The 54,048-nt window shown below is 69.8% G+C and carries 57 protein-coding genes (1 of these 57 cut by a window edge); 23 read left to right on the top strand and 34 right to left on the bottom strand.

The window, feature by feature from the left end; all coding sequences use genetic code 11:
• Positions 1-77: 77 nt before the first annotated feature.
• The 18 genes from ACTVZP_RS07885 to ACTVZP_RS07800 all read right to left on the bottom strand — a co-directional run bounded on the left by ACTVZP_RS07885 (position 78) and on the right by ACTVZP_RS07800 (position 15,820).
• Positions 78-743, bottom strand: coding sequence for a hypothetical protein (locus ACTVZP_RS07885; protein ID WP_443211597.1), 666 nt, complete (start codon positions 741-743; stop codon positions 78-80).
• Between the two features lie 6 nt (positions 744-749).
• Positions 750-1,496, bottom strand: a complete 747-nt coding sequence (locus tag ACTVZP_RS07880) for a hypothetical protein (protein WP_443211596.1) — start codon at positions 1,494-1,496, stop codon at positions 750-752.
• 89 nt (positions 1,497-1,585) lie between these two features.
• Positions 1,586-2,728: a flagellar biosynthesis protein FlhB gene (flhB, locus tag ACTVZP_RS07875; protein WP_443211595.1), complete on the bottom strand. Its 1,143-nt coding sequence runs from the start codon at positions 2,726-2,728 to the stop codon at positions 1,586-1,588.
• On the bottom strand, positions 2,715-3,515 hold the full coding sequence (gene fliR, locus ACTVZP_RS07870) for a flagellar biosynthetic protein FliR (protein ID WP_443211594.1): 801 nt from the start codon (positions 3,513-3,515) through the stop codon (positions 2,715-2,717). Before fliR ends, flhB begins: the two co-directional genes overlap by 14 nt.
• Positions 3,515-3,781: a flagellar biosynthesis protein FliQ gene (gene fliQ / locus ACTVZP_RS07865; RefSeq protein WP_011908674.1), complete on the bottom strand. Its 267-nt coding sequence runs from the start codon at positions 3,779-3,781 to the stop codon at positions 3,515-3,517. The genes fliR and fliQ overlap by 1 nt, the downstream gene beginning before the upstream one ends.
• Positions 3,781-4,500 (bottom strand): flagellar type III secretion system pore protein FliP, encoded by a 720-nt coding sequence (gene fliP, locus ACTVZP_RS07860; protein ID WP_443211927.1) that lies wholly within the window; start codon positions 4,498-4,500, stop codon positions 3,781-3,783. The genes fliQ and fliP overlap by 1 nt, the downstream gene beginning before the upstream one ends.
• Positions 4,501-4,691: 191 nt before the next feature.
• Positions 4,692-4,949 carry a flagellar assembly protein FliO gene (locus tag ACTVZP_RS07855; RefSeq protein WP_443211593.1) on the bottom strand — a complete coding sequence of 86 codons (258 nt, stop codon included), beginning with the start codon at positions 4,947-4,949 and terminating at the stop codon, positions 4,692-4,694.
• A 109-nt stretch (positions 4,950-5,058) separates the two neighbouring features.
• Positions 5,059-5,355, bottom strand: coding sequence for a flagellar motor switch protein FliN (gene fliN / locus ACTVZP_RS07850; RefSeq protein ID WP_443211592.1), 297 nt, complete (start codon positions 5,353-5,355; stop codon positions 5,059-5,061).
• A gap of 150 nt (positions 5,356-5,505) precedes the next feature.
• Positions 5,506-6,477, bottom strand: a complete 972-nt coding sequence (fliM, locus tag ACTVZP_RS07845) for a flagellar motor switch protein FliM (protein ID WP_443211591.1) — start codon at positions 6,475-6,477, stop codon at positions 5,506-5,508.
• Positions 6,478-6,480: 3 nt separating this feature from the next.
• The gene (locus tag ACTVZP_RS07840) at positions 6,481-7,059 is read right to left on the bottom strand and encodes a flagellar basal body-associated FliL family protein (protein ID WP_443211590.1); all 579 of its coding nucleotides are present in this window, start codon (positions 7,057-7,059) and stop codon (positions 6,481-6,483) included.
• Positions 7,060-7,069: 10 nt separating this feature from the next.
• Complete coding sequence (locus ACTVZP_RS07835; RefSeq protein WP_443211589.1) at positions 7,070-8,872, bottom strand: flagellar hook-length control protein FliK; 1,803 nt, start codon at positions 8,870-8,872, stop codon at positions 7,070-7,072.
• 69 nt (positions 8,873-8,941) lie between these two features.
• Positions 8,942-9,352 carry a flagellar biosynthesis protein FliJ gene (locus ACTVZP_RS07830; RefSeq protein WP_443211588.1) on the bottom strand — a complete coding sequence of 137 codons (411 nt, stop codon included), beginning with the start codon at positions 9,350-9,352 and terminating at the stop codon, positions 8,942-8,944.
• Between the two features lies 1 nt (position 9,353).
• Positions 9,354-10,682 carry a FliI/YscN family ATPase gene (locus tag ACTVZP_RS07825; protein WP_443211587.1) on the bottom strand — a complete coding sequence of 443 codons (1,329 nt, stop codon included), beginning with the start codon at positions 10,680-10,682 and terminating at the stop codon, positions 9,354-9,356.
• Positions 10,679-11,563 (bottom strand): FliH/SctL family protein, encoded by an 885-nt coding sequence (locus ACTVZP_RS07820; RefSeq protein ID WP_443211586.1) that lies wholly within the window; start codon positions 11,561-11,563, stop codon positions 10,679-10,681. Before ACTVZP_RS07820 ends, ACTVZP_RS07825 begins: the two co-directional genes overlap by 4 nt.
• A 21-nt stretch (positions 11,564-11,584) precedes the next feature.
• Positions 11,585-12,607 (bottom strand): flagellar motor switch protein FliG, encoded by a 1,023-nt coding sequence (fliG, locus tag ACTVZP_RS07815; RefSeq protein ID WP_443211585.1) that lies wholly within the window; start codon positions 12,605-12,607, stop codon positions 11,585-11,587.
• Between the two features lies 1 nt (position 12,608).
• Entirely contained in the window at positions 12,609-14,327 is a 1,719-nt protein-coding gene (gene fliF / locus ACTVZP_RS07810) for a flagellar basal-body MS-ring/collar protein FliF (protein ID WP_443211584.1), read from the bottom strand.
• A gap of 19 nt (positions 14,328-14,346) precedes the next feature.
• Entirely contained in the window at positions 14,347-14,670 is a 324-nt protein-coding gene (gene fliE / locus ACTVZP_RS07805; protein WP_443211583.1) for a flagellar hook-basal body complex protein FliE, read from the bottom strand.
• Positions 14,671-14,683: 13 nt separating this feature from the next.
• Positions 14,684-15,820 (bottom strand): sigma 54-interacting transcriptional regulator, encoded by a 1,137-nt coding sequence (locus ACTVZP_RS07800; protein WP_443211582.1) that lies wholly within the window; start codon positions 15,818-15,820, stop codon positions 14,684-14,686.
• Between the two features lie 427 nt (positions 15,821-16,247).
• Between ACTVZP_RS07800 and ACTVZP_RS07795 the strand changes: the two genes are divergently transcribed.
• The 12 genes from ACTVZP_RS07795 to ACTVZP_RS07740 all read left to right on the top strand — a co-directional run bounded on the left by ACTVZP_RS07795 (position 16,248) and on the right by ACTVZP_RS07740 (position 28,619).
• Positions 16,248-16,553, top strand: coding sequence for a hypothetical protein (locus tag ACTVZP_RS07795; RefSeq protein ID WP_443211581.1), 306 nt, complete (start codon positions 16,248-16,250; stop codon positions 16,551-16,553).
• A 168-nt stretch (positions 16,554-16,721) separates the two neighbouring features.
• A complete protein-coding gene (locus ACTVZP_RS07790) occupies positions 16,722-17,921 on the top strand; it encodes a chemotaxis protein CheA (RefSeq protein WP_443211580.1) in 1,200 nt (399 codons plus the stop codon).
• The gene (locus tag ACTVZP_RS07785; RefSeq protein ID WP_443211579.1) at positions 17,918-18,727 is read left to right on the top strand and encodes a CheR family methyltransferase; all 810 of its coding nucleotides are present in this window, start codon (positions 17,918-17,920) and stop codon (positions 18,725-18,727) included. The genes ACTVZP_RS07790 and ACTVZP_RS07785 overlap by 4 nt, the downstream gene beginning before the upstream one ends.
• A complete protein-coding gene (locus ACTVZP_RS07780) occupies positions 18,727-19,875 on the top strand; it encodes a protein-glutamate methylesterase/protein-glutamine glutaminase (protein WP_443211578.1) in 1,149 nt (382 codons plus the stop codon). Before ACTVZP_RS07785 ends, ACTVZP_RS07780 begins: the two co-directional genes overlap by 1 nt.
• Positions 19,860-20,372 (top strand): chemotaxis protein CheW, encoded by a 513-nt coding sequence (locus ACTVZP_RS07775; RefSeq protein WP_443211577.1) that lies wholly within the window; start codon positions 19,860-19,862, stop codon positions 20,370-20,372. Before ACTVZP_RS07780 ends, ACTVZP_RS07775 begins: the two co-directional genes overlap by 16 nt.
• Positions 20,373-20,375: 3 nt before the next feature.
• On the top strand, positions 20,376-21,191 hold the full coding sequence (locus ACTVZP_RS07770) for a ParA family protein (protein ID WP_443211576.1): 816 nt from the start codon (positions 20,376-20,378) through the stop codon (positions 21,189-21,191).
• Positions 21,188-23,230, top strand: a complete 2,043-nt coding sequence (locus ACTVZP_RS07765) for a methyl-accepting chemotaxis protein (protein WP_443211575.1) — start codon at positions 21,188-21,190, stop codon at positions 23,228-23,230. Before ACTVZP_RS07770 ends, ACTVZP_RS07765 begins: the two co-directional genes overlap by 4 nt.
• An 86-nt stretch (positions 23,231-23,316) precedes the next feature.
• On the top strand, positions 23,317-23,721 hold the full coding sequence (locus ACTVZP_RS07760) for a response regulator (RefSeq protein ID WP_443211574.1): 405 nt from the start codon (positions 23,317-23,319) through the stop codon (positions 23,719-23,721).
• A gap of 27 nt (positions 23,722-23,748) precedes the next feature.
• Entirely contained in the window at positions 23,749-27,018 is a 3,270-nt protein-coding gene (locus ACTVZP_RS07755; RefSeq protein WP_443211573.1) for an Hpt domain-containing protein, read from the top strand.
• Between the two features lie 136 nt (positions 27,019-27,154).
• The gene (locus tag ACTVZP_RS07750) at positions 27,155-27,757 is read left to right on the top strand and encodes a hypothetical protein (protein WP_443211572.1); all 603 of its coding nucleotides are present in this window, start codon (positions 27,155-27,157) and stop codon (positions 27,755-27,757) included.
• A 125-nt stretch (positions 27,758-27,882) separates the two neighbouring features.
• Positions 27,883-28,275, top strand: a complete 393-nt coding sequence (locus ACTVZP_RS07745) for a flagellar export chaperone FliS (protein WP_443211571.1) — start codon at positions 27,883-27,885, stop codon at positions 28,273-28,275.
• Positions 28,275-28,619: a hypothetical protein gene (locus tag ACTVZP_RS07740; RefSeq protein ID WP_443211570.1), complete on the top strand. Its 345-nt coding sequence runs from the start codon at positions 28,275-28,277 to the stop codon at positions 28,617-28,619. Before ACTVZP_RS07745 ends, ACTVZP_RS07740 begins: the two co-directional genes overlap by 1 nt.
• Positions 28,620-28,747: 128 nt before the next feature.
• Here the strand turns inward: ACTVZP_RS07740 and ACTVZP_RS07735 are convergent, their stop codons facing one another.
• Positions 28,748-28,954: a hypothetical protein gene (locus tag ACTVZP_RS07735; protein WP_443211569.1), complete on the bottom strand. Its 207-nt coding sequence runs from the start codon at positions 28,952-28,954 to the stop codon at positions 28,748-28,750.
• A 50-nt stretch (positions 28,955-29,004) separates the two neighbouring features.
• The gene (locus ACTVZP_RS07730) at positions 29,005-29,508 is read right to left on the bottom strand and encodes a hypothetical protein (RefSeq protein WP_443211567.1); all 504 of its coding nucleotides are present in this window, start codon (positions 29,506-29,508) and stop codon (positions 29,005-29,007) included.
• 183 nt (positions 29,509-29,691) lie between these two features.
• On the opposite strand from ACTVZP_RS07730, the gene ACTVZP_RS07725 reads away from it, so the two are divergent.
• Both ACTVZP_RS07725 and ACTVZP_RS07720 read left to right on the top strand, forming a co-directional pair.
• Positions 29,692-30,087: a hypothetical protein gene (locus ACTVZP_RS07725; protein WP_443211566.1), complete on the top strand. Its 396-nt coding sequence runs from the start codon at positions 29,692-29,694 to the stop codon at positions 30,085-30,087.
• Positions 30,084-30,704 (top strand): sel1 repeat family protein, encoded by a 621-nt coding sequence (locus ACTVZP_RS07720; RefSeq protein WP_443211565.1) that lies wholly within the window; start codon positions 30,084-30,086, stop codon positions 30,702-30,704. Before ACTVZP_RS07725 ends, ACTVZP_RS07720 begins: the two co-directional genes overlap by 4 nt.
• A gap of 172 nt (positions 30,705-30,876) precedes the next feature.
• On the opposite strand, the gene ACTVZP_RS07715 is transcribed toward ACTVZP_RS07720, so the two are convergent.
• Genes ACTVZP_RS07715 through flgP form a run of 5 tightly spaced genes read right to left on the bottom strand, consistent with a single transcriptional unit; the run spans position 30,877 to position 33,917 of the window.
• Positions 30,877-31,254 (bottom strand): hypothetical protein, encoded by a 378-nt coding sequence (locus tag ACTVZP_RS07715; RefSeq protein WP_443211564.1) that lies wholly within the window; start codon positions 31,252-31,254, stop codon positions 30,877-30,879.
• A gap of 28 nt (positions 31,255-31,282) precedes the next feature.
• A complete protein-coding gene (gene flgM, locus ACTVZP_RS07710; protein WP_443211563.1) occupies positions 31,283-31,582 on the bottom strand; it encodes a flagellar biosynthesis anti-sigma factor FlgM in 300 nt (99 codons plus the stop codon).
• Positions 31,583-31,618: 36 nt separating this feature from the next.
• The gene (flgA, locus tag ACTVZP_RS07705) at positions 31,619-32,305 is read right to left on the bottom strand and encodes a flagellar basal body P-ring formation chaperone FlgA (protein ID WP_443211562.1); all 687 of its coding nucleotides are present in this window, start codon (positions 32,303-32,305) and stop codon (positions 31,619-31,621) included.
• A complete protein-coding gene (locus ACTVZP_RS07700) occupies positions 32,302-33,387 on the bottom strand; it encodes a flagellar assembly protein T N-terminal domain-containing protein (protein ID WP_443211561.1) in 1,086 nt (361 codons plus the stop codon). The genes flgA and ACTVZP_RS07700 overlap by 4 nt, the downstream gene beginning before the upstream one ends.
• Positions 33,384-33,917, bottom strand: coding sequence for a flagellar assembly lipoprotein FlgP (flgP, locus tag ACTVZP_RS07695; protein WP_443211560.1), 534 nt, complete (start codon positions 33,915-33,917; stop codon positions 33,384-33,386). Before flgP ends, ACTVZP_RS07700 begins: the two co-directional genes overlap by 4 nt.
• A 469-nt stretch (positions 33,918-34,386) precedes the next feature.
• Between flgP and flhA the strand changes: the two genes are divergently transcribed.
• From flhA to ACTVZP_RS07680, 3 genes are read left to right on the top strand one after another with little or no spacing between them, the layout of a single operon-like run.
• Complete coding sequence (gene flhA / locus ACTVZP_RS07690; RefSeq protein WP_443211559.1) at positions 34,387-36,507, top strand: flagellar biosynthesis protein FlhA; 2,121 nt, start codon at positions 34,387-34,389, stop codon at positions 36,505-36,507.
• Between the two features lie 3 nt (positions 36,508-36,510).
• A complete protein-coding gene (locus tag ACTVZP_RS07685; protein ID WP_443211558.1) occupies positions 36,511-37,542 on the top strand; it encodes a hypothetical protein in 1,032 nt (343 codons plus the stop codon).
• On the top strand, positions 37,539-38,258 hold the full coding sequence (locus ACTVZP_RS07680; protein ID WP_443211557.1) for a sigma-70 family RNA polymerase sigma factor: 720 nt from the start codon (positions 37,539-37,541) through the stop codon (positions 38,256-38,258). The genes ACTVZP_RS07685 and ACTVZP_RS07680 overlap by 4 nt, the downstream gene beginning before the upstream one ends.
• Positions 38,259-38,464: 206 nt before the next feature.
• On the opposite strand, the gene ACTVZP_RS07675 is transcribed toward ACTVZP_RS07680, so the two are convergent.
• Positions 38,465-39,283, bottom strand: coding sequence for a hypothetical protein (locus ACTVZP_RS07675; RefSeq protein WP_443211556.1), 819 nt, complete (start codon positions 39,281-39,283; stop codon positions 38,465-38,467).
• A gap of 257 nt (positions 39,284-39,540) precedes the next feature.
• Here ACTVZP_RS07675 and ACTVZP_RS07670 point away from each other — a divergent pair, with 257 nt between their 5' ends.
• Together ACTVZP_RS07670 and ACTVZP_RS07665 are read left to right on the top strand one after the other, a co-directional pair.
• Entirely contained in the window at positions 39,541-39,714 is a 174-nt protein-coding gene (locus tag ACTVZP_RS07670) for a hypothetical protein (protein WP_443211555.1), read from the top strand.
• A 49-nt stretch (positions 39,715-39,763) separates the two neighbouring features.
• Positions 39,764-42,250: a sensor domain-containing protein gene (locus ACTVZP_RS07665; protein WP_443211554.1), complete on the top strand. Its 2,487-nt coding sequence runs from the start codon at positions 39,764-39,766 to the stop codon at positions 42,248-42,250.
• Positions 42,251-42,272: 22 nt separating this feature from the next.
• Here ACTVZP_RS07665 and ACTVZP_RS07660 read toward each other — a convergent pair whose 3' ends face one another.
• The 8 genes from ACTVZP_RS07660 to ehuB form a co-directional block, all read right to left on the bottom strand.
• Positions 42,273-43,772: an acetyl-CoA hydrolase/transferase family protein gene (locus ACTVZP_RS07660; RefSeq protein WP_443211553.1), complete on the bottom strand. Its 1,500-nt coding sequence runs from the start codon at positions 43,770-43,772 to the stop codon at positions 42,273-42,275.
• Positions 43,773-43,933: 161 nt separating this feature from the next.
• Positions 43,934-44,932: an SDR family oxidoreductase gene (locus tag ACTVZP_RS07655; RefSeq protein WP_443211552.1), complete on the bottom strand. Its 999-nt coding sequence runs from the start codon at positions 44,930-44,932 to the stop codon at positions 43,934-43,936.
• A gap of 54 nt (positions 44,933-44,986) precedes the next feature.
• The gene (gene doeB / locus ACTVZP_RS07650; protein ID WP_443211551.1) at positions 44,987-45,982 is read right to left on the bottom strand and encodes a N(2)-acetyl-L-2,4-diaminobutanoate deacetylase DoeB; all 996 of its coding nucleotides are present in this window, start codon (positions 45,980-45,982) and stop codon (positions 44,987-44,989) included.
• Positions 45,979-46,665: a GntR family transcriptional regulator gene (locus ACTVZP_RS07645; protein WP_443211550.1), complete on the bottom strand. Its 687-nt coding sequence runs from the start codon at positions 46,663-46,665 to the stop codon at positions 45,979-45,981. Before ACTVZP_RS07645 ends, doeB begins: the two co-directional genes overlap by 4 nt.
• Positions 46,662-47,438, bottom strand: a complete 777-nt coding sequence (gene ehuA, locus ACTVZP_RS07640) for an ectoine/hydroxyectoine ABC transporter ATP-binding protein EhuA (protein WP_443211549.1) — start codon at positions 47,436-47,438, stop codon at positions 46,662-46,664. The genes ACTVZP_RS07645 and ehuA overlap by 4 nt, the downstream gene beginning before the upstream one ends.
• Complete coding sequence (gene ehuD / locus ACTVZP_RS07635; protein ID WP_443211548.1) at positions 47,435-48,094, bottom strand: ectoine/hydroxyectoine ABC transporter permease subunit EhuD; 660 nt, start codon at positions 48,092-48,094, stop codon at positions 47,435-47,437. The genes ehuA and ehuD overlap by 4 nt, the downstream gene beginning before the upstream one ends.
• Positions 48,091-48,813, bottom strand: a complete 723-nt coding sequence (ehuC, locus tag ACTVZP_RS07630; protein WP_443211547.1) for an ectoine/hydroxyectoine ABC transporter permease subunit EhuC — start codon at positions 48,811-48,813, stop codon at positions 48,091-48,093. The genes ehuD and ehuC overlap by 4 nt, the downstream gene beginning before the upstream one ends.
• Before the next feature lie 43 nt (positions 48,814-48,856).
• A complete protein-coding gene (gene ehuB, locus ACTVZP_RS07625; RefSeq protein ID WP_443211546.1) occupies positions 48,857-49,708 on the bottom strand; it encodes an ectoine/hydroxyectoine ABC transporter substrate-binding protein EhuB in 852 nt (283 codons plus the stop codon).
• Positions 49,709-49,858: 150 nt separating this feature from the next.
• Between ehuB and eutB the strand changes: the two genes are divergently transcribed.
• From eutB to ACTVZP_RS07605, 4 genes are all read left to right on the top strand, one after another.
• Positions 49,859-50,869: a hydroxyectoine utilization dehydratase EutB gene (gene eutB, locus ACTVZP_RS07620; RefSeq protein ID WP_443211545.1), complete on the top strand. Its 1,011-nt coding sequence runs from the start codon at positions 49,859-49,861 to the stop codon at positions 50,867-50,869.
• On the top strand, positions 50,866-51,846 hold the full coding sequence (locus tag ACTVZP_RS07615; RefSeq protein WP_443211544.1) for a cyclodeaminase: 981 nt from the start codon (positions 50,866-50,868) through the stop codon (positions 51,844-51,846). The genes eutB and ACTVZP_RS07615 overlap by 4 nt, the downstream gene beginning before the upstream one ends.
• Positions 51,847-51,858: 12 nt before the next feature.
• Positions 51,859-53,040 carry a M24 family metallopeptidase gene (locus tag ACTVZP_RS07610; RefSeq protein ID WP_443211543.1) on the top strand — a complete coding sequence of 394 codons (1,182 nt, stop codon included), beginning with the start codon at positions 51,859-51,861 and terminating at the stop codon, positions 53,038-53,040.
• Between the two features lie 265 nt (positions 53,041-53,305).
• Positions 53,306-54,048, top strand: the 5' portion of a protein-coding gene (locus ACTVZP_RS07605; protein ID WP_443211542.1) for an aspartate aminotransferase family protein. 634 nt of this gene lie beyond the right edge of the window; only the first 743 of its 1,377 coding nucleotides appear in the window; it begins with the start codon at positions 53,306-53,308; the stop codon falls past the right edge of the window.

Here is a 54,048-nt window from a genome sequence, read left to right as displayed (position 1 = left end):
GCGAACGGCCGGGCAGATGCCCGGCCTTTCGCATTCAGGAACGGCTTGCAGGGTTTGTGCGGGTCGCCCTTTGAACCTCAGACAGAGACCGCCGTCATGGGCTGCTGGCGTGCGAAGAGGAAGCGGGCGCGTGGCTCGAGCGCGAGCCAGGCCGCATGGGCCTCCGCCTCGTTGCGCGCGGCGAGGACGGCCGCCGGGCGCAGCCCGCGCAGCTTCCGGTCCGCGCGGAGATAGGCGGCGCCGGCCCGGCCAACATGGATCGCGGCGAGGAGATAGACGCCGGCGGCGAGCCAGGGCTGCACCGCGAAGGCCAGGGCAAGGCCCGCGGCCAGCGCCGCGGCAAGGCCCCAGAGCCGCATCTGCAGAAGCCAGAGCGGCGTCGCGAGAAGTGCCAGCGAGGAACAGGGCAGGGGCTGCAGGTCGTAGATGCCATCCGAAGAGACCAGCACCTCCCAGTTGCGCAGGGCTTCCGGATGAAGACGCGGGCCCTCGGGCAGCGGCAGGGCGGGTGCCTGCTGCCAGCGTCCGAGCGCCGCCGTGGAGGCAAGCACCGTGATGTCCCGTTCGCCACGGCGAAACCCGAGCGCAAGCGGAGAAGAGGCCGCAAAGCGTTCCGACAGGGTCTTCGGATCGCCCGTGAAGGGCAGGCCGTTCACCCGGCAGAGCCGGTCGCCGGGCTGCAGATGGAGGGCGCTGCCAGCGGGCAGCACCGAAATGAGGTCGAGGCTTGTCGCGTCTGTCATGTCTGCTCAGGGATAGCGGATCGGATTGTCGGCGGGCCGGGCGGCGGGCTTGGCGGCCGGACGTGCGGCGGCCCGGGCGGGGCGGCTCGCAACCTTGGCCGCGGGCTTGGATTCGGGTGGCGCAGCGCGGACGGCGGACCGGTTGGCGCGGATCTCCTCCATCAGGGTGCGGATCTCGGGACTGATCCCGGCTCCACTCTCGATCGCCTTGCGAAGAGAACTGTCCACCTCGCCCAGGGCCACGATCAGCGCCTCGCGCGTGCTGGCGAGACCCTCGTCGACATGTGTCTGGATGGCGGTCGCGAATTGCGGCTCGACGGCGGCGGCCTGCTCCGAGTAGCGCGCAAGGTCGCCTTCCACGCGCTCGCCCACGGCGTCGATGGCCGTCTTCAGCGTCGCTTCCTGCGCCTCGATCTGACTTGCGAGGCCTTCGACCTTCTCGATGGCGGTTCCGAGTTCCGTCAGCCGCGTGACCATCAGTTCACCCGCCTGCGCCTGGATCTCCGAGGCTTCGCGCAGATCCGCGACCGAGCGGAAATAGACGAGACCGCCGAGCATCACCGCCAGACCCGCGCCGGTCAGCGCGCCGAGCGCCAGCGCCTGCATCCGCTTCTGTCCCAGGATCATCCGGTCCATGAAGGCGCGATGCTCGACCTGAAGCTGGTCGAGGTCCTGTGCTGCGTCGTTCGCGGCGCTGGCGGCACCCAGGGCGCGCGCGATGCCATCGCTGAGGGGATCGGTCTCTTCCGTCATCGCCTGCTCTCCGTCACTGCGAAGCTTCTGCAACTTCCGCGCCACGCGCCGCGTCCGGCGCGGCTTTTCCGGTGCGGTCCTGCGCGGCGTCACGCCGGCCGTCCGAATTCGTCGAAGGACAGGGCATCCGGGACGTCGACCTCGGGCAATTCGCCCGCCTCTCCTCGATCGAGTCGATAGACATGGGCCAGCACTGCGGCCACCGCTCCATAGAGCTGGTCCGGGATCTCCTGGCCGATGTCGCCGGTGAAATAGAGCGCGCGGGCGAGGACGGGGATGCGCAGCGTCCCGATGCCTGCCTTTCGGCCGCGCTCGATGATCTCGAGCGCCATCGGACCCTTGCCGAGGGCGACGATGGTGGGGGCCTGGCTCTCGCCCGGCACGTAGCGCAGGGCCACCGCGAAATGGGTGGGGTTGGTGACGATCGCCGTGGCCGTCGGCACGTCGGTCAGCGCCGCGCGCCGCCGCGCGCCGTTGCGCGAGGCCTCCATCTGCATCCGCCGCATCCGGCCCTTCACCTCGGGCGAGCCGTTCGACTCCTTCGACTCTTCTTTCAGCTCCTGCCGCGACATCTTCATCGAGTTGGTCAGGCTCCAGGCCTGCCAGACAAGGTCGAGCCCGCCGATGAGGGCAAGGACGATGAGCAGCGCCGAGATCAGCCGGATGAGGCCCGCCCCCATGACGGCCGCGGCCTCGCCGGGGGCCGCGGTCCACAGACGGTCGAGCGGCGAGAGCTCGTCGCGCATCACCAGCACGGCGACCCCGATCAGAAGCGAGACCTTCGCGATGGCCTTCCCGAGTTCCACCAGCGCCTTCATCGAGACCATCCGCTTCAGGCCGGCTGCGGGATTGACCCGGCTCGCCTTGAAGCCGAGCGCCTTGGTCGAGAAGTTGATGCCGCCCATCCCCGACTGCACCAGAAGCACGACCGCAAGCAGCGGCACCGACACGACGAGGCCCGCCACCAGCATCTCGCGCCAGGCCTGGCCGAGGCGCAGCATCATGGCGCGGTCGAGATCGGCCCCCTGTTCCAGCACGAGGTATCCGGACCAGCCGCGCACGAGAGCGGGCAGCATCCCCTGCAGCATCATCAGGAGCGCGAGGCCCGCTGCCAGGGTGGCGAAGACGAAGACCTCCTTCGAGGTGACGATCGAGCCGTCCTCGCGCGCCTGGTCGCGCCGCTTCTGTGTCGGCTCCTCGGTCTTTTCCTGACCGTCGTCACCCTCGGCCATCGGGGGCCTCCAGCACCGCGGCGAGGGTCGCGAGGCTTTCTTCGACGAGGGAAGAGAAGGCGCCCATCGTGCCGGGAACGGTCAGGAACAGCAGGATCAGCGTGGCCGACATGGTCACGGGAAACCCGAAGGAGAACACGTTGAGCTGTGGCGCCGAGCGGGTGATGACGCCGATCGTCACGTTGATGAGGATCAGCGCCGCCACGACCGGCATCATGATCTGGAGGCCGATGAGGAACATCTGGCCGCCCGCGCCCACGCCTGCCTCGAGGAAGCGGCCGGCTGCGAAGGGCGCACCGGGCGGAAGGCTCTCGTAACTGCGCAGCAGGATTTCCAGCGCGGCGAGGTGGCCGTCGAGCGCGAGGAAGACGGTGGTGAGCGAAAGCCCGAAGATCTGCGCCACCACCGGCGTCTGCCCGCCCGCCGAGGGATCGATCTGTGCGGCGAAGCCCAGGCCCGCCGTCGAGGCGATGCGGTCGCCCGCGATGGCGGCGGCCGAGAAGAGGATGGTGAGCACGAGCCCCGCCGAGAGGCCGATGGCAAGTTCCTGCAGCATCATCGGCAGGGCGGAGAGCGCGGCGAGTGCCTCGGGCTCGGGGAGGTCGACCCGTCCGGTAACGGCGAGGGTCAGCACCATGGTCGCCATGATCCGCACGGGCAACGAGACGAAGCGGCCTCCGAAGGCGGGGGAGGCGATCAGGAAGGCGCCGATCCGGAGCGACGCGACGAAGAAGCTCGCGAGCATGGAGAGCAGGTTCGGCAGATCGAGCGCGGGCAGGCTTTCCATCAGCGGATCGTGGCGATGGTCTCGAAGACGAAGGCGAAGTAGTCGGTCATTCGCGTGAGCATGAAGCTCGATGCGAGCGCCATGGTCAGCAGCACGATGGCGAGCTTCGGCACGAAGCTCAGCGTCGCCTCGTTGATCGAGGTGGCGGCCTGCAGGATGCCGATGACGAGACCCACCGCGAGCGCCACGCCCAGAACGGGGCCCGCCGTCAGCAGGATGTTCCAGTAGGCAATGCGCAGATGCTCGATGCTGCCGTCGAAGTCCATCACCGGCCCCCGTAGGTCGCGGCGAGCGAACCCACCGTCAGCGCCCAGCCGTCCACCAGCACGAAGAGGAGGAGCTTGAAGGGCAGCGAGACCAGCATGGGCGAAAGCATCATCATGCCGAGCGCCATCAGGATCGAGGCGATCACCATGTCGATCACGAGGAAGGGCAGGAAGAGCAGGAAGCCGATCTGGAAGGCGGTCTTGAGTTCCGAGGTCATGAAGGCCGGCAGAAGGGTCGAGAACGGCACCTCATTCGGATCGGCGTAGGGTCCGGCGCCTGCGAGGTCCGAGAACATCAGCAGGTCGTTCTGCCGCGTGTTGGCGATGAGGAACTCCTTCATCACGGCGCCGCCGGTGGCGAGGGCGGGCTCGGCCTCCATCCGCCCGTCGAGGAAGGGCGAGAGGGACTCGGTGTAGAGCGTGGTGAGCGTCGGCTGCATCACGAAGAAGGTCAGGAACAGCGCGAGGGCAATCAGCACCTGGTTCGGCGGCGTCTGCTGGGTGCCGAGTGCCTGCCGCAGGATCGACAGCACGATGATGATGCGCGTGAAGGCGGACATGCCGAGGATGAGCGAGGGCAGGACCGTCAGAGCCGTCATCAGCGCGAGGATCTGCAGCGAGAGCGAATAGCTGGTGCCGCCGGTTCCCTCGGTGATGGTGACCGCAGGGAAGCCCTGCGCCGCGGCCGGCCCCGCGAGGAGGGCGGTGGCCAGGAGCATGGCCGGAACGACCAGGAGCCGGGCCGCGGCAGGCCGGGTCGCGCCTGCGTCCCTCGCGGAAGCCGGGGCGCGATGGCGATCTCCCGTTCCCCGCGCCCATGGAAGGCTGCGCGCCGGACGGACATCTCCGTCGGCCGGGTTGCGCAGGGGGCTCAGGGCGGGACTGCCCGAACGGATCGGACTGCGGGCGTTCATGGCCGGACCTCCAGCGGCAGGATGACGGGGGACGCGCCGCGGCTGGTCAGCACGAGGAACTCGCGCCCGTCCACCACGAGGATCGCGGCGCGCTCCTGCGACCCGAGCGCGGCGGCTTCGGTCACGCGCAGGCGGCTGCCATTCGCGAAGCGTGAAATGCCGGGGGCCTTCAGCTTGACGACGAGCCACAGCAGGCCGAGGAGGCCGAGAAAAAGGCCGAGGGTCAGGATCTGGTCGGGGCGAAGGATGTCCAAGCGGGCTCTCCGGGAAGGCGGTTGCTCCCGGTAGTGCAACATCCGTGCCGCATCGCCCGTGCCGATGCGCTCGCAGGAGCGCATCCGGGTTGGCGATGGTCGCGGGCGGTCAGAGGCTCTCGGCGCGCTTCTCGGGCTCGATGATCTGGCCGAAGCGGATGCCGAAGCGCTCGCCCACCATGACGACCTCGCCCTTGGCGATGGGCGTGCCGTTCACCAGCACGTCGAGCGGATCGCCGGCGAGCCGGTCGAGCTCGACCACCGAGCCTTCCGAGAGGCGCAGGAGGTCGCGGATCGTCATTTCGGTTCGGCCGACCTCGACGGTCAGGCGGACACCGATGTTCTCCAGAAGGCGCAGGTTCTCGGCGCCGAGGCGCTCGGAGAGGGGGCGGGTCGCGTCGGTCATGCGGGCTCCGGTCGGAAGAGGCGGCTGTGCCTCGGGTTGGTGTTCAGGGCGTGCACCGGCATCCGTGGCGCCGCTGCGGCAGAGGGCGCGCTGACCGGGCCTTCGCGGCCGGTCAGTTCGCAGGAAAGGCCCGTGAGGCCCGCGCCTGGATCAGGTGCGGGCACGGCGGCGCGTCAGGTTGAGCGCGGACTGGCCGCCGCGCTCGCCGGGCACCGCCTCGAAGATCGGCTGGCCCTCGACGAGAAGCGAGACGGCCTCGGTCAGCTGCACGGGCAGCACGTCGCCCGACTGGATCTGCATGAGCTGCCGGAGCGGCACCTCCGGCTCGCAGAGCCGTGCCGAAAGGGTGAGCGGGATCGAGAGGATCGCCCGCTCGAGCTTCTCGCGCCAGGTCCGGTCGTCGTCGACGAAATCCGACTGCATCCGCGAGCGGAGCTGCGACGAGATCGGCTTCAGCGTCTGGAGCGGGTAGAGGATGTCGAAGCTCGCAGGCTCGGTATTGGGCAGCTGCACCATGAAGGAGCAGTTCACCACCATGTCCTCGCCGTCCACGAAAGAGGCGAACTGCATCGACTCCTCGCGGCTGACCACCGAGAAGCTGAGCGCCATCAGGTCGCGCCACGCGACCTGCAGCGCGATGTTCAGCCGGTCGGTCACGAGTTCGATCACCCGTTGCTCGGTCGCGGTGAACTCGCTGCGCGTCGTGGGCAGGTGCCGGATCTGGCCGCCGTAGTAGCTGTCGGTCAGCAGCGAGATGAAAGGCGGCGGGATCACGATCATCTGGTTGCCGCGCAATTCCTCGATCCGGCTTGCCGTGATCGAGACGAAGTTGTCCTGGCTCGAGCGGTAGTCGTCGAAGCTGCGCACCTCGGGCGGGAACGAGGAGATCCTCGGCTGCAGGCGGAGCATCGGCAGGAAGACGTCGCGCGCCGTGCGGCAGAAGCGTTCGTTGATGATGCGCAGCGCGTGGTAGTCGCCGAGCAGGTTGAGGTCGTTCTCGCCGAAGGCAAAGGGACGGACTTCCTGTCCGTTCTCCATGCTCAGGCTTTCGCTCGCCTCCATGAGGTTGCCGACGAGGGCGGCGACCTCCTTGGACGAGAGTTTGCGCGGAGTGGCGGCCATGGTCTACTGCAGGATGAAGGAGGGGAAGAAGACGGCTTCGATGCCCCCGAAGCCCTCGAGTTGCTGGAGCCGCGCGTTGACGGCCCCGCGCAGCGCCTCGGCCAGCCGGTCGCGGCCCGCCTTGTCCTGCAGCTCCTCCTCCGAGAAGGTGCCGATGATGGCCAGCATGTCGGACCGCAGCGCGACCTCGTTGCGGGCCACGTTGTCCATGACCTTTTGGTCGTATTGCGTGGACAGGCCGATCCCCACCTGCAGGAAGCGGCGCGAGGCGCGCAGGTTCGTCGTCAGCGGCTCCTTGAACTGATAGTAGCTCGTGACGAAGGCTTCCTGCTCGGGGGTGGGGCGCGGCACCTTCTGGGGCGCGTCCGGATCCGGCTCGGCGGCGGCCTCGGCCGCGGCGGGCTCGCGCTCGATCAGGCGCATCACGTCCTTCGTGGGTGAGAGCGGATTGGCGAAATAGAAGAAGCCCGCGCCGAAGCCGAGGGCCAGCAGCACGGCCGACAGGACGAGAAGGCCCAGGGCGCGCAGGAGGCCGCGTCCGCGGCGGGGCTTGGTCTCTAGGGTTGCGGTGGCGTCGGTCACGGTGGGGTCCTCAGGCGATCAGGTTGACGAGCCCCGCCGCGCGGGCGGCCGGCTCGGAGGGCTCGGGCACGGGGCGGAACGCCCTGTGCCGGGGGCTGTTGTCGGGGATCTCCTGCCGCGCGCCGGTGTCGCCCTGTCCGGCCTCGTGCCGGGCAAGCGAAAGGCCCTGCCGTTCCAGCAGGTCGGCGAGGCGACCCTCCTGACCCGACAGGAGACGCGCGGCGTCCGCCGTTTCGGTCACGAAACTCACCTGCGCCGCACCGTCGCGCATCTCGACGCGGATGCGCAGGCGGCCGAGGGTCTCGGGCGTGAGCACGATCTCGATATCCGAGGCACCGGTTTCGGCGGCTTCGACCAGCAGGTCCTGCACCTCGATCGGCCAGTCGGGATCGAGAAGGGAGAGCGTCTCGCCGGGCAGCGGATCTGCCGCCTGAACCTCGGTCCCCTCGGGCCGCAGGTCTGCCACGCGCGCGGCGACATCGGCTGCGGGGGCAAGGCCCTCCGGCTCGGCGCGGTGTGGCGCGGCAGGGGCTTCGACCTGTTCCAGCGCCGCCTCGAAGGAGATCGTTGCGCTGGTCGGTGTCGCTTCGCCGGGCTGGGCCGGCCTGCTGCCGGGCACGTTCTCGACATCCGGCGCAGTGGCGGGCCGGCGGGATACGCTGGTGGTCGCGGGCTCCACCTGCTTGGGCTGGGCAGCCGGGAGGCTGTCGGTGTGGATCGGCGGAGCCGCATTCGAGGGAACTGCCGGTGCCGCCACCACCTCGGGTGCCCGCACCGGGCCGGCGGATCGCCGGGATGGCTCCGTCGCCACGCGCGGACCCATGGCATGAGCGGCCGGAGGTGCAGCCTCCTGCACCTGCACGACGCTTTCGGCGGCAGGGTCCTGAACGATCGCCGCGGCAGGCTCGGGCAGCGGCGCCCGGCCGACCGAGGATCCGGCGGAGGCGACAACGGGACGAGCATCGGGACGACCATCGACCGGACGGCCTTGCCTGCCTGAAGTCTGCGCCACAACCGCCCCATCGGCAGCATGGGCCGCGGCTCGAAGTTCCGGACCGCCGGGCCGTGCAGATCCGGCTCCATCGGCAGCATGGGCCGCGGTCCGGAGTTCCGCGCCGCCGGGCCGTGCAGATCCGGCCCCATCGACAGCCATGCCGTCCGCCGCCTGCCTGACCTCGGCCGCGACCCCCTGCGGGGGCGCGGCCGTCGCGGCGGCCGCGGGTATCGGCGCTTGCGGCGCCGGGGTGACCTGCACCTCGCGGGGCGCGACCGTCGCAAGGTCCGTGGGATCCGCTGCCTCAGGGAGGGGATCCGCCTCATCGGCCGGAGTGCCGTCTTCCCCCTCGACGGTGGTCCGGGGAAGTGCGGGCGCGAGGGTGGCCTGCGGCAATGCCACCGGGGGGAGGACCTGCACCGCGGCGCGGTCAAGGCTCGCTGCTGCATCCGGTGCGACAGGAGGCGCCGCGTCGGTGCGCGTGAGGGAGATCTCCTCGCTCGGCCCGCCAATGGGAGCGACGACCGTTTTCTCTGCCGGAAGGACGGCACGCGGGAGCGAGGGCAGCAAGATGCCGGAAGGGCCTGTGGCCGGCGTGTCAGCGCCGGTCGGTCGGATCGCCGCATCCGGGAGCGGCGGAAGGTCGAAGGAGAAGCCGTCCGCGTCACCCGGGAGGGGCGGGAGGCTCTTGCCGCCCTCGACCGGCGGCGCGCTGTTCTCGGCGAGCAGCGCCGCGAAGAGCCCCGATGCGCCGGTGGCGGCAGCAGCCGGCCCGGCGGGGGCGCGCCATTCCTGTGCTTGTACCTCGGCGACCTTCATCCCTGCCTCCTGATCCACGGCTCCGATTGCAAGTTCGGTGCCAGACCTGCCCTCGGGCGAATGCCGTTCCTATCCCCGGCGCAGCGCGGGGCGGGCGGCCTCGGCGCGGGCCAGCCGCTCCTCGGCCTCCGCGGCGCGGGCGGTTGCCGCCGTCTCCTGCATCAGCCGCGTCCGGTGGTCCTGCCGGGCCATTTCGGCCTGGGCGGCAATGAGGGCCGACGACAGTTCGGCTGTCCTCGCCGCGCTGCGCTCGGCTTGCTCGGCCACCTGCAGCGTCAGGCGGTGGGCGCGAAAGAGATCCGCCGCGGCGAGTGGACCGGGCGCCGCATCCCGGCGGCTCTCCAGCATCTGCGCCAGCCGCTCCGAGATCTGTTCGGCTTCGGCATGGCGGTCCCGCGCCTCGCGCAGGGCGCCCTGCGCCTTCATCAGCCGCACCGTCTCGCGGCGCGACATCAGGGAGAGAAGGTGGCTCTTGGTCATGCTACAGTCCCGTCAGGGCCAGCAACGCGGCGCGGCTGGCGTCGAAGTCAGAGGGTTCGTGCGGAGCCTGGCCGATCAGGTCTCGGATCTTCGGCCACAGCTGCACCGCCTGGTCCAGATCCGCGTCCTGCCCGGGGGCATAGCCGCCCATCAGCATCAGGTCGCGGTTGTCGGTGTAGAGCGAGATCAGCTGCCGAAGACGGGCGGCAGCCTTCCGGTGGCGTTCGTCCACGACGTCGTTCATGGTGCGGCTGACGGAATGGGGGATGTCGATGGCCGGATAGAGCCCCATCTGAGTCTGCCGCCGCGACAGCACGAAATGGCCGTCGAGGATGGCGCGGGCGGTGTCCACCACGGGATCGTTCGTCGTGTCGTCGCCATCGGCGAGCACGGTGTAGATCGCGGTGATCGCGCCCTCGCCGGGCAGGCCCGGACCCGTGCGCTCGATCAGCCCCGGGATCATCGAGACGACCGAGGGCGGGTAGCCCTTGGCGGTCGGCTGCTCGCCGAGGGCAAGCCCCACCTCGCGCTGCGCATGGGCCACGCGGGTCAGGCTGTCCATGATCAGCAGCACCTGCTTGCCCCGCGCCCGGAAATGCTCGGCGATCGCGGTGGCGCGGCGGGCGGCCCGCAGCCGGAGGAGCGGCGAGCGGTCGGCCGGCACGGCCACCATGCAGAGCTTCTTCGCGGCCTCTCCCTTCATGACCGAGGCCGCAAAGGCGCCGACCTCTCGGGCGCGTTCGCCGATCAGGCCCACGACGATCACGTCGGCGACGGTGTAGCGGGTCATCATCTCGATGAGGACGGACTTGCCCACGCCCGATCCCGCGACGATGCCGATGCGCTGCCCCTGTCCCACGGTGAGCGCCGCGTTGATCGCGCGAACGCCCACGTCGAGCGGGCGGCTGACCGGTGTCCGCGCGAGCGGGTTCATCGGGCGGCCGGCGAGCGGCCATTCCTCGTCACAGTCCGGCGCGGGCAGGCCGTCGAGCGGCGCGCCCTCGGCGTCGATCACCCGCCCCAGAAGTTCCGGACCCACGGCTGCCATCTGTCCGCCGGGCACGAGGCGCACGCGTGCGCCGGCGATGACCGGGGCGCGCATCTGGTCGAGGAAGAGGAGGTTCCGGCCCTTCGAGAAGCCGATGACCTCGCCCTGCACCTCGGACCCGTCCTCGGTCGCGACCCGGCAAAGCGCGCCGGGGCTTGCGGGGAAGCCCGCGCATTCCAGCATCAGCCCGTCATAGCGCGAGACGCGACCCGTGACCTCGGGCGCCTGCCGATGGGGCAGGTGGGCCAGGTGATGCGAAAGTCCGTCGATCAGCGCGTTCATCTTGCAGCCGCGCCCCCCGCTTGAGCGGAGGCGGCAGCCGGCCCTTCGGACTTGTCCTTTCCAGGCGTTGGCGTGAGGTCCGCGCCGCCGTCCTCCGTCGAGGCCGGCAAAGCCACGGCTGACGGGCCGGCACCGGACGGGGCCTGCGCCGTGTCCGCATCGGATGCGGCTGCACCCGCCGCGGCGCGCGGCTCGGGCGGCACGCCGATCAGGTCGGCAAGGACGATCCCGTCCGCCCTGACCTCCACATCGCCGCGCGCAAGCCGCGGATCGGCCGAGATCCGTGCCTCGGCCAGCAGGTCGGAACCGCCGACATGCGGTGCCACGGCCCGCAGGTCCTCGGCGTTGAGGCGGATGCTCACCTGGCGCAGGCCCTGCGCGACCCGGTCGGCCAGCCCTTCCACCCGTGCGGCGAAGGCCTCGGGATGCGCGTCGATGGACAGACCCGCCCGCTGGCTCGCGAGCGTGCGGACGGCCGTGTCGATCATGGCGGCCAGTTGCGCCGTATCGGCGGGCGTGGGCGTCGAGAGGCGCGCGGCCAGCCGCAGGAACGTCTCGCGCGCCTCGGCGAGCGCGGCCTCGGCTTCGCGGCGGCCCGAAGCCTGTCCCTCCGCCAGTCCCTCCGCCCGGCCTTCGCGCCGCCCCTCGGCACGCGCGGCCTCGAGCAGGGCCGGATCCGGCGGCGGAGGCGGAGCGGGCGCCGGCGGCTCCTCGGGTTCGGCGATGACCAGTGCCGCCTCTTCGGGCGCCACGCCCCGCACCAGCCCGGCAAGCGGGGTGGCGCGGAACGGCCCCGCGGGCTCGCGCACCGGCACGGAAGAGCGGCCGAAGCCGCGCGCGTTCGTCTCGCGGATCAGCGCGAGCACGTCGTCGGGTCCCATGGGCGCCTGCGCGTTCATGCCTTACACCATCTGTTCGCCGCCGCGGCCCGCGAGCACGATGGTGCCCTCGTCCGACAGCTGCCGCGCCGTTGCGATGATCTGCTTCTGCGCCGCCTGCACGTCTGTCAGACGCACCGGACCCAGCGCGTCCATCTCGTCGCGGATGTTGGCCGCGGCCCGCGTCGACATGCAGCCGAGGATCTTCGCGCGCAGAATCTCGTCGGCGCCCTTCAGCGCGAGCACCAGCGCCTCGTTGTCCACCGACCGGAGAAGCGTCTGCAGCGACCGGTCGTCGGACTTGATGAGGTTGTCGAAGACGAACATGTTGTCCTGGATCGCCTGCATCAGGTCCTTGTCGTCCTTGCGGATGTCCTTGAGGATCCGCGCCTCGGTCGCCGTGCGGGTGAAGTTCATGATCTTGGCCGCCGCCTTGACGCCACCGATCTGCGAGGCACGCATGGTGGTCGAGGCCTTGAACTTGCGCTGCATGACCTGCTGGAGATCGGCCAGCGCCTCCGGCTGGACGGTGTTGAGCGAGGCGATGCGCTGGATCACCTCGGGCTGGATCTCTTCGGGCAGCAGCGCCAGCACCTGGGCTGCCAGCGCGTGATCAAGGCAGGCGACGGTCAGCGCCATGATCTGCGGATGCTCGTCCACCAGAAGTTCGGCGATCGAGGGCGCGTCCATCCAGTCGAGAATCTCGAGCGGGCGATCGGAAGCCGACTGGCCGATGCGGCTGATGACCGTCTCGGCCTTGTCCTCGCCGAAGGCGGCCGACAGCACGTTGCGGATGTAGCCCGCCGCGCCGAAGCCGAGCCCGGTCTGCAGGCGCAGCGTCTCGAGGAAGTCCTCGAGCACCAGGCTCAGCGTGTCCTGATCCACGCCGCGGACGGTATACATTGCGGTGCCGAGGTGCTGCACCTCGCGCGGGGAGAGGTTGCGCATGATCTGTGCGGCGGTCGTCTCGCCGAACAGCATCAGCAGGATCGCAGCCTTCTGCGTTCCGGAAAGCGTCTTGAAATTGGCGGCGGCGGCTTTCGACATCTCAGTTCACGGTATCGAGCTCGGTGGAGATCATCTGTCGGAAGGTCGTGGCGATGCGGCCCGCGTCCTCCTCGACCAGCTTGCGGATCACGAGGATCTGCTCCTCGTGGCTGCGGGCCGCGTCGAGCATGTTCTTCGTGAGCGCCCCCTGCCGGGCCTTCAGGCGCGCACGGACGTCATCGAGGCTCTCGCCCTCGCCGACCTCGACGGCTGCTTCCTCGGGCGTCAGGGGCAGCGCACCGGCCGCGTTCGGGGCGGGCAGCAGGACGCGGTTCAGGATCGGGCGCACCACACCGAGCGCCACGACGGCGAGGGCTGCGAGCAGGAAGGCCTGCCGCGCGAGATCGGCCACCCAGGGTTGCGAGGTCCAGCCCGGCGCTTCCGGCAGGATCGTGTCGAGGAAGGGCTGCGCCGTGATCGTGACCACGTCGCCGCGCGTTTCGTCGAAGCCGATGGCCGAGCGGGTGAGGCGGTCGAGGTCGTCCTTCAGTGCCTCGGGCAGCAGGGGCGGCGGAGGCGTTTCCGCGTCGGCCGGAGCATCCTGCGGCTGGGCGCGGACCACGACGGCCGCGCTGACGCGGGCGATGCGTGCAGTGGCGGGCAGGGTGGTCTCGACCTTGCGGCTGATCTCGAAGTTGCGGGTCGAGTTCTCCGAGCGGCTGCGGAGGGCAGGGGCCGCGGCCCCCGCCTGCGTCGGCGGCGCGCCCGCGTCGAGAGCGGCTTCGGCCGGAGGCGAGTTCGAGACGGCCCCGGGGATGCCCTTCGCCTGCGGATCGGCATTCTCCTCGACCTGGCTCTGCTCGGACAGGACTGCGGTGCGCTCGGGATCGACCTGCTCCTCGCGGATCTCCTGCCGCGTGAAGTCCATGTCGATGGTCACCTGCACGGCGAGGTTGCCCGGCCCCGTGATCGGCGACAGCAGGCTTTCGATCCGGTTGCGGTAGAGCGTCTCCATCTGCACTCGGTGCTGGAGCTGGCGGTCGTTCAGCAGCACCGCGGGATCGTCGGATCCGCGCGAGAGCAGCCGGCCCATCTGGTCCACCACCGTCACGTCCTGCCGCGCCATGCCGGGCACCGAGGAGGAGACGAGGTTCACGATGGCCTCGACCTGCGCGCCGTCCATGGCGCGGCCGGGCGCGACCTGCAGGAAGACGCTCGCGCGCGGGGGCTGGCTGTCGCGCAGGAAGGCCGAACGCTCCGGCAGCGCGAGGTGCACCCGCGCCGCCGAAACCGATGAGATCTCGGTGATCGAGCGGGCGAGGTCCAGCTCCTGTGCCTGCCTCAGCCGCGCCGTCTCGACCGACTTCGAGGTGCCCATCGGCAGGTCGTTCAGCATGGCGTTGCCGTCGGGCAGGCCCTGCGGCAGCCCCTGCGCCGCGAGCAGCATCCGCGCGCGGTGGTAGTCCCCGCCCGGCACCGCGACCTCGCCGGTCCGCTCGTCGATCACCGCGGCGATCCCGCCGCCGGTGAGCGTGTCGATGACGCGGGACTTCTCGGCCTCGGGCAGGCCGGGGTAGAGGGTCACGCGCGACGGCTCGCGCATGAGGATCCAGCCGGCGAGCGCGAGAACCGTGACCGAAAGGATCACGATGGCGGGCATCGCGCGTCGCAGGCCCGGCTGGTCGCCGAAGTGCCGCAGTTGCGAAACCACGCCGCGCATCTGCGCGGCGAGCGGGTTCCCGGAGCCGCGCACCGCGGGAGGGGTGGGAGAGAGGGCCATCAGTCGCTTTCCCCGGAACTCAGACCGGCATGTTCATGATGTCGCGGTAGGCGCCGAGCGCCTTGTTCCGCACGTTGAGCGCAAGCTGGAACCCCAGCGACGAGACCTGCTGCGAGACCATCACCTCTGCCAGGTTGCCGCCTTCGCCGCGCTCGAAGGCCGAAGCCTTCTCGCTCGCCTCGTTCTGCGCCTTCGCCAGATCCTGGACCGCATTGCCGAGCCGCTCGCTGAAGGCAGGCGCCTGCGTGCGGTCGGTGGAGGAGACCGGCTCGGGCCGCTGGCTGGCCGAGACGGATTGGAGCCCCACCAGCGGCGAGGCGCCGGAGATGCCGGAGATGCTCATGACCTGCCTTCCGTCAGACGGCTGCCAGATGCAGCGAGCGCACCGGCAGTTGCGGCACGGCGTCGATCACGATGTCGGCTGCGGCGATGCGGCCGTCCTCGTGCAGCACCAGCGCCCGCTGGATGACGTTCTCGAGTTCGCGCACGTTGCCGGGCCAGTCATGGGCGAGCAGGACCTGCATCGCCTCGGGTGCGATCATGGGCAGGGCGACGTCCGCGGGGCAGTGACGGCGCAGCAGCGAGACCGCCAGCGCCGGGATGTCGTCCTCGCGCTCGCAGAGCGGCTTCGTCGTCAGCGGGAAGACGTTCAGCCGATACCACAGGTCCTCGCGGAAGCGGCGGGCACGGACCTCTTCGGGCATGTTGCGGTTCGAGGTGGCGACGATGCGCACGTCCACCGCCACTTCGGTCTGGCTGCCGAGCGGTGTGACCTTGCGCTCCTGCAGCACGCGAAGGAGCTTCGACTGCAGGCCCATCGGCATTTCCGACACTTCGTCGAGAAGAAGCGTGCCGCCTTCGGCCGCGCGGATGATGCCCTTGTTGGCGCCCGAGGCGCCGGTGAAGGCGCCCTTCTCGTGGCCGAAGAGCATGGCTTCCAGCATGTTCTCGGGAATGGCGGCGCAGTTGATCGCGATGAAGGGGGCGGCGGCACGACGGCTCGCCTCGTGCACCTTGCGCGCGAGCACCTCCTTGCCCGATCCCGTGGGGCCATTGATGAAGACGGTGACATCGGTGCGCGCCACGCGGGCCGCCAGATCGATCAGCGCACTGGTCGTCGCATCCGCCGCGACCATGGCCGACACCTGCGAAGCCAGCACGTCGGCCAGCGCCAGCAGGCCCGCGTCGCGATGCGCGGGCTGTCCCGTCGGGCGGGGCAGCGCCACGCGCAGCAGGCGGCCGCCCATCTCGGAGGAAACCGCGAGGCTGGCCGCTCCTTCCTCGACGATGACGATGGACCGCGCACCGGCCGCACGCGCCAGAGCGGTGACGCCGGGCGTTCCGCCAGAAGCCGCTTCATGGCGCGCCGAGCAGGCGAGAACGGCGGCTTGTCCTCCTTCGGGGCCCGACAGGCGGACGCGGCGGCGGGAGAGAAGACCTTCGACGGCGCTGGCTGCGGCGAAGTCGGTCCCGATGATCTGAATGGCGGCCATTTCTGCTCCTCGACGTTTCCTGCCTGTCACGCCCTGAGAGGCAGGGATCGTGCCACTTGCCGATCTGTCAGAGGAAATATTTCACCGGCGCGCTAAAACGCCTGCTCTGCAAGCCGATAGTGCATGGAATGCCGGGTGCAGTCCGAGGGCTGTCGAAAAATTGGCGCCACTTGCCGTCGGTGATCCGTCGGAACGGCGCAACTCGCGGTCCGAGCGAGTTTTTCCGACAGCACTTTCGGCTCTGGGGTGGACATGCAACCGGAAGAGGCACCGCCTTCCGTGCCTTGGTCCCATCCCTGGGCCCCGGCCTATCGCATCCCCCCCCATACGAAGGGATGTATCCGATCCATCCGTCCGCTCCCTCACATTCTTCGTGAATGCGCCGTTCCCCGTCCAACGGAACAAAGATTGCGGGGCCCCAAGCGTCATGTTGTCCAAGACCTATCACCTGAAGTTTCCCAGCCTCGATGCCGCACAGATCGCCGTGCCCTTCGTCATCGAAGCCCTCGGTAACGCCATTCCGACCTGCAACCTGAGCGGGTTGAACGTGCTGATCTCGAAGGAGGGCGACGTCTCGATAAACGTCTTCTTCCCGGCCATCGGGGAGCTGAAGAACTTCGAGAAGAAGCACGGCGGCTTCCTCGACACGATGAAGAAGACATTCCTGTTCAAGTCCACGGGCTTCGACGGTGTCTGCATCTTCAACTTCGACCGTAGCGAGGAAGCCGCCTGACGGCGGCCTTCCAGATCGACCTGATCCCATGCCAGCATCCGCTCCCCCTCTCGTCCCTGTCCGAAGGACCAGCCGCCCGGCCGCCGGAAGGGCGGCCTGTGCGATGCCGTGTCCGGACGGGTTCGCCGGCGGATCCGCCACGGCCCTGCGCCGCAAGCGGGGGCAGTCATGAGCGCCGCGATCGAAACCGGCGCCGACGGCGGGCTGATGCGCGTCTCGTCCGAGAAGATCGGACGCCTCATGGATCTCGTGGGAGAGCTGTCGCTGTCGGTGGCCGAGACGGTCCATTCGCCGGATCTGGCAGGCCTCGAACTCACGGCCTTCGATGCAGCCGTCCATCGCCTGACGATGATCGTCCGCGAGGTTCAGGACGCCGCGACCGAGCTTCGGCTGGTCCCCGTCGAGGAGGTGTTCAAGCGCCTGCGCCGCATGGTGCGCGAGCTGGAGCGCCAGACGGGCAAGAAGATCGAAATGGTGCTCGAGGGCGAGGAAACCGCCATCGACAAGCTGGTGGCCGACCAGCTTTATGATCCGCTGCTGCACGTCGTGCGGAACTCGGCCGATCATGGGCTCGAGCCTCCGGCCGAGCGGCTGGCCGCGGGAAAGACGGAAGTCGGACGCATCACGCTCTCGGCGGCGCAGGTGGGATCGGAGGTGCGGATCACCGTCGCCGACGACGGCCGCGGCCTGTCGCGCGAGAAGATCCTGAAGCGGGCGCGCGAGCGCGGCCTCTTCGGCCCGGACGAAGAACCCGAGCCTTCGGTGCTCTGGAAGGTGATCTTCCAGCCCGGTTTCTCGACCGCCGAGGCGGTGACGAACCTCTCCGGTCGGGGTGTCGGCATGGACGTGCTGAACACCACGATGACCGCGCTGCGCGGCCGCATCGGCGTCGAGAGCGCGGCCGGCGAAGGGAGTCAGGTCTCGCTGCACATCCCCGTATCGCTCGCCTTTCTCGACTGCATCATCCTGCGCCTCGGCGCACGGCTCTATGCGCTGCCGATCGACGTCGTGTCCGAGATCGTCCAGCCGGCGCCGCAGGACGTCATGGGCGTGGGCGCCGCCGGCGGCTCCGAGATGCTGCGGCTTCGCGGGCGCTGGATTCCGGTCTGCCGGCTCGAGCGCTTCTACGACGAGTTGGACGCCGAGCTGCGTCCCCTTTCCTCGCAGGTGCTGGCCGTGGTCGGCACCGCTGGCGGCCTCATCGCCGTGCCGGTGGACGAGGTGCTCGACCGTCAGCAGGTGGTGATGAAGCCCCTCACCGGCCGCCTAGCGCGCGTCCGGGCAAGCTGGGGCTGCGCGCTGCTCGGGACGGGCGAGGTGGCGCTCGTCCTCGACGGGAACCGCCTCGCGGCAGGGGGTGGGGCATGACCGTCCGAGAGGAAGCCGGCTACGAGGCGATCCGGGTCTGGCTCAGCCGGCGCTGCGGCATCGCCTATCCTGAACACAAGGGCGAACTCCTGCGCCAGCGGCTGACCCGCGTCAGGCGCGCCTACGACTTCGGCAGCCTTGCCGACATCGCCATCCGCCTGAACGCGCAGGGCTCGCACGAGCTGGAACTCGCGGTCATGCATGCGGCCTCGACGAACCACACCTACTTCTGCCGCGAGCCCGACGTGCTGGACGCTTTTCGGGCGATGGTGCTGCCGGTGCTCTCGCGCCGCGACGAGATCCGGATCTGGAGCGCCGCCTGCTCGAGCGGCGACGAGGTCTACACGATCGCCATGATGATCGCCGAGACGCTGGGGCCGGAAGGTCTCGCCAGGACACAGATCCTCGGCACCGACATCAGCGCGCCCATGGTCGAGCAGGCCGAGCAGGGGATCTACCGTCGCCGCCATCTCGAACAGGTGCCAGATGCGGTCCTGCGCCGCTGGTTCGTTCCCCTCGGAGGCGACAGCTACCGCGTGGCGCCCGAGATCGCGGCCGCCTGCACCTTCCGCAGGATGAACCTCAAGACGCGGCCCTTTCCGTTCCGCAAGCCGTTCCAGGCCATCTTCTGCCGCAACGTGCTCTACTATTTCGACCGCGCCGACCAGGCAGAGACGCTCCGCGCGCTCCACGATGCGACCGAGCCGGGCGGCTGGCTCGTGACAAGCGTCACCGAAAACCTGCGCGACCACGACACCGGCTGGCGCTCCATCGGCGGCGGGCTCCATCAGAAGGAATCCGGCTGATGGGCCGGCCTCGTTTGAACCCCGTGCTTGAGCCGTGCCAGGAGGGTCGCACCCGCGTCCTGATCGTGGACGATTCCGCGATGGTGCGGCAGGCGCTTGCGCTCGGGCTCGGGTCGGATCCGCGGCTCGAGGTGGTGGGGACGGCCTCGAATGCCGCCGCCGCCCGCGAGCGGATGGACGAACTGAAGCCCGACGTGGTGACGCTCGACCTCGAGATGCCGCAGATGGATGGCCTCACCTTCCTCAGGAGCTACATGGCCACCGCGCCTGTGCCGACGGTCGTGATCTCCTCGCTCACGCGAGCGAGCGGCGAGATCGTGATGCGCGCGCTGGAGGCAGGGGCCGTCGACATCGTCTCGAAGCCGTCGCTCGGCGCGGGGCAGGGACTGCCCGCGATCATGCGCGACATCTGTGCGCGCGTCTGGACCGCGGGCCGTGCGCGCCCGGCCGTGCCGTCTGACACGGTGCCACAGCCGATCCAGCCCGGCGTGCGCGACGGCTGGATCCATGCCCTTGGCGCATCGACGGGCGGCGTCCAGGCGCTGAGCCGCATCCTGCCCTTCTTCCCGGCCGGCTCGCCGGGCATCGTCGTGGTCCAGCACATGCCGCTGGGTTTCACCGCGCCTTTTGCCCGCCGCCTCGACGCCATCTGCCGGATGCGCGTCCGAGAGGCGATCGACGGCGATCTCGTGCTTCCCGGCCTCGCGCTGATCGCGCCGGGCGGGCTGCGTCACATGGAAATCGAGCGTTGCGCCGAGGGCCTGCGCGTCCGTCTCGTTGCGGGCGAGCCTGTCTGCTACTCGCGCCCCTCGGTCGACATGCTGTTCACCTCGATTGCGCGCGTGGTCGGCGCCCAGGCATCCGCCGCCCTCCTGACGGGCATGGGCCGCGACGGAGCGGCGGGTCTTCTCGCCATAAGGCGGGCGGGAGGACGTACTTTCGCTCAGGATGAGGCGTCCTCGGTCGTCTACGGCATGCCGCTTGCAGCGCGCGACCTCAAGGCCGCCGACGAGATCCTGACGCTCGACGATATCCCCGCCCGAATGATGCTGGCCTCGGCGGCGGACGCCTGGGGACAAACCCAAGCGACCGGCCAGAACTGGCGAATGACTGAACGAGAGGAGACGGCGACATGGCCCAAGATCTGACCGGCACCGCCAGTATCGAGGGCAAGTCGCTCTCGGACACGGACAACGTGGACAACATGTATCTCACCTTCGCCCTGGGCGGCGAGGAATACGGCGTCGGCATCGGCGGCGTGACCGAGATCGTCGGCATGCAGCGGATCATGGGCGTGCCGGACGTGCCCGCCTGGATCAAGGGCGTCATCAACCTGCGCGGCAAGGTGATCCCGCTGCTCGACGTGCGGCTGCGCTTCGGCATGCCCGAGCGCGCCTATGACGAGCGGACCGTGATCATCGTGCTCGACGTGGCCGAGGCGCCGGTGGGGCTGATCGTCGACGGGGTGAGCGAGGTGCTCGACATCCTGCCCGCGCAGATCGACCGGCCTGGACAGTTCGGCCGCGGAGGGCGGAGCCCGGTGATGGGCCTCGCGCGGGTGGGCGAACGGGTGACGATCCTCCTTGACGCCGAAGTGCTGGTGGCCGACGGCGATCTCGCGCTTCCAGCGGATCTGGTGGCCTGACCCATGCGGGTGATGATCTGCAACCAGAAGGGCGGCGTCGGCAAGACGACCACGGCCGCGAACCTCGGGGCCGCGCTGGCGCGTGCAGGCGCGGGGCGGGTCCTGCTTGTGGATCTCGATCCGCAGATGCACCTGACGGCGGGCCTTGGCCTGTCCACCGAGGACGCGGACTGGACGGTCACCGACTGGCTGGCCGGTCGGCCGGGCGAGCCGCTTGCGGTTCCGGGCGAGCCGGGCTTGTGGATCGTGCCCGGCGCCTTCGAGCCCGCGCTGCTGCCTGCGCAGGACGCCTCAATGCCGCTCGCCTCCGGGACGGCCGACGATGCGGGGAGTGCGGGCAAGGACGAGTCCACAAGTCCGGCCCCCGAGGGGCATGACGCGCAGGCCTCCCGCTTCGACTGGGTGCTGATCGACGCGCCGCCGAGCTGGTCCGAGGCCATCGCCGCGCTTATGCGCCGGGCCGATCTCGTGATCTGCCCGCTCGAGCCCGACTTCCTCGGGCTGCAGGGCCTCAACCGGCTTCTGCGCACCATGCAGGGCGCGGGCCTCGACTGGAGCCGCCTGCGCCTGCTTGCCACGCGCGCCTCGGACCGGCTGGCCGTCCACCGAGAGGTGCGCGCACGCCTCGCCGAGCGGTTCGGCGAGAGTTTCCTGCCGGTCGCCATCCGCTCCTCGGTCAAGCTTGCCGAGGCGCCGGGGCGCGGCCTGACCATCTTCACCCATGCGCCCGCCAGCACAGGTGCGGCCGACCATGCGGAGCTCGCCCGTCTGCTGATGCAGACCGGGCGCCGCGCCAGACGAAAGGGAACCAGGACATGACACGCCGCCCCAAGACGACCGCCCCGGCGCCGGCCGCGGCGCCCCGCCTGACCAATGACCCGCTCGACTGGCTCGCGCCCGCGGGCCCGGCCCTCGGAGAGACCCCTCCGGGGTCCGAGGTGCCCGCAGTCGAGCAACCCAAGCCTGCGGTCGCACGGAAGAAGCCCGGTCCCGCCGCGAAGGCAGCGCCCGCGAAGGCGCGCGCCAAGCCTGCGGCGCCGGCGAATGCCCGCGATCCGAAAGACACTCCGCCCCGCTCCGACCAGCCGACCGTGGCCCCTACGAGGACCAAGACGATGCCCGACCGTGAAGACCCGAAAGTCACCCCCCGCCAGATCCTCGACCGCACGGAGGTCGAGCGGCTACTGGCGGACATGAAGGCGATGGCCACAGCCCATGTCCAGGGCGAGATCGAGCATTACATGGATCCCGCCGCCTATTCCGACGACCTGGGCGCCGTCGCCCGGCTCGTGAACGAGATGGTTCAGAGCCACATCGGCACCATCGGCGAGGCGCTCACCTGCTTCCGGCAGATGGGCGAGGGCAACCTTGACGCGCCGGTCTCGCGCTTCCCGGGCGGAAAGTCGGCCGCGAACGACGCGATCGAGGCCGTCCGCGCCAATCTCAAGCACGCCGCCGCGGCCGCCGAGGCCTCCGATCAGCAGATCAACCGGCTGCTGGCCGAAGTGAAGACGATGTCGGCCTCGCACGTCGCCGGTGACGTGGACAAGCGCATGAACGCGGCCGCCTATCCGGGCGAGCTTTGCCATGTGGCGGAGGCGCTCAACGAGATGGTGGACAGCCAGGTCCAGTCGATGGAGGAGGCCGTTGCCTGCTTCGAGGCGATCGGCGAGGGCAACTTCGACGCGCCGATCCGGCAGTGGCCGGGCAAGAAGGCAATGGTCAACCGCGTGATCGACCGGTTCCGGGCCAACATGAAGGCGGTCACCGCCGAGGTCGCCATGCTCTCGGACAGCATCGTCGAGGGACGTCTCGACAGCGAGGTCGACCTCAGCAAGTTCTCGGGCGACTTCGTCGAGATCGTGCGCTCCTTCGAGCGGACCTATGCCAGCCTGAACGGCGTCTTCCGGTCGCTCTCGGTCCAGCTCGAGCAGACGGCGCAGACGGTGTCGCAGGTGAGCCAGGCCTCGCAGTCGCTGGCGACCAACTCGGCCGTGCAGTCGTCGTCGGTGGACGAGGTTTCCGCCTCGGCCGAGGAGACCGACAGCCAGGTCAAGGCCAACGCCGCCGCCGCACGCTCGGCAAGCCTGCTGGTCGAGGGCGCGGCCACGGTGGCCGCCGACGGCCGCGAGAAGGTCACCGAGATGGTGCAGGCGATGGAGGGCATCCGCGTTTCGTCCCAGGGTATCGCGAAGATCATCAAGGTGATTGACGAGATCGCCTTCCAGACCAACCTGCTCGCCCTGAACGCGGCTGTCGAGGCAGCGCGCGCCGGGCAGCACGGACGGGGCTTCGCGGTCGTGGCTCATGAGGTGAGGAACCTTGCCGGCCGTTCGGCGAAGGCCGCGCGCGAGACCTCGGAGCTGATCGAGGATGCCGGCACACGGGTTCAGGCCGGTGTCCGGATCGCGACGGAGACCTCGCGCTCCTTCGTCTCGATCGTGGACGACATCGAGAAGGTGAAGGTGCTCGTGCAGGACATCTCGCGCGCCTCGGACGAGCAGACGCGCAACGTGGCCCAGATCTCGAGCGCCATCGGCGAGGTCGCCAAGTCGGCGCTCTCGACCAGCCAGCAGGCGGACGAACTCGCTTCTTCGGCGACGCAGATGCAGGCCGCGACCGAGGCGATGCGGACCGAGATCGGGCGCTTCAAGCTGCGTCAGCTGCGCGAGCTGACGGCGCAGCTTCCCGCCCTCGACGCTTTGCCGCCCGAGATGCTCGCCCAGTTGCAGCAGATGGTGGCCGCCCAGATGGGCCTGCCCTCGGCGCGTCCGATCACGGCACCCTCCGCTGCGGCCGGCCGTCCCAACGGCGCCCACTGCAGCGACCGCGACGAGCGCGGCTTCGCCGACTTCTGAGACCTGCGCCGGACCCCCCCGGTCCGGTGCCGCCCCCACTTCGCGCCGCACCCTCCCGTCCGGCGCCGCCAACCACGGAGAAAGCCATGCCCTTCAACGTCATGATCGTGGATGATGCCGCCATGATGCGGCTCTACATCGCGAGCTTCATCAAGACCCTGCCCGACTTCAAGGTGGTGGCGCAGGCTGCCAACGGGCAGGAGGCGCTCGACAAGCTCGCAGCGCAGCCCAACGTCGACCTGATCCTGCTCGACATCGAGATGCCGGTGATGGACGGGATGGAATTCCTGCGCCACGCCAAGCTCAAGACCCGCGCCAAGATCTGCATGCTGTCCTCGGTCGCCGTCTCGGGCTCGCCGCACGCCGCCCGCGCCCGCGAGCTCGGTGCCGACGGCGTCGTGGCCAAGCCCTCGGGCACGGTCTCGCACGACCTCGAGGAGAAGACGGGCGACGAACTCGCGCGCACCATGCGGACGCTGATGGCCGCCTGAGGCGGTCCGCAAGAAGGGAGGCAGGCCATGTCGGACGATTTCGACGAGATGGACGAGATCTGGGCGCTCTATGCCGATGACGGGGCGCAGGCGCTCGACGCGATGGAAGCTTCCCTTCTGGCGCTGAAGGCGGGGGCGGATCCGGCCGAGCATGTCGGCCCCCTGTTCCGCGCGGTCCACACGTTCAAGGGCAACTCGCGGGTGCTCGGGCTGTCGGTCGTGGAGAGCCGCGCCCACCTCTCCGAGGACCTGATCGGCCTCGTGCGCGACGACGGCGTGCCGATGGACGCCGAGATCGTCGACATCCTGCTCTTCGCATCGGACGTGCTCCGGGCGATGCTCGAGGAGACCGCGGCCAGCCGCGCCGATGTCGAGGGCGCGGCCTCCGAGGACCTGATGGTGCAGCTCCGGGACAAGATCGCCCGGTGCAAGGGGGACGAGGCGGAGACAGGCGCGGCTGCTGCCGGTGGCGGTGAGGCCGCGGAGAGCTCTGCCGCATCGGTGGAAGCCGATGCGTCCGGGCTGGCTTCGGCAGCCATGCCCGATCCGGAACCGGATGTGGATGCGGGTCCGGTTACCGACGAGGCACCCCTCGAAGCCTCGAAACCCGTTGCCGTCCCGTCGTCCGCCGACATCCTCGCCCTCCTCGAGGACGGAGCCGAGGAGGACGACGCCCCCTGTCAGCCCGAAGAGGCCACGCCCGCCGCCTCCGTTCCGGCCAGCCCCGCTCCGGCCAGCCCCGCACCGGCCAGTCCTGCACCGGCCAATCCTGCGCAGCCGGCACCGGCCGCGGCGACGCCCGAGCCCGCCCGCGCCATCACGCGGCTTGCCGACGACCCGACCTACCGCGCAATCTTCCGCGACATGGCACAATCGGCGCTGCTGCGCTTCCGCGGCCAGATCGAGCAGTTTGGCGCCGATCCTGCCGCGGCGGCCAAGGCCGCGCGGTCCGAGGCGGACGGGCTGAAACACGCGGCGCGGCAGATGGGCCTCGACGACTGGGAGGCGGCGCTGGCAGACTTCCTCTCGGGGACTGCCGACCTCGAACGGCTCTCGGCGCTGATCCTGCTGCTCGACGAGCTGATGGAAGAGCCACCCGCGACAACGCCGCAGCCGACGGGCGATCAGCCGTTCTTCCAGGCCATCGCCGCGCCGCTGGCGCAGCTCGCCCATCTGGGTGTCCGCCTGTCGACGGGTGAGACGCCTGCAACCGCCGAATTCGGGGCGGCGATCGACAGTCTGCGCGCGGCAGCCTCGTCCGACGGCTACATCCGGGTCGTCGAGGCCCTCGATGCCCTCGCCGCAGCCTCGGGTCCCGCTGTGTTCCGCGACGGCGAACTCCGGCTCTACGAGGAACTTTCGGCCGTCGAGGCCGTCATGCCGGATGCTGCCGAAGCGGCAGGGATCAGCCCGCGGCGGATCCTGCGAGGCTGGTGCGCAAGCCATGCGGTCGAGACGCTCGCGGCGCTCGACGGCGTGCTGAACAGCCTGCGCAGCGCCCCGACCGACGACACCTTCCGGCGCTTCGACCGGCTCATGCGGCTCGTCCACCATGCCTGCGAGCACCACGCCATCGACACGGCCGCACAGCTCGCCATGTCGCTCGTGGACCTCTTCAGCCGCGTGCATGCCACCGGTTCCGCCCCCGACGGAATGCTCGTCCACATCGCGCGCGGCTTCATCGAGACGATCGAACTGGCCTTCGACGCGATCGAGCAGGGCGAGACTCCGGCGATGGAGATCCTCGACCGGCTGTTCGAGGAAGCGGCCAACGTCTGCTTCGTCTCGGACGGGCTGATGACGGCCGGCACGATCGAGCGCCGGCTGGGACTGCCGCCCGACTTCCACCGCGTCCTCTCGCCCGAAAGCGTGCGCGCGGCCGCCGAGGAGATGGAAAAGGGACGCCGCTTCTACATCATCCGGACCGACATCAACACCGACGAGCGCACGGCCGAGGCCTTCCTTGAATGGCTGAGCTGCGATCAGGCGCGCTCGATCACCAACGTCACGGTCTTCCGCGGCACCGATACGCTCTTCGACTTCCTGATCTCGTCGCCGCTCGACGAGCCGGACCTGATCGAGGCGCTTGTCCGGATGGATCCGTCGGGCCGCAGGCTCGCGCTGACGCAGGCGTTGCGGCCGAAGGCGCCGGAGTCGGCGGTCACCGAGGTTTCCGGCGATGCTCCGCTCGCCCAGGGCGCGACCATCACGCCCGAGATGCTCGAGACCATCGGCGAGATCTCGGCAAGCCACGCGATGGTGCATCACCTGCTCGCCGAACTGGCCGAGAAGGATCTCGCCGAGGACATGGAAGCGCTGATGCGGCAGGCCGGCGGCGACTGGCTCGCGGCCCGTCCGGCGGTGCGCGCCCTGCTCGACAGCCACGCCTCCCGCCTGCAGGAGATCGCGCAGGCCGGCACGGCGCTCACGTCGCAACTCGCGGCACTGCAGGAAGAGACGGTGTCGCTGCGTGCGCGACCGGCCAGCACTGTGCTCCGTCCGCTCCAGACCTTCGTGCAGACGCTCGCCCGCCGCCACCGGCACGAGGCGCAGCTCACCACCGATGGCGACGAGCTTGCGCTGGATCTGGCGCTTCTCGAACGTCTTCGCGGCCTCCTTCGCGTTCTGGCGGGCATCCGCTTCGAGAAGGCCGAGAACGCTCCCGTCTCGATGCATGTCAGCCTGCGCCGCGACGAGGAGCGGGTGACGGTGATCCTGACCGACGATGGCGCGCCGCAGCCCGAGACGCCCGCCCTGGCCGAACTTGCCGCGGGGATCAAACGGGCAGGGGGTAGCTTCCGCTCCGTCCCGCTGCCGGGCGGGGGCATGCGCTTCCACATCGCTCTCCCGCTTTCGATGGTGGTGCTCGAGGGGATGGTGGTGGGCGTCGATGGCGTACGCTACGTCCTGCCCGTGGACTCGATCCGCACGATCCTGCAGGTCGAGGCCGCGGCCGCCATGACGATTTCGGCGGCGGGCGGTCAGCGCGTGCTCCGGATCAGCGAGAACGAGATCGTGGCCGTCCATTCCCTGCGCGGTCACCCTGCCGAGGGCCGTCGTGACCGACCCTGGCCGGCCGCGCGGCGCGTCTTCGTGATTCTCGGCACGGGCACCCGCTCGGTCGCGGTTCCGGTGGACGAGCTTGTCGGCCAGCAGCTCGTGCTGCTGCGCCCGCTTCGCGGCGTCCTCGCGCGGCTCACGCACCTCACCGGCCTCGCCCTGCTGGCCGGCGGTGACGTCGGAATGGTGCTTTCGGCCAACCGGATCTGCGAGCCGCAACCGGCCGAAGCCGTCTGACCCACACCAACGGATGTAACCCCTCGTCCCCAAAGAAAGGTCTGCGGGGGCATCCGTATCGACCGGCCTCCCGAACTTGATCGGTGGGGGCCGGTCAGGCAAATTTCCTTCATCCCCAGCTAGAAAGGGCTTGATCATGTTCTGCGCCAGCGAGACCAAAGGCACCGCTCTTCCGCTCGCCGCCTCGGGTATCCGGGCGCTTGAAGAAGCCGTGGTCGTGCTCCGTTCCGCCATGCCGACGCTCGAGCAGGCCCAGCTGCTCACCGGGCTGCGCGTGGGGCTGATGGGGGATACGGCCGGCTCGGCCCTCGGCGGCATCCTCCGCTCGATGGGAGCCGCGATCGAGGCCGTGGCGCTCGACGGCCGCCGGATGCCGGCAAGCCGGCGACCGGATGCGGTGGTCGTCTCCTGGCCGGCCGTGGGCGGGACCGAAGCCGCCGAATGGCAGCAGGTCGCGCGCATGAAACTCGACAACCCGCGCCTCATCGTGATCCTGCTCGACTGGAGCCGGGGCGCGATCACGGCGCCCGAGCACGACCTGCGCATCGACCGGGGCGCTTCGTCCGCGGATTGCCGCAGCATCTTCGCCGAGCTCCGCCGTCTGCGCCGCGAGCAGCACATCGCCGCAGCGGCCCGGTCCGGCGTCGAGACGCCCGTCCGCGCCCTGTTCCGCCGTCCGGCGAAGCCGGCCGCGGCGTCCTGCACCGTGGTCGCGCCGCTCTTCGACCGGGCCGCGTGAGACGGCGCGGCGGGCACCGATTTTACCCGCCGCCCGCGAAACTTTCCCCCGCACTTCTCCTAAAAAGCGTTCCCTGCCAGCCGTTTATCTCTGTGAACCAGCCGCTACCCGGAAGGAGACAGAGGATGACTTTCGCCGATGCGCGGGCCCGTTACCGGCGTGCCGAGACCGTGGACTTCCAGGCCGTCGAGGATCCGCACCAGATCATCCTGGTCACCCTGCGCGAGCTGGAACGCTCGCTGCGCGCGCTGGCCGCGGCGGCCGAGGTCGGCGGCTCCTATCCCGACCAGCACCTGAACCGCGCCTTCACCGCGATCTACATCCTCCAGAGCAGCCTCGACTTCGAGAAGGGCGGCGAGGTCGCCGACAACCTCTTCCAGGTCTACGAGTTCTGCCGGATCCAGGTGGCGGGTGCCTTCAGCCGCGAGGCCGCGCCGCAGCTTTCGGTGGCTGCGGATCACATTGCGTCGATCCTCGGTGCCTGGGAACAGATCGCGCCCGCCGGGGGACGGTCGTGATGACGGCTGCGCCCGCCCAGGCGACCGGCCTGCCCGAGGATGCGGGCGCGCTCTGCCTTGGGCTGGTGGCGGCTGCGGGCGCGCTGCGCGACGCGATGGACCGCGACGACGCGGCGGCGCTCATTGCCCGTGATGCGGAACTCAGGGCGATTGCGGCACGGCTGGGTGAACCCGGACGGCCGGGTATTGCGCGCGGACAGGTGCTCGCGGCCCTTGTCGAGGCGCTGGATGCGGTGCGCGACGCGCAGAGCTGGCTGCTGAAGCAGCGCGCACGGCAGGAGGCCGGAGCGCGGCAGACCGAACGTTTGCGGCTGGCCTACAGCGACGGTCGCCGGCGCTACTGACGCGCGAGGGCGGGAAAGCGGAACGCACAGGACGATACGGCGCCGGGAGTCCTGGCGCCGATTTCGTTCGGGCAGCCTGTTGCTAGCAATGCCGATGCCTCACGGCAGCCGGTCCTACTTGTGGCGCGTCAGGGGTGCCCGGCCGCGCCTGCAGCGTGGGACGCTGGCGGGCGGCGGAGGAAGGGCGCGACAAGGGCGCCGAGCGGCCGGCTCATACGGCGCGCTTCCGCGCCGTGGCGGTCGAAGAAGACCGTCTCGATCATCAGCCCCTCGAGGCCGAGGTCGGCTGCAGGGCGGGCGTCTTCGGCTGCGCGGGCGGCGGGTTGGGTCTGCATCGCGGTCTCCCTCGGTTGGCGGCAGGGGGAGCCTGCAAGCTTCGTGCCGTTCAGTTCACCGCGAAGAAGGTCACCATCACCTCGAAGACAGGATCGGGCAGATCCGCGGTCGCGTAGCGCTCGTTGACGACCGTCCGCAGATGCTCCGGCAGCGCCCGGCGGAAGGCCTCCAGCGTCGGCTGGCTTTCGTCGCAGACGAGGACCGCCTGCGCGAGTTCGACCATGAGAAGCGGTACGTCCTTGCGGAGCATGTCCGCCATGGAGAGGAGGTCCATGCGCTGTCCTTCGACGGCGAAGGCGAGTTCCAGGGTCAGCTGGCGGTTATTGCCACGGATCGTGGCGTTGATGGGCTCGGGCAGGGGCAGGTAGGTGAGGGAGCCCACGGGTTGCCGAGGACCCTCCGTGGCGCTGTCCTCCGCCTCGCTGATGCTCTGTGTCCCCGGACGGTCGAGTGTCATGCCGAGGCCGAGCGCGAACAGGGCCAGCGAGCCTGCGGCCCCGAGGGCGAAGGCTGCGGCGGTCGAGGGGGGGCGGGATGCGGCGGTACGGGACATGGCCTCTCCGAAGCTCGCGCGCATCCTAGCGCGGGGCGGGGTCTTCCACATCCCGCCCGAAGGAGGGGGACCCCCTGCGGAAGTTGGGGTCTGGCGACTAAGAAAACGCGCAGGCGCGCCGTTGCAGGATACGACAACGCCCGCCTTCCCGCGGCGGGCGCGCCGATCCGGAAGGGGAGAAGGATGAGACTGAACCTGCCGCAGGTTCTTGCTCCGCTGGCCAGGCGGATCCCCGGCGCTCCGCGGCCGGAGCGCGAGGGCGACGATGCCGAGGCATTCGATCTTGTCCGCACCGAGACGCGGCTGAAGAACCGTGCGCAGGTCGAACGCTACCTCCCCGACATCCTCGGCCGTGCGCTGGCGCGGATCTGGATCGACCCGATCTTCCGCGACCGCTTCGCCGACGACCCGGTCGCGACGCTGGCTGCCTATGGTGTGTTCCTTCCCGACACGATCAGCATTGCCTTCGAGACCGAGGGCACCGCGCGTCCGCGCCTTGTCGTCTACGAGCAGACGGGGCCGCTGCGCCCCAAGCAGCGCATGCTCTACCTGCAACTTGTCATGATGGCAGGAAAATGAGGCGGGCGGCGCTGCTCTTCACTCTGGTTGCCGCGGGCACCGGCGCTCTGGCCGATCCCTTCGACGCCGCAGTGGCTGCGTTCCGGCAGGGTGACCCGGGACGCGCGGCGGTGCTCTTCAAGGAACTGGCCGAGGCGGGAGAGGCCGAGGCGCAGTTCAACCTCGCGCTCATCTATGCCGAGGGCGCCGGCCTGCCGCAGAACCCGCGCGAGGCTCTCTACTGGGCCTGGCGGGCGAAGCTCGAGGGGCTGTCGCGGGCCGAGGAGCTTTCGGCCCGGCTCCAGTCGCTCCTGCCGCCGGATGTGCTGGACGGGCTCGCCTCGCGACTCGAGGCGGACCTCGGCCAGCGTGTGGCCGATGGCGAGGCCAGGGCCATGTTCGGCCTTGCACGGGTGATACTCCAGCTGCGTCCGGAACCGGATCCGAAGCGGGCCTACGAATGGCTCGCGATCGCCGCAGCCCTCGGGCTGCCCGAGGCCCTCGCCGCGCGTGATGCCGCGCTGGCGCAGGTGCCGGAGAAGGATCGCTTCGGTGTGCAGGATGGTGCGCTGGCCGCCTTCGCCGACTGGTGCCGATCAGCCAGCCGGCCGGCCGTGGCCTGTGCGGCGGCGGGCTGAGAAGGCGAGGTGCCTCTTTCGCCCGGGCTTGGGCACGGCGCCGCGCGCCAGCGGAGTGAAGGTATGGGAGGGAGAAGGGCGATCCTCGCGCTAACCGCCCGAGCGGCACGACCTGCCGAGGATCAGGAATGCCGGTGCGGCGGGACCAGGCCCCCCGGACCGGCAGCGGGCGTCAGTGCCGCCGAAGCCGCGCGATGGCCTTGGCTTCCTCGAGATCCAGCCCGACTTCCGCGGCGATGGCCGAAGGTTCCTCGCCCCGCCGGGCGAGCGAGATCGCCTGCTCGATCATCCGTTCGCCGGTGAGCCAGTCGATGTCCGACTGCAGGCTGTCGGTGGTCGCGCTGATGCGGTCGAGCACCGTGGCGTGGCGCCAGTCCATGTCGTGCAGCCTGTCCGAGATCCGCTGCTCGAGCGCGGCAAGCTGATCTTCCAGCGGAGGCGGTGCTGCCACGGCCGGAGCCGCGGCACGCCGCCGGCGCAGCATCAGGAGGGCGACCGTGGCTGCTGCCATGGCCGGCAGCGCGAGGGACAGGACGAGAAGGGGGCTCATGCGAGACGATGCTCCGGTTTTCGAGGTCTCAGAGCTTCAGATCGAGGTAGTCGGCGAAAAGCGCATCTGTGATGCGCTCGAGGTCGATGGGATACTTCCCGTCGGCGATTGCGTCCTTGATCTTCTGCACCATTTCCAGGTCCACGGGCGGCCCCGCACGCAGCTCCTCCGGCGTTGCCAGAGAAGCGGCGCTGAGGTCGACCGTTTCACCTGTTGCCTTCGCGGAGCCCGCAACGGTCCCCGCAAATGTTCGATCCACCCTGGTCTGGGTGTCCTTGAGGCGTTCGAGACGGCTCGGGCCGGATGTGGGGACGACGGATTCGACCATGTGACCCTCCTTCATGCCTCTCGTAACGACTGCATTTCAGCGCATGTTAGGCCGGACTTCGGCCATATTTCGCGCGGTGACGGTGGCGCGCAGGATCGCGCCGCTGGACAGGTTGCGTACCTCCACGAGATCGCCGAGCCCGGCATCGGCCAGCGCCTCGCCGGGGGCCAGCACTTCGATATTGCCGACCGCCACCCGAACGGCGACGGGACCGCCGCGCGTGACGAGCCAATCGGGCTCGAGATGGCGCGGCAGGACGGGCTGGCCGGGGCCGAGCGCCACCTTCAGGCGGCGGCCGATGACTGCGCTGCGCCACTCCCGGTCCGCGAGGCTTGGCTCGTCCGGCGCCACGATGTCGGAGGCGGCGAGCACGGTGCCGCGGGCAAGCGGGCGGGCGAGGGTGACGTCCGTCTCCTGCCCGGCGTCCCGTCCCGCCGTGCGGGAGGCCTGGACCGCGGGCGCCGTCGTCCGGAGGGCCCGCTTCCAGGCGGGCGCATCGCAGCGGAGTTCGGCCACGGACCAGCTTCCGTTCAGCGCCGCGACATGCGGCCTGTGAGAGCAGGGCGGAAGGGACCGGATAGGCACCGGCGGTGTGCCGGGCACACCGGCCTCCCGCATCGCGGTGGCCACGATGGCCGCAGTTTCCTTACCGTTCAGGCCCTCGGGCAGGGCGGCGGCCGGCGTGGCCGTCAGCACGAGCGCGACGAGAAGCGGCACCCTCACCGGCCGGTCTCCACGAATTGCACGCGACGCCCGGCGAAATGGGGGGCGGCAAGTGTCGGGTCGAGCGGCCGGAGCCGGGCCGAGCCGTTGCGAAGCTCCACCACCTCGAGGATCTGGGTCGAGCCCGTATCCGCGGTGAAGGCGAGGCTGCCCTGCGTCAGCCCGTTCGCGCGCCCGACCGGCACTTCCAGAAGGCCCCCGCGCACGGGCGTGAGACGGGCCGAGACAGGTTCGCATCCGGCCCGGTCGAAGAGCGCATCGAGTGCCCGGTCCGCGCCTTCGAGAAGCGCGGCGGCCAGCGCCTCGCGCTGCGGCTGGGCGAGCACGGAGAGGTTCCCCAGCACGGAGGGACGCGGCAGGGGCACGCGGCGGATGTAATGCTGGAGCGCGGAGGTTCCGTCGCCCGACACGAGCCTCAGCTCGAGTTCGAGATCGAGCCGGGGCCCCGCGGTGCGGGTGAGGCGGATGACCGGCGCGAAGCCGTGGCCGTTCCCCGGAAGACGGACGGAGCCGCGCGTCAGCACCTCGTAGTCGAAGGCCTCGCCCGTCCGCGAGGCGCGCGGCAGCGGGCGGTCCGTCACGCCCGCGAGCGAGACGGCCGGGTGCCGGGCGAGCCGCTGGACGAGGCGCTTGGCGATCGTCGCCGCAAGTTCGCCCGACCAGGCCGGTGCGTGAGGGTCGACCTCGACGCGCGGAGCGTAGGCGGTGACGACGAGCGTCCGGACGGGGCAGAGCGCGCCGGGGCCTTCCCCCACCAGCGCCTCGATCCGCACCCGCCAGACCTGCCCGGAGAAATCCTCGGACAGGATGCGGTGCTCGATGATGCGCCCGACAGTGCGCACGATGGCCACGTCCGAGGTCACCACGCCGAGGCTCGTGGCCGTGTGGCCCGAGACATCGGCCCCGCCCGCGAGGGCGGCGGCCAGAAGCGCATCGGCCACCGCGCGACGGCGCGCGGCATCCCGATCGCCGGGGCCGGTGGCGGTGCCGTAACCCACGGCCTCGACGCGGATCGCGGTCCCCTCCGCCATGGCGGAGGCAGGCGCAAGGAGAAGCGCAAGGATCAGGAGGAACCGTCTCACCGCTGCCGTGCCGCCTTCACGATGTAGCCAACCGCATCCGCGTCGAGCGCGATCTCGACCTCGTAGCTGTCCTCGCCCTTGGGCGTCACGCGCAGGAGGCGGGCGCCGCGGATCGTGCCCGAGACGACGCCCGCGATCTGGTCGTTCACCGCCGCCGCATCCCGCACCGTGGTCCGCGCGTCGAGCCGCAGGCCATGCACCTGTTCGGCCAGGTCGCGCATCGCGTCGAGCCGGGCTGCGCGCATCGCCATCAGCCGGCGCTGGTTCAGCGTGTGCCCCGGCTGGCTCGCGACCTGCGAGAAGCCGATGCCGGTGACCAGCGGCCGGGCCGGCACGGCGGCGGGGGCGGCGGCACGGCGCGCCGCCTGGGCATCCAGCGCGTCGTTGGCATCCTTCATCTGCGCCAGCTGGGACGTGCGTGGCCCCGCGTCCTTCGGCAGTGCGTCCACGGCACGGGGACCGGGGGTGCAGGCGACGAGCAGCGGAAGGGCCAGGCCTGCAAGGCGGCCGGGACGCAGGCGGAGTGTCATTGGCAGCCTCCATGGCAGAACATCCGGCAAGCGGGGTGCAAGCCGCGTGCCAGCGGCGGACGGCGGATCGACGCCGGATGACTGAGCCGTACAAAGCGGACAGATCGGCGCTGGCTTTCCGAATATCGGTGGGTCCGGCTCCGGAGGTGACGGCGCAAGACAATCCTCGGGCCCGGGCGGGTGCGGCTGTCGCTTCGCCTCTGACCGGCATCGGCTCTCCGGACGAGCTCGGCCCGGCTCTCCCCGCCCATCGGAACATTCGGCCACGCCGGAGGGGCCGGCCCGTTGTTCTCCACGCGGAGGGGCAACCCGACAGCCGGGCGGTGACGATCGGCGCGGGCGCCGGCGCCTGGTCAGGTTCGGCAAGACATCCCTGCGCGCCGCTGGCACGGCCCTTGCAGCGGGAGGACCAGAAACGATCGAGCGAGTGATCTGCCATGTTCCACTTCAGCGCCCCCGAGCATCGCGCATGAGCGCCCTCTCGGCTTCGCAGGGTTGGGGCTCGCGGCTCGGCGGCATGACGCTGCCGATGGGGATCCTCGCCGTCGTCGCGATGATGGTGCTGCCGCTGCCGGTGGTGCTGCTCGACGTCTTCTTCGTGGGCAACATCCTCCTCTCTCTCCTGATCCTCATGGTGGCGCTGCACACGTTCCGTCCGCTCGATTTCTCGAGCTTTCCCAGCATCCTGCTGGTGGCCACGGTCCTGCGCCTCGCGCTCAACGTCGCCTCGACACGGATCGTGCTGAGCTACGGCCACACCGGGAACGACGCGGCGGGCAAGGTGATCGAGGCCTTCGGATCGTTTGTCATCGGCGGCAACTTCGTCGTCGGCGCCTTCGTCTTCGCCATCCTCGTCATCATCAACCTCGTTGTCATCACCAAGGGTGCGGGGCGGGTCTCCGAGGTGTCCGCCCGGTTCACGCTCGACGCGATGCCCGGCAAGCAGATGGCCATCGACGCGGACCTGAACGCGGGCCTCGTCACCCCGGACGAGGCGCGCGAGCGCCGCGCGGATGTGGCGGCCGAGGCGGATTTCTACGGCGCCATGGACGGGGCCTCGAAATTCGTCAAGGGCGATGCCATGGCGGGGATCCTGATCCTCATCATCAACATCGTGGGCGGCATCGTGATCGGCACGCTCCAGCACGGGCTGGGCGTGATGCAGGCGGCCGAGACCTACGTGCTGCTCTCGATCGGCGACGGTCTCGTGGCGCAGATCCCCTCGCTGTTGCTGTCGATCGCGACCGCCATCATCGTCACGCGCGTCTCCTCGACCACCGACATGAGCGTGCTGATCGGCAAGCAGATGGGCATCGGCCGCGCCTGGGTGCCGGTCGCGGCCGTCATGCTGATCCTCGGGCTGACGCCCGGCATGCCGAACCTTCTCTTCCTGCTGGGCGGCTGCGCGGCCGCGGCCATGGCCTGGGCGACGCTCGGCCGCGATGGCCAGACCGAAGGGGGCGCCGCGGCGCCGGGAGCGGCCGGCGGCCAGCCCGCGGCCGAGGGCGCCTCCGCGCCGGGTCCCGAGGCCATCACCGCCGAGGAAGTGACCGATTACGCCCCGGTCTCGCTGCAGATCGGCTACGGCCTCATCCCGCTTGCCGGCGACAACGGCGGCGCGCTCGTCGCGCGTATCACGGCGATCCGGCGCGACGTGTCGAAGGCGCTCGGCTTCGTCGTGCCCGGGGTCCGGATCCGCGACGACCTGGCCCTCGCGCCGAACCAGTACCGGATCCGGGTGGGACAGGCGATCCTCGCCGAGGACACGGTCTACCCCGACCGCAAGCTGGCGCTTCCGGGCGGAGCGTCGCGGCGCAAGCTGAACGGGATCTCGGTCAAGGATCCGAGCTTCGGCCTCGACGCGACCTGGATCCTGCCGCATCAGGTGGCCGAGGCCGAGGCCGACGATCATGTCGTGGTCGAGCCGGAATCCGTCATCGCCACCCATCTCAGCCAGATCCTCGTCAAGCATGCGGCGCAGCTGATCGGGCAGGACGACGTGCAGGGGCTGGTGGACAACCTCGCCCGCACGGCGCCTACCCTCGTTCAGTCGGTGGTGCCGAAGCTCGTTCCGCTTCACGTCCTGACGGCCGTGCTCAAGGCGCTTCTTGCCGACCGCATCCCGGTCTCGGACATGCGGCGCATCCTCGAGGGGCTGGCCGAGCTTTCGGGGCGCAACCTCGGGCCCGCCGACATGGCCGAGGCCCTGCGTCCGGCGCTCGTGCCGCTCCTCCTGCAGCAGATGGGCTCGGTCAGCCAGCCGCTGCCGCTGATCACGCTCGAGCCCGATCTCGAACAGCTCCTCCTGCGCTCGCGCCGGCAGGGAGACGAGATGCTGCTGGTGGACAATGGTCTTGCGCAGTCGCTCCTGACCGCGCTCTCCGAACGGCTCGAGACGGCCTCGGCGCAGGGCAGGCAGGCGGTGGTGATCGTGGCGCAGCCGCTGCGGCGGGCCTTCGCGGCCTTCGTGCGGCCGCACCTGCCGGATGCGGTGGTCATCGGCATGGGCGAGCTTCCCGAGGCGCGCCGGGTCGAGGTGCTGGGCACGGTGGGCGGCGCGCCCGCGCTGCCGCAAGGGGCGGGGAGGTAAGCGATGGGCATCCTGACCGTGCGTGCGCCCGACAGCCAGCAGGCGATGGACGAGGTGCTGCGGCGCCTCGGCCCCGAGGCCTACATCCTGTCAACCACCCATCGCGACGGCCTGATCGAGATCCGGGCCGCGCGAGACCTGCCGGCCGCCAGCCCGCGCCCTCTGCGCGAGGAGAGTCCGCCGGAGGAGGCGGCACCGGCCGATGCGCCGAACCGGCGCCTGACCCTTTCATCGCTGTCGGTCCTGGCCGCCGAGGGCAGTGCCCCGGCGCTGAGGGCCGAGCCGCGGGTGGTCACCTTCGGCGAGATGCTCGAGGCGCGCCAGCGTCAGGGAGACGGGCCGGCGCTCGTGGCCGACCGTGCGGCCCAGCCGCCCCGGACACCCGGCCGGGATCGGCCGGGACTTGGGGAACTGGCGGCGCGGCTGCTGACGCCTGTGCCCGCGGCGCTGCCGCCCCGCCTCGTCATTGCCGGCCCGGCGGGAGCGGGCAAGACCATGCTCGCCCTGCGCTTCGCCGCCCTGATGATGGAAGAGCGCCCCGAGACCCTGCCGGTGATCCTCGCGCCGCGGCTTGGCAGCGAAGGCGTGGATGCGCGGCTGCGCCACTGGACGCGCCTTCTGGCGATTCCGATGGAGCGGCCGCCGCTCGCCGATCTGGACCGGGCGCTTCTGCCCGAGGCCGATCCCGCCCGGCCGGAGATCGTGGAGCTTTCCTGCCGTCCCGATGCCTCGCCCGAGCGTCTCGAGGCGCTGATGGAGGCCGGGGCGCAGGTGGTGCTGGCGCTGCCCTCGGGCCTTGCGCCGCGTGCCGCGCGACGCTGGGCGCAGGCCCCGGCCGGCAGCCTGCTCTGCCTGACCCGGACGGACCTCTGGACGCCCGAGGAGGCGGAACTGGCGGCGCTGGCGGACAGCGGCCTGCGGCTCGGCTGGGAGAGCGGCGGAGGCGGTGTGGTGGATGCGCTGCGGCGCGTGGATCGCGACCGGCTGGGCCTCTGGGCAGAAGACTGGGACGCGCAGGAGGAGGAGCAGCCATGATCCACTCGCGAGGATATGCCGAGCAGGCGCAGACGCCTGATCGACTGGTGCGCGCCCATATGGATCTGGTGCGCCGCATCGCGTGGAACCTCCACGCCCGCATCGGCCGCAAGGTCGAGATCGACGACCTGATCCAGATCGGCTACATGGGCCTCGTCGATGCGAGCCGCCGCTACGAGCCGCGCGATGGTGTCACCTTCGCAGCCTATGCCGCGATCCGGATCCGCGGATCGATCATGGATTTCCTGCGGTCGAACTCGGCGCTTTGCCGGACGACCATCCTGATGCAGCAGAAGGTGAAGGCTGCCGTCCAGCGGCTCGAGGGGCAGCTCCTTCGGGCGCCCGAGACGCCCGAGGTCGCGGCCGAACTCGGCATTCCGGTCAGCGAATACCAAGATTGGCTCGCACAGTTCGCCGGAAGCCAGACCGCCTCGCTCGACGAGGTCTACGACGACCAGTCGTCTCTGTTCCAGGGAAACGAACCCTCGGCCGAGGACCGGCTGCAGGCGAACCAGATGCGCGGCTTGCTGCGTCAGGCGCTGGGGAAGATGCCGGAGCGCGAGGCGCTGCTGCTCCAGTTGATCTTCGTCGAGGAGATGAACGTCTACGAGGTGGCCGAGATCCTCGGGGTGACGACGGGCCGGGTGTCCCAGATCAAGAAGGCGGCCATCGAGCGGCTGCGCGGCTTCATCAACGTCCTGCAGCGAGAGGACTGACCGCCGGCCGTCCAGGCCGCCGCGGCGAGGCCGCGAAGGCCATGGGCCGGGCGGCCTCGGTGCAGGTGGACTGCATCCGCGGGCCACCAGCGGCGTCCGGTCTCGCCAGCGGAGGCGCAGGGGAACGCCTCCTGGCCTCGTCGTTTCTCAGGATGGGCAGGACGTCGGTGGATACCGGACCTCCTGCCGATGCTCCGCAAGGGCGCTCAGACGGGCTCCACCAGCGCGCCGGCGGCGAGGCGCTTGGCCCAGGCATGCACGTCATCCCCGATCCGCTCGCGCAGGTCGCGGACCTGTGCAACCAGCGCCGCCGCCGCGCGCTCGCGCATCCCGGCGACGTGAGAGAGGGCGGAGGCATTGACCTGGTGCCAGGTGCCCTCGCCATCGAGGCGCAGAAGGATGTCGTTGCCGAGGTCGCGCACCTCCCACCCGAGACCGTAGAGGTCGAAGCCGCTCTCGCCCTCGACCTCCTGGTCCTCGCGGCGGCGGATCATGTGCATCCGCACGTATTCCTCGAGCGCGTTTCGCGTGCGCTGCAGGATCTCGGCCGCGATCTCGGACCAGCCTGCGGCGAGATCGGCCTCGAGTTCGCGCCAGGGCGATGCAGGATCCGTGCGGAAGGCGAGGGCGTCGCTATCGGGCCAGCCTGCGATTTCGTAGGTCGAGGCGCCGATCTTCAGCCGTGCGATCAGCGACGGCCCTTCGGCTGGTTCGATCGGGTGCGAGAACGGCAGGACCGGCTCGGGCCGGCTCTCGGTTTCGCAGGCGAGGACCGCCAGCCCTTCGGCCGTGATCACCGGATGGCCGTGGTCGAGTTCCACCAGGCCCGCGATCTGCAGGCTGGTGCGTTCGGCGAGGGTGGGCTGGCTGCCCGCGGCGAGCCGCAGAAGCCCGGTCAGGCTGTGCGAGGCCGGGCGGCTGTCATATTCGCCGATCGCGTCGATCAGCGCCAGCAGACGCTGCGCGGTGGCGCAGGGCAGAGCCGTCTCGGCGAAGGTGGGTGCAGGGGCGAATCTTTCTGTCACGGCTATCCTCCGTCTGGGCTGCTTCAGCACGGTAACGGACGCGGATTGGCAAGATTTAGCCGGGAGTGCCTCCGGCGGTGGATCATATTGCGAAAAATTCGAACAACCCTGACATGCATTAAGGCCTTGGAAGGGGTCTCCATACTTATTGTCGTATCGGGCCATCCGCCTGTCTCGGGGCCCGAAGCACACAGATGTTCTATTGTCGGCGAAGGTCGGGACAGCCAGCCGCCGCCACCGCAATTTCAGAGATCAGCATGAGCGACAGCTTTACCTTCAGCGCCCCGCGCCCCTTCCTCGCCGCCACCGCCCCCGCGGAGGCGGACGAAATCGCCGATCCCGAGAATCGCCTGCCGTCCGGCTGGTGGCTCATCCCTGCGGTGGTCTGCGGCGCCTGCCTGTGGGTGGCGATCGGCATGATGATCTTCTGATCCGGGCCGCGGCACCTTCCGCCCGTTCGTTACGAGTAGGGTTCCGCAGATGACGGACATGCCGAAATTGCGCCACCGGATCGCCGGAGCCACCGATCGCGTGGCCGAGGAATGCTGGATTGCTTTCTTCGACGGCGTCGCCCATCCGGTTCTCATCAAGAACGGTCAGTCGCGCGTGATCTTCGTGAATCGCGCGGCCTGCGAGCTTCTGGGGTGCGAGCGCGCGGACATCTGCGGTCGTGCCGAGCACGAACTGGTGGCCGGCGCACGGGCATGCCAGCTTGCCGCCTTCGATGCCGAGGCGATGCGCTCGGGCTCTGTCACGGCCGAGCAGGAGGTTCCCGGTCCCGGGGGGCCGCGCCGGTTCCTCGTGTCCCGCAAGCCGGCGGGCGAACATATCGTCGTGACATTCTTCGAGATCACCGAGCTGCGGGAGACCGAGCGGGTCCTGCGCGAGCGCGAAGACCATCTCCGGGGGCTGCTCGACCTGCATCCGGTGGTTCCGTTCAGTTTCGCGCCCGACGGCACGCTCTCGGACGTGTCCGACCGTCTGGCCGAGCTGACCGGGCTGCCGACATCCACCGCGCATGTCGATGCCTGGTGGAACACGATGCATCCCGACGACCGCGCGGATCTCGGGCTTCTCTGGTCTCAGGCGGTGCGCACCGGCGGTCCGTTCGATGCCGAGCACCGGCTCAAGATGCGCGACGGCCGCTACCGGTGGTTCCGCGTCCGCGTCGTGGCGCGGCGCAATGACGATGGCCGGGTAGAACGCTGGTTCGGCATTCTCGAGGACGTTCACGACCGGCACATGTCGGTGGAGCACCTGCGGGAGAGCGAAGCGCGCTTCCGCGCCTTCGCGGACGATGCTCCGGTCATGATCTGGGTTACGGACGTGGAGGGTCGCAACGTCTTCGTCAGCCGCGGCTGGCTTTGTGCGACGGGGCAATCGATCGAAGAGGCGCTTGGCGAGGGCTGGATCGATGCCGTCCATCCCGAAGACAGGGATGCCACCCTGGCGGTCAGCGAAGATGCCAAGCGGCGGCGTGTGCCCTATACGGCCGAGTTCCGCCTGCGCCGCCGCGACGGCAGCTGGTGCTGGGTGATCGTCGTGGGGCAGCCCCGGGTCCTCGCAGACGGGACCTTCATCGGCTACATCGGCTGCTGCGTGGACATCAGCGCCCGCCGCCAGGCCGAGGATGACCGGGTGATGGCGCAACTCCAGATGTTCCACATGGCGCGCCATGACATGCTGACGGGCCTTCCGAACCGCCACTATTTCAGCGACTGCTACCAGGAGGCCGTGGCCTCTCTCGCGCCGGGACGGACGGTCGCCGTCCACATGCTCGACCTCGACGGGTTCAAGGCGGTCAACGACACCCGCGGCCATCCGATCGGCGACACCGTGCTCCGGCAGGTAGCCGACCGGCTCAGGACGTCGGTGCGCAGCACAGATACCGTGGCTCGGCTCGGCGGCGACGAATTTGCCGTGATCCAGACGCCGGTCCGGTCCGAACAGGAAGCCTGCGATCTGGCCCGGCGCCTGATCGCGGCCGTCTCGAAGCCCTTCGACATGGAGGGCTCGGTTCCCGAAGTGGGCGCAAGCGTCGGGATCGCCTTTGCACGGGACATCAGCGACAGTTCGGAAGAAGTCATGCGCTTCGCCGACGTGGCGCTCTATGCGGCCAAGCAGGCGGGCCGGGGCACATTCCGGGTCTTTGACGAGGCGACCGACATCCATCTCCAGAGCCGGCAGAAGATGAAGGCCGCGCTCAGGGCCGCGCTCGGCCTCGGCGAACTGTCGGTCTTCTACCAGCCTCTCGTCAGCCTTCGGGACGGGCAGGTGACTGCCTGCGAGGCGCTGATGCGCTGGCATCGGAAGGGCGCGGGCTGGGTCACGCCCGATCAGTTCATCCCGGTCGCCGAAGAGGCGGGCCTGATCGGCGCGATGGGCGAATGGGTTCTGCACGAGGCCTGCGCACAGGCCGCGCGCTGGCCCGACACCGTCTCCGTCGCGGTCAACCTCTCGCCGCTCCAGTTCCACGGCGGCGGGCTGGTGGATGCGGTGGTCTCGGCGTTGCGCGCCTCCGGTCTCCCGCATGAGCGTCTGCAGCTCGAGATCACCGAATCCGTCCTGCTCGATCCGACGGACCGCAACATCGGCGTGCTTCAGGACCTGCGGGCGGTGGGGGTCAAGATCGTGATGGATGACTTCGGCACCGGCTATTCCTCGCTCGGCTATCTGCGCAGCTTTCCCTTCGACAAGATCAAGGTGGACCGGTCCTTCATCCGCGACCTGCCCGACGCGCGCGAGGCGCTGGCGATCCTGAAGGCGGTCGCGGGCCTCGGGCGCAGCCTCGACATGCGCACGACCGTCGAGGGGGTGGAGACGCAGGCGCAGCTCGACTGCGCCATGGCCGAGGGCGTGGACGAGGCGCAGGGCTACTATTTCTCGCGGCCGTTGCCGGCCCCCGCCATCGCCAGCTTCATCTCGGGCCGCATGAGCCAGCGTCAGGCCAACTCGCGCCAGCCCTGACCGCGGGCGCCTTCGGGGCGGATCACATCATCCGCCCGGTCTCAGCCAGCCGGACATGCCAGGAAAGCGCCTCTTCGAGGACATGCGGCGTGTGGCCGCCGCGCTGGCAGGCCCGCTCGAAGTAGTCGCGCAGCATCGGCTGGTAGTCGGGATGCACGCAGTTCGCGATGATCGTCGCCGCGCGCTCGCGCGGGGCGAGGCCGCGCAGGTCGGCGAGGCCCACCTCGGTCACGAGGATATCCACGTCGTGTTCGGTATGGTCCACATGGCTCACCATGGGGACGACCGAGGACACCGCGCCGTGCTTGGCGACGGATTTCGTCACGAAGACCGAGAGATAGGCGTTGCGCGCGAAATCGCCCGACCCGCCGATCCCGTTCATCATCTGCGTCCCGGTCACATGGGTCGAGTTGACGTTGCCGTAGATGTCGAACTCGAGCGCCGTGTTGATGCAGATGAGGCCCAGCCGCCGCACCACCTCGGGGTGGTTCGAGATCTCCTGAGGGCGCAGGATGAGGCGCGGCTTGTATTCGACCAGACGCGGGAGGACCTGCTGGTATTTCTCGGCCGAGAGCGTGATCGACGAGCCTGACGCGAAGCGAAGCTTGCCTGCGTCGAAGAGGTCGAAGGTCGAGTCCTGCAGGACCTCGGAATACATCTTCAGGTCGTGGAAGGGCGTGTCGATGAAGCCGTGCAGCACCGCATTCGCGATGGTGCCGATCCCGGCCTGCAGCGGCTGGAGCGTCTGGTCCAGCCGGCCCGCCCGCACCTCGTGCAGCAGGAACTCGGTGAGATGCCCCGCGATGGCTCGCGTGTCGTCGTCCGGATCGAGGATGGTGGCCGAGCTGTCGAGCTTCTCGGTCACGACGATGGCCGCGATCTTTTCGGGCGGGATCGGGATGAAGGGCAGGCCGACCCGGCTTTCGGGCGTCACCACCGGAATCGGCATCCGGTTCGGCCGGTAGGTGGGGATGTAGATGTCGTGCAGCCCTTCGAGCTCGGCCGGCTGGTTGAGGTTGATCTCGACGATCACCTTCTCGGCGAGGATCGCGAAGGAGGCGGAGTTGCCGACCGAGGTGGTGGGCACGATGCCGCCGTTCTCGGTGATGGCCACCGCCTCGACCACGGCCACGTCCACCCGCGGCAGCTGACGGGTGCGCAGCATCTCGACAGTTTCCGACAGATGCTGGTCGATGAACATGACCTCGCCGCGGTTGATCGCCTTGCGCAGCGCCGGGTCGGACTGGAAGGGAATGCGGCGGGCGAGGACATGGGCCTCGGCCAGCGTCTTGTCGAGATCGTTGCCGAGCGAGGCGCCGGTCATGAGCGTGATCTTCAGCGGGTGTTGGCGGGCGCGGGCGGCAAGCGCCATCGGCACGGCCTTGGCCTCGCCCGCGCGGGTGAAGCCGGACATGCCCACGGTCATGCCGTCCTCGATCAGGGCGGCCGCGTCTTCGGCGCTCACGATCCGGTCGCGAAGGCCGTTGTGCCGGATCCTGTCGTTGTGGACGCCGTCTAGCATGGGTCGCTCCTCCCTGAAAAAGCCATCCGCCGGCGGGAAATTGCGCAAAACCCGACTGGCCGGTAACTTTCGTAGTCGCCTGAGGCCGTTTTCACAATCCGGGGGTCAGGTTTTGATGTGACTGGCGGCCATGCGTCAAATGCATAGCTAGTGCGAAAAAGTCATGGCTCCCGCTGCCGTGCCCAGGCCGCGGTCGCGGCCAGGGCGGCCCCGGCAAGCAGAAGCCCGCCTGCCGCGACGCCGGTCCGGACGGCAGGGCCAGAAAGGCTCGTCACCGCGTCGGAGGCCTGGTCGCCGAACCGGCCCGACGCGCCCATGTCCCGCTCGACCGGCGTCGTCAGGTTGTCCTGCATGACCCTGCCGCGCCCGATCTGGCTCTCCCACGCCTTTCGCGCCATCATTCTGTCCATGAGGCCCGGCGCCACCATCGTGCCGAGGATCGCCTGCATCGAGGGCCCGCCGATCCAGATCTCGCGCGGGGCGCTGCGGGCGGCGGCCGCTACCTCTTCGGCGACGGCCTCGGGGGTGTGGATGGGCGGCACGGGCTGGGGTCGGCCACGGACATGGGTGCGCGCCCAGTCGAACTGGGGCGTGTCGACGGCGGGAAGCTGCGCCATCGTCAGGCGGATGCGGCTCTTCTCGTGCAGAAGCTCGGAGCGGAGCGAGTCGGTGAAGCCCCGCGCTGCCGCCTTTGCGGCGCAATAGGCGGACTGGAGCGGTATGGAGCGATAGGCGAGGGCGGAGCCGATCTGCAGGATCGTGCCACGGTCGCGGGGCCGCATGTAGCGCAGCGCGGCCAGCGTGCCATGCACCGTGCCCAGATACGTGACCTGCGTGACGCGGGCGTATTCCTCCGGCGAGATCCGCTCCGCCGGGCCGAAGACGGTGACCATGGCATTGTTGATCCAGAGGTCGATGCGGCCCCACCTCTCGGACACCCGCTCCGCCGCAGCGAAGACCGCCGCCGCTTCCGACACGTCAGCGCGGAGGGTCATCGGCTCGCCGCCCCCGCGCGCAATGTCCGCAGCGGTGCCCGCGAGTCCCGCCTCGCCCCGCGCCATCACCGCGACGCGCCATCCACGCCGCGCATAGCACCGGGCCAGCGCGCGCCCGACACCCGCCGTTCCTCCCGTGATCACCACAACCGGCGTCTCCTGCATCCCGCTCTCCCTCTCTGGTCGCGGGGGAAACGGGAGGCGAAGGCGGATCGTTCCTCAGCCCTCGACCTTCACCGCCACCACCGCCACGCAATCGCCGGGCTTCACGAGGCCCGGGAAGTGGCGCGCGGTCAGGATGCCCGAGCGGCGGACATGCAGCACGACCGGATCGACCCCGGTGCGCCCGGTCGGATAGATCCGGGCGATCGGCTCGCCCGCAACCACCTCGTCGCCGAGATCGGCGAGAAAGGCGATCAGGCCGGCTTCCTCGGCGAAGGTGAAGCAGTCGCCGTCGGGCATGTCGAGCCAGGTCGTCTCCTGCGGCTCCGGCTTGCCCTGCAGGATGCCCGCCGCGATGAGCAGATTGCGGCAACCGCGGGCGGCGATGCGGATCGTGCGGGCCGAGGCCGTGCCGCCGCCGCCGAGCTCTGTCGTCACGAAGACCTTGCCCATCTCCTCGGCGGCGGTGTCATACATGCCGGCCGCGTCGATCTCGAGCATCTTCACGCTCCAGGGGGCGCCGAAGGCACGGACAAGGTCGAAGGCGCGCGCCTCCTGCTCCTTGGCGGGCAGGACGTGGGCGGCGCAGAAGGGCAGGAAATCAAGCGTGCGCCCGCCCGAATGGAAGTCGAGCACCACATCCGCCATCGGCAGCAGCGTGCGCTGGAAATAGTCGGCGATCTTCTCGGTGATGGTCCCGTCAGGCCGGCCCGGGAAGCTGCGGTTGAGGTTGCCGCGGTCGATGGGCGAGGTTCGCGTGCCTGCAAGGAAGGCCGGGTGATTCATGGAGGGCAGGATGATGACCCGGCCCGCGATCTCCTCGGGGCGGAGGCTTCGCGCCAGTTCGAAGAGCGCGATCGGCCCCTCGTATTCGTCGCCGTGATTGGCGCCCGTCAGCAGCGCCGTCGGCCCCTCGCCGTTCCGGATCACCGTGACCGGGATCATGATCGAGCCCCATGCGGCGTCGTCGCGGCTGTGCGGCAGGCGGAGGAAGCCGTGCTGCACGCCCTCGGCCTCGAAATCGACGGTGGGGCTGATCGGCGAGGGCTTCATGCGGTCTCCGGGGCGAACTGGCTCATGCGGCGGACGCTCATCGAGATGTGGCTGCGGCGGATGTGGCCCACCGCCTCGAGGTCGCCGATCTCGAGGGCCGCCAGCGTGTCGGCCATCTCGCGGTTGAACACCTCGATCTCGCAGGAGAGGTTGAGGCGCGGCACCGAGGTCAGCCAGATCCGGTGGGTCAGGTAGTAGAGCCGCTCGGTGATCTCGCGCAGCGGCGTGTTGCCGATCATCAGCACGATCTCCTGAAAGAAGAGCATGTTGAGCCGCGCATAGCGGCGGGCGTCGGGATGGGCGCGCAGGTCCTCGCCTTCCTCCAGCAGCGCCCGGAGGCGGGCCAGATCCTCGGCGCTGCGCGGCAGCGGGTCGAGCCGGCCGATCAGCACCGCGAGTTCCATCCGGAGCTTGTAGGTCTCGATCAGCCCCGCGAGATCGACGGTTGTCACGAAGGTGCCGACGCCGTGGCGGCTCTCGACCAGCCCCTCGGCCTCCAGCCGGCTCAGCACCCGCCGCAGCGGTGTGCGCGACACGCCGAATTCACGCGCGAGTTCCTCCTCGCCCAGCCGGGTGCCGGGCTCGTAGTCGAGCAGGCAGATCCGGTCGCGCAGGGCGAGATAGATCGTGTCGAATCGCTCGCGCGCGATGGTCTTGGGGCGCGTCTCCTCCACGAGCGTCATCCGGCCTCCAGCACGGCGCGCAGGAAGGCCTGCGTCCGCTCGTTCTGCGGGTTGCGGAAGAAGTCCTCGGCGGGGGCCTCCTCGCAGATGCGCCCCTCGGAGAAGAAGCAGACCCGGTCGGCGAATTCGCGGGCGAAGCCCATCTGGTGCGTGACCATCAGCATGGTCAGGTCGTGCTCCTCTCCGAGCCTGCGGATGACGTTCAGCACCTCGCCCACCAGCTCGGGATCGAGGGCGGATGTCACCTCGTCGAAGAGCATGACCTTTGGCCGCATGGCAAGGGCCCGCGCGATGGCCACGCGCTGCTGTTGCCCGCCGGACAGCTGCGAGGGGTAGTAGTCCTTCCGCGCGCCGAGCCCCACCATCTCGAGCAGCCCCGCCGCCCGCTCGCGCGCCTCCGTGCGGGGAAGGCCCAGCACCCGGATCGGCGCCTCGATGCAGTTCTCCATCGCGGTCATGTGCGGAAAGAGGTTGAAGGACTGGAACACCATTCCGATCTTGCCCCGCACGCGCCGGACATGCGCGCCGTCGGCCGGAACCAGCCGGCCGCCCCGCTCCATGTGGGTGAGGGGCTCGCCCTCGACGCGGATCACGCCCCCGTCGATGCTCTCCAGCGTCATCAGCATCCTGAGGACGGTGGTCTTGCCCGATCCGGACGGGCCGATGATCGCCACCTTCTCGCCGCGCGCGACCGAAAGGTCGAGCCCGTCCAGCACCACATGCGCACCGTAGCGCTTGGTCACCTGCTCGAAGCGCACCATCGGTTCGGTCATCGGCGGTATCTCCCGTTGATCTGCCGCTCGACCAGCCGGATGAGGGCCGCCGAGACGAGGCTCATGGCGAGGAAGAAGAGGCCGACGAGGGTGATCGGCTCGGTGTAGCGGAAGGTTTCCGATCCGATGATCTTCGCCGTCTGCATCAGTTCGAGCACCGCGATGGCCGAAAGCAGCGGCGTCTCCTTGAAGAGGGCCACGAGGTAATTGCCGAGCGCGGGCACCACGGGCGGGATGGCCTGCGGCAGGATGATGTCAAGAAGCGTCGTGCGGCGCGAGAGGTTCAGCGCCACCGCCGCCTCCCACTGACCGCGCGGCACGCTCTCGAAGCCCGCACGATAAACTTCGGAGCAATAGGCCGCGTAGTGGATGCCGAGTGCGAGCGTCCCTGCCGTCATCGCGTCGAGCACCACGCCGAAGTTCGGCCCGACGAAATAGAGAAAGAAGATCTGGATCAGCAGAGGCGTGGACCGGATCAACTCCACCACGACCGAGATCGGAAGGGCGCTCGCGGGCAGGGCGATCCGCAGCACCGCGAGCACGAGGCCGAGGGAGGCCGCCAAAGCAAAGCCCAGCACGGTCGCCTGAACGGTCACCACCGCGGCAGCGGCGAGCCGGGGCAGGATCTCGAAGGCGAAGGCCCAGTCCCAGATCATGCGCGCCTCGCCAGCCCGCGGCCCGCGCGCCGCTCGAGCAGGCGCATGGCGATGGTGATGGAGAGCGAGAGGACGAGATAGCCCAGCAGGACCAGCGTGAAGATCTCGGTCGTCTTCATCGTGGTCTGGTTCATCTGCTGCGCCCGGAAGGTGAGGTCGCCCAGCGTGATAAGCGAGACGAGCGAGGTGGCCTTCAGAAGCTCGATGAAGAGGTTGCCCCAGGGCGGGACCATGGCGGCCAGCGCCTGCGGCAGCACGATGCGGTGCAGCAGGAGCGGCCGGCCCATGTTGAGCGCGATCCCCGCCTCCCACTGGCCACGGGGCACCGAGGTCACGGCGCCGCGCACCACCTCGGCCCCGTAGGCGCCGATGTTCAGCCCGAGGCCAAGGACCGCCGCCGTGAACGCCTCGATGTTCACGCCGAACTGCGGCAGGACGAAATAGAGCCAGAAAAGCTGGACCAGCGCCGAGGTGCCGCGGAAGAGCTCGACATAAACCGTGGCGAGCCAGCGGAGCGGCGCAGGCGCATAGAGCCGTGCGAGCCCTGCCGCAAGGGCCGCCGTCACCGCGAGGCCGCAGCCCAGCGCCGTGATCTGCAAGGTCACGGCCGCCCCTTCCAGCAGTCCCGGCACGAAAGGCCGGTAGGCCTCGAGGCCCGACAGCCAGAAGAGGGTCGCCAGTGCGGCCAGGAGCAGGGTGGCGAGACCCGGGATGCCCATCAGAGCCTCCGCCCGGCGCGCGGCGGACCGCTGCCCAGCCGCGTCATTCGGTGCAGAGCTCCTCCATGGTGAGGTTCGGAAGGTAGTCCTCGCCGAAGCCGAAGGGCTCGACCAGGGCGATGTGCTCCGGGGTGCCGAGGAAGGCCTTCAGCTCGGTGTTGAAGGCCTCGTAGAGCGCCGTGTCCTCCTTGCGGAAGCCGAAGGCGCCATGACCCTTGACCGAGGCGCCGTCGACCTCGCCGAAAGGCTTGGTGGCCTCGACGCCCTCGGCCTTGGTTGCCATGTCGGCGATGGAGAGCGCCGAGAGCGCCGCTGCATCCGCCCGTCCCGCGGTGACGGCAGCCAGCAGGCTCGCCTGATCGGGCAGGGTGACGATCTGCCCGTCGGCCACGCCTGCGGTGCGGGCATAATCGCCTTCGGCCGCGCCCGCCATCACGGCCAGCTTAACGTCAGGATTGGCCGCGACCGAGGCATAGTCGGTCAGCCCCTGAGGGTTGCCGGCCTTGACGAGGAAGGCCTGGCCGATACCATAGGATGGCTCGGAGAAGGCGATCTGCTCGCAGCGCTTCGGATTGATGAACATGCCGGCGGCGATGATGTCGAACCGTCCGGCCCGAAGGCCCGGGATCAGCGAGCCGAACTCCGTCAGGACGCCGTCGACCTCGGTGATGCCCATGCGGGCGAGGACGGCCCTGGCCACTTCAGGGGCCTCGCCGGTGAGCTTTCCGTCGGGTGTCGCATAGCCGAAAGGGGCCTCGTTGGCGAAACCGATGCGGACGAAGCCCTGCTCCTTGATGCGGTCGAGCGTCGATTGCGCGAAGGCTGCGGTCGAGCCGAGGGCCAGGCCTGCCAGTGCAAGAACCGTGCGGCGTGAAAGGGAGGAGAAAATGAACATGATGCGCATCCCTGTCTGGACGATGAACTGGAGTATCGGTTTCTCGTGACCGTTTGCCGTCCATCTTGTATACATCGAGAGTGGACTTGAGGCAAAGACTTCTGCAATATCTACCGGGTAACTTCCGGAAAGGCAGAGGTTGTGCACATTATGGGCAATGCGCTGGATCTTTCGGCGGTCCTTGAAGCCGCCCGGGTCATTGCGGGGCGCGTCGTGCGCACACCTCTCGCCGCGTCGCCCGCGCTGTCGGACCGTACCGGCGTGCCCGTCTGGATGAAGCTCGAGACCCTCCAGCCGACCGGAGCCTTCAAGCTTCGCGGCGCGACGAATGCCCTGGCGTCGCTGTCGCCGGATGAGGCCGCGCGCGGCGTCGTCTGCTGCTCGACCGGAAACCACGGCCGCGCGATCGCGCATGCGGCACGCGGCATGGGAATTCCGGCGACGGTCTGTCTCTCGTCGCTCGTCCCTGCCGGCAAGGTCGCCGCGGTCGAGGCGCTCGGCGCGCGGGTGATCCGGAAAGGCGCTTCTCAGGACGAGGCGCAGGCGGAAGCCGACCGGCTGGTCGCGGCGGAGGGACTGTCCGACATTCCGCCCTTCGATCATCCCGCCGTGATTGCGGGTCAGGGCACGATCGGGCTCGAGATGCTCGTGGAACGGCCCGAGATCGAGACGCTGCTCGTGCCGCTCTCGGGGGGCGGGCTGATCGCGGGGGTGGCGCTTGCGGCCAGGACGCTGAAGCCGGCCATCCGGATCGTTGGGATCTCGATGGAGCGGGGGGCGGCCATGGCGGCCTCGCTCGCGGCGGGGCGTCCGGTCGATGTCGAGGAGCTCTCCACGCTCGCCGATTCGCTTGGCGGCGGGATCGGCCTCGGCAACCTGCACACGTTCCGCCTCGTGCGCGACCTCGTGGACGAGGTGGTGCTGCTGACGGAACAGGAAATCTCCACTGGCATGCGCTGGATGCTCATGCGCGAGCGGCTGGTGACGGAGGGGGCCGCGGCGGTCGGGGCCGCGGCGATCCTTGCGGGCAAGGTGACGCCGTCGGGGCCGACGGCGATCGTCGTCTCGGGGCAGAACGTCGACATGGCGCAGCTGCTCGCGCTTGCCCGTGGCGAGCAGGTGACGCTTGGCGACGTGACGGTGAAGGCGGAGGCGGAATGAGCGGGCACGAGATCCTGATCCTCACGGAAGCACAGCTGCGCGCTTCGGTGCCGCTCGACCCGACGGCGGTGGAGGTGGTCGAGGGCGCCTTCCGGGCGCTCGGCGAGGGGCGGGTGATCCTGCCGCCGATCCTGTCGATGGAGATCCCGGACGCGCATGGCGAGGTGGACGTGAAGACTGCCTGGCTTCCGGGGGTCGAGGGCTTCGCGATCAAGGTCAGCCCCGGGTTCTTCGACAACCCGAAGATGGGCCTGCCCAGCCTCAACGGGCTGATGATCCTGCTCTCGGCGCGGACCGGCCTCGTCGAAGCCCTGCTTCTGGACAACGGCTATCTGACGGACGTGCGGACCGCCGCTGCGGGGGCGGTGGCCGCACGGCATCTCGCGCCCGAGGTCGAGACGGCGGGCGTCCTCGGGACGGGCGTGCAGGCCCGGCTGCAGATCGCGGCCGCGCATCTGGTCCGGCCCTTCCGGCGCGTGCTGGTCTGGGGGCGCACCCCTGCGGCGGCCGAGGCCTGCGCCCGCGACATCGGCGCGACTCTCGGGATAGAGGCACGGGTGGCCCCGGCCGAGGAGGTCGTGCGCGCCTCGCAGCTTGTCGTCACCACGAGCCCGGCGCGCGAGCCGATCCTCTGCGCGGACTGGCTGCATCCCGGCCTTCACATCACCGCCATGGGTTCGGACCAGGCTGGCAAGACCGAGATCGAGCCCGCCGTCCTCGGCCGTGCGCGCTACGTCTGCGACCGCGAGAGCCAGGCCGAGCGGCTGGGGGAACTGCGCGCCGCGCGCGCGGCCGGAGTCGCGCCCGAGGTCACCGAGCTTGGCGCGGTGGTGGCGGGCCACGCGCCGGGGCGACGGAATGCCGACGAGATCACGCTCTGCGACCTGACCGGCACGGGTGCGCAGGATACGGCCATTGCCGCCCATGCAGTCGCCCTCGCACGGGCCGCCGGCGCCGGAACCAAGATCACGTCCTGACAAGGAGCCATGATGGACATCTTCGACAAGCTCTTCCCGCCCGAGGAATACGCCCGCCGCGTGGCGGAGGTGAAGCGGCGGATGCAGGCGGCGGGCTTCGACCTGATCCTTTGCCAGGATCCGGCCAACATGTGCTGGCTCACCGGCTTCGACGGCTGGTCCTTCTATGTGCCGCAATGCGTGCTGGTCCATGTCGATGCCGCGCATCCGGTGTGGTTCGGCCGCGCGCAGGATGCCAAGAGCGCGCGCATCACGACCGACCTGCCCGATGCGGACATCGTGCCCTTCTCGGAGCGGCTGGTGCATCACCCCGAGGAGCATCCCTATGACGAGCTTGCGGCCCTCATCCGGGCGCGTGGCTGGGGCAAGGCGCGGATCGGTGTCGAGATGGATGCGCATTACTACACCGCGCGGTGTCATCAGCATCTGGTGAAGGGCCTGCCCGAGGCGACCTTCTCGAACAACGCCGATCTTGTGAACTGGGCGCGGCTGGTGAAATCGCCCGCCGAGATCGGCCTGATGCGCGAGGCGGGCGCGATCTGCACCGCCGCCATCGAACGCGCGACCGAAGTCATGGCCGCGGGCGTGCCGCAGCAGGAGGTGATCGCAGCCGTCCTGGAGCGGCTCACGCTGGGCGCGCCGGGTGTGGGCGGCGACTATGCGGCGATCGTGCCATTGATGCCGGTGGGCGAGGGGACCTCGACCCCGCACCTGACCTGGACCGACAAGCCGCTGCCGGACAATGTGCTGGCCATGCTCGAGATCGCGGGCGCGCGGCGCCGCTACCACGCGCCGCTGACGCGGACCTTCCACATCGGGCCGCCGCCGCAGGCGATGCGTGACCTTGCGAAGGTGGTGGTCGAAGGGGTGGACGCCGGGCTGGAGATGGCGCGACCGGGAAAGACCGCCGAGGAGGTCGAGGCCGCCTGGCAGGCAGTGCTGCGCCGGAACGGTCTCTCGAAGGAAAGCCGGGTGGGCTATTCCATCGGTCTGGCTTATCCTCCGGACTGGGGCGAGCGCACCGTCTCGCTGCGCCCTGGCGACCGGACCGTGCTCGAGGAGGGGATGTGCTTCCACATCCAGTCCGGCCTCTGGCTGCAGGATTTCGGCGTCGCAATTTCCGAGAGCTTCGTCGTGGGCGCCTCGGGCGGAGAGCGGCTCTGCAATGCGCCGCGCGATCTGATCGTCGTCTGACGCGGGCCTGCGCCGGGCTGTCGTCCACTCACGGCACGTCATGTCGGATGTGGCATGGCAGCTAAACCGTCGTCGGACCCGCGACCGCATCGCTTGTGCAAGCCGGCCCTGGCCGGGTCCTGCGACGGCGCGCGTGAGGGGGCATGGAGCACGCGCCACCAGTGACGCCATGGCACGCCCGCCGCCCGTGACGGCACGAAACACCTGAACCGCCCCACGCGGCGGTTCATCATCACGCCGCATCCGCGGCAGGAAGGAGAGCCTCATGCTCGACCGCGACAACGACCTGAACGCCTGGGACCGGGACCATTTCTTCCATCCTTCGACCCACATGGGGACGCATGCCCGCGGCGAGAGCCCGCGCCGCGTCATCGCCGGGGGCGAGGGGGTCTACATCACTGACCGTGAGGGCCGGCGCAGTCTCGACGCCTTCGCCGGCCTCTACTGCGTGAACGTTGGCTACGGCCGGACCGAGATCGCAGAGGCCATCGCCGAGCAGGCGCGGGAGCTGGCCTATTACCACGCCTATGTCGGCCACGGCACCGAGGCCTCGATCACGCTCTCGCGCATGATCATCGAGCGCGCGCCCGAACACATGAGCCGGGTCTATTTCGGTCTGTCCGGCTCGGACGCCAACGAGACCAACATCAAGCTGATCTGGTACTACAACAACATCCTCGGCAGGCCCGAGAAGAAGAAGATCATCTCGCGCTGGCGCGGCTATCACGGATCGGGCGTGATGACCGGATCGCTCACGGGCCTGCATCTCTTCCACAACGCCTTCGACCTGCCGCGCCCGCCGATCCTGCACACCGAGGCACCCTATTACTTCCGCCGCGAAGACCGCTCGCAGTCCGAGGAGCAGTTCTCGGCCCATTGCGCGGCGAAACTCGAGGAGATGATCCTTGCCGAAGGCCCCGACACCATCGCGGCCTTCATCGGCGAGCCGATCCTCGGCACCGGCGGCATCGTGCCCCCGCCCGCGGGCTACTGGGCGGCGATTCAGGA

Origin of the sequence: Rhodobacter sp. NSM, from assembly GCF_052244495.1 — a bacterium.
GTDB lineage: Bacteria > Pseudomonadota > Alphaproteobacteria > Rhodobacterales > Rhodobacteraceae > Cereibacter_A.
Note: the sequence above shows the minus strand (reverse complement) of the source record. Positions and strands in the feature narration are given on the sequence as shown.

Excerpts from the sequence above, each read along its gene's own strand:
- ACTVZP_RS07885 (WP_443211597.1), bottom strand. The coding sequence starts at position 743 with ATGACAGACGCGACAAGCCTCGACCTCATTTCGGTGCTGCCCGCTGGC.
- ACTVZP_RS07880 (WP_443211596.1), bottom strand. The coding sequence starts at position 1,496 with ATGACGGAAGAGACCGATCCCCTCAGCGATGGCATCGCGCGCGCCCTG.
- flhB (WP_443211595.1), bottom strand. The coding sequence starts at position 2,728 with ATGGCCGAGGGTGACGACGGTCAGGAAAAGACCGAGGAGCCGACACAG.
- fliR (WP_443211594.1), bottom strand. The coding sequence starts at position 3,515 with ATGGAAAGCCTGCCCGCGCTCGATCTGCCGAACCTGCTCTCCATGCTC.
- fliQ (WP_011908674.1), bottom strand. The coding sequence starts at position 3,781 with ATGGACTTCGACGGCAGCATCGAGCATCTGCGCATTGCCTACTGGAAC.
- fliP (WP_443211927.1), bottom strand. The coding sequence starts at position 4,500 with ATGCTCCTGGCCACCGCCCTCCTCGCGGGGCCGGCCGCGGCGCAGGGC.
- fliN (WP_443211592.1), bottom strand. The coding sequence starts at position 5,355 with ATGACCGACGCGACCCGCCCCCTCTCCGAGCGCCTCGGCGCCGAGAAC.
- fliM (WP_443211591.1), bottom strand. The coding sequence starts at position 6,477 with ATGGCCGCCACTCCGCGCAAACTCTCGTCCAAGGAGGTCGCCGCCCTC.
- ACTVZP_RS07835 (WP_443211589.1), bottom strand. The coding sequence starts at position 8,872 with ATGAAGGTCGCCGAGGTACAAGCACAGGAATGGCGCGCCCCCGCCGGG.
- ACTVZP_RS07830 (WP_443211588.1), bottom strand. The coding sequence starts at position 9,352 with ATGACCAAGAGCCACCTTCTCTCCCTGATGTCGCGCCGCGAGACGGTG.
- ACTVZP_RS07825 (WP_443211587.1), bottom strand. The coding sequence starts at position 10,682 with ATGAACGCGCTGATCGACGGACTTTCGCATCACCTGGCCCACCTGCCC.
- ACTVZP_RS07820 (WP_443211586.1), bottom strand. The coding sequence starts at position 11,563 with ATGGGACCCGACGACGTGCTCGCGCTGATCCGCGAGACGAACGCGCGC.
- fliG (WP_443211585.1), bottom strand. The coding sequence starts at position 12,607 with ATGTCGAAAGCCGCCGCCGCCAATTTCAAGACGCTTTCCGGAACGCAG.
- fliF (WP_443211584.1), bottom strand. The coding sequence starts at position 14,327 with ATGGCCCTCTCTCCCACCCCTCCCGCGGTGCGCGGCTCCGGGAACCCG.
- fliE (WP_443211583.1), bottom strand. The coding sequence starts at position 14,670 with ATGAGCATCTCCGGCATCTCCGGCGCCTCGCCGCTGGTGGGGCTCCAA.
- ACTVZP_RS07800 (WP_443211582.1), bottom strand. The coding sequence starts at position 15,820 with ATGGCCGCCATTCAGATCATCGGGACCGACTTCGCCGCAGCCAGCGCC.
- ACTVZP_RS07795 (WP_443211581.1), top strand. The coding sequence starts at position 16,248 with ATGTTGTCCAAGACCTATCACCTGAAGTTTCCCAGCCTCGATGCCGCA.
- ACTVZP_RS07790 (WP_443211580.1), top strand. The coding sequence starts at position 16,722 with ATGAGCGCCGCGATCGAAACCGGCGCCGACGGCGGGCTGATGCGCGTC.
- ACTVZP_RS07785 (WP_443211579.1), top strand. The coding sequence starts at position 17,918 with ATGACCGTCCGAGAGGAAGCCGGCTACGAGGCGATCCGGGTCTGGCTC.
- ACTVZP_RS07780 (WP_443211578.1), top strand. The coding sequence starts at position 18,727 with ATGGGCCGGCCTCGTTTGAACCCCGTGCTTGAGCCGTGCCAGGAGGGT.
- ACTVZP_RS07775 (WP_443211577.1), top strand. The coding sequence starts at position 19,860 with ATGGCCCAAGATCTGACCGGCACCGCCAGTATCGAGGGCAAGTCGCTC.
- ACTVZP_RS07770 (WP_443211576.1), top strand. The coding sequence starts at position 20,376 with ATGCGGGTGATGATCTGCAACCAGAAGGGCGGCGTCGGCAAGACGACC.
- ACTVZP_RS07765 (WP_443211575.1), top strand. The coding sequence starts at position 21,188 with ATGACACGCCGCCCCAAGACGACCGCCCCGGCGCCGGCCGCGGCGCCC.
- ACTVZP_RS07760 (WP_443211574.1), top strand. The coding sequence starts at position 23,317 with ATGCCCTTCAACGTCATGATCGTGGATGATGCCGCCATGATGCGGCTC.
- ACTVZP_RS07755 (WP_443211573.1), top strand. The coding sequence starts at position 23,749 with ATGTCGGACGATTTCGACGAGATGGACGAGATCTGGGCGCTCTATGCC.
- ACTVZP_RS07750 (WP_443211572.1), top strand. The coding sequence starts at position 27,155 with ATGTTCTGCGCCAGCGAGACCAAAGGCACCGCTCTTCCGCTCGCCGCC.
- ACTVZP_RS07745 (WP_443211571.1), top strand. The coding sequence starts at position 27,883 with ATGACTTTCGCCGATGCGCGGGCCCGTTACCGGCGTGCCGAGACCGTG.
- ACTVZP_RS07740 (WP_443211570.1), top strand. The coding sequence starts at position 28,275 with ATGACGGCTGCGCCCGCCCAGGCGACCGGCCTGCCCGAGGATGCGGGC.
- ACTVZP_RS07735 (WP_443211569.1), bottom strand. The coding sequence starts at position 28,954 with ATGCAGACCCAACCCGCCGCCCGCGCAGCCGAAGACGCCCGCCCTGCA.
- ACTVZP_RS07730 (WP_443211567.1), bottom strand. The coding sequence starts at position 29,508 with ATGTCCCGTACCGCCGCATCCCGCCCCCCCTCGACCGCCGCAGCCTTC.
- ACTVZP_RS07725 (WP_443211566.1), top strand. The coding sequence starts at position 29,692 with ATGAGACTGAACCTGCCGCAGGTTCTTGCTCCGCTGGCCAGGCGGATC.
- ACTVZP_RS07720 (WP_443211565.1), top strand. The coding sequence starts at position 30,084 with ATGAGGCGGGCGGCGCTGCTCTTCACTCTGGTTGCCGCGGGCACCGGC.
- ACTVZP_RS07715 (WP_443211564.1), bottom strand. The coding sequence starts at position 31,254 with ATGAGCCCCCTTCTCGTCCTGTCCCTCGCGCTGCCGGCCATGGCAGCA.
- flgM (WP_443211563.1), bottom strand. The coding sequence starts at position 31,582 with ATGGTCGAATCCGTCGTCCCCACATCCGGCCCGAGCCGTCTCGAACGC.
- flgP (WP_443211560.1), bottom strand. The coding sequence starts at position 33,917 with ATGACACTCCGCCTGCGTCCCGGCCGCCTTGCAGGCCTGGCCCTTCCG.
- flhA (WP_443211559.1), top strand. The coding sequence starts at position 34,387 with ATGAGCGCCCTCTCGGCTTCGCAGGGTTGGGGCTCGCGGCTCGGCGGC.
- ACTVZP_RS07685 (WP_443211558.1), top strand. The coding sequence starts at position 36,511 with ATGGGCATCCTGACCGTGCGTGCGCCCGACAGCCAGCAGGCGATGGAC.
- ACTVZP_RS07680 (WP_443211557.1), top strand. The coding sequence starts at position 37,539 with ATGATCCACTCGCGAGGATATGCCGAGCAGGCGCAGACGCCTGATCGA.
- ACTVZP_RS07670 (WP_443211555.1), top strand. The coding sequence starts at position 39,541 with ATGAGCGACAGCTTTACCTTCAGCGCCCCGCGCCCCTTCCTCGCCGCC.
- ACTVZP_RS07665 (WP_443211554.1), top strand. The coding sequence starts at position 39,764 with ATGACGGACATGCCGAAATTGCGCCACCGGATCGCCGGAGCCACCGAT.
- ACTVZP_RS07660 (WP_443211553.1), bottom strand. The coding sequence starts at position 43,772 with ATGCTAGACGGCGTCCACAACGACAGGATCCGGCACAACGGCCTTCGC.
- ACTVZP_RS07655 (WP_443211552.1), bottom strand. The coding sequence starts at position 44,932 with ATGCAGGAGACGCCGGTTGTGGTGATCACGGGAGGAACGGCGGGTGTC.
- doeB (WP_443211551.1), bottom strand. The coding sequence starts at position 45,982 with ATGAAGCCCTCGCCGATCAGCCCCACCGTCGATTTCGAGGCCGAGGGC.
- ACTVZP_RS07645 (WP_443211550.1), bottom strand. The coding sequence starts at position 46,665 with ATGACGCTCGTGGAGGAGACGCGCCCCAAGACCATCGCGCGCGAGCGA.
- ehuA (WP_443211549.1), bottom strand. The coding sequence starts at position 47,438 with ATGACCGAACCGATGGTGCGCTTCGAGCAGGTGACCAAGCGCTACGGT.
- ehuD (WP_443211548.1), bottom strand. The coding sequence starts at position 48,094 with ATGATCTGGGACTGGGCCTTCGCCTTCGAGATCCTGCCCCGGCTCGCC.
- ehuC (WP_443211547.1), bottom strand. The coding sequence starts at position 48,813 with ATGGGCATCCCGGGTCTCGCCACCCTGCTCCTGGCCGCACTGGCGACC.
- ehuB (WP_443211546.1), bottom strand. The coding sequence starts at position 49,708 with ATGTTCATTTTCTCCTCCCTTTCACGCCGCACGGTTCTTGCACTGGCA.
- eutB (WP_443211545.1), top strand. The coding sequence starts at position 49,859 with ATGGGCAATGCGCTGGATCTTTCGGCGGTCCTTGAAGCCGCCCGGGTC.
- ACTVZP_RS07615 (WP_443211544.1), top strand. The coding sequence starts at position 50,866 with ATGAGCGGGCACGAGATCCTGATCCTCACGGAAGCACAGCTGCGCGCT.
- ACTVZP_RS07610 (WP_443211543.1), top strand. The coding sequence starts at position 51,859 with ATGGACATCTTCGACAAGCTCTTCCCGCCCGAGGAATACGCCCGCCGC.